This is a genomic window from Pseudoalteromonas sp. P1-30, assembly GCF_001400005.1.
Classification (GTDB): Bacteria; Pseudomonadota; Gammaproteobacteria; order Enterobacterales; family Alteromonadaceae; genus Pseudoalteromonas; species Pseudoalteromonas atlantica.
Genome location: NZ_LKBC01000002.1, coordinates 1001998 through 1052225 on the forward strand (window position 1 = coordinate 1001998; position 50228 = coordinate 1052225).

46 protein-coding genes are annotated in these 50228 nt (G+C 40.8%); 28 read left to right on the top strand and 18 right to left on the bottom strand.

Going from position 1 to position 50228, the window contains the following annotated elements:
• Positions 1 to 230: 230 nt before the first annotated feature.
• Entirely contained in the window at positions 231 to 2006 is a 1776-nt protein-coding gene (gene aceK / locus AN395_RS07965) for a bifunctional isocitrate dehydrogenase kinase/phosphatase (RefSeq protein WP_054982625.1), read from the bottom strand.
• Between the two features lie 117 nt (positions 2007 to 2123).
• On the opposite strand from aceK, the gene AN395_RS07970 reads away from it, so the two are divergent.
• From AN395_RS07970 to AN395_RS07980, 3 genes are all read left to right on the top strand, one after another.
• On the top strand, positions 2124 to 3071 hold the full coding sequence (locus AN395_RS07970; RefSeq protein ID WP_054982626.1) for a LysR family transcriptional regulator: 948 nt from the start codon (positions 2124 to 2126) through the stop codon (positions 3069 to 3071).
• 82 nt (positions 3072 to 3153) lie between these two features.
• Complete coding sequence (locus AN395_RS07975; protein ID WP_054982686.1) at positions 3154 to 3603, top strand: N-acetyltransferase; 450 nt, start codon at positions 3154 to 3156, stop codon at positions 3601 to 3603.
• A gap of 543 nt (positions 3604 to 4146) precedes the next feature.
• On the top strand, positions 4147 to 4578 hold the full coding sequence (locus AN395_RS07980; protein ID WP_054982627.1) for a hypothetical protein: 432 nt from the start codon (positions 4147 to 4149) through the stop codon (positions 4576 to 4578).
• A 12-nt stretch (positions 4579 to 4590) separates the two neighbouring features.
• On the opposite strand, the gene icd is transcribed toward AN395_RS07980, so the two are convergent.
• Positions 4591 to 5841, bottom strand: a complete 1251-nt coding sequence (gene icd, locus AN395_RS07985; RefSeq protein ID WP_054982628.1) for an NADP-dependent isocitrate dehydrogenase — start codon at positions 5839 to 5841, stop codon at positions 4591 to 4593.
• Positions 5842 to 6008: 167 nt separating this feature from the next.
• Here icd and AN395_RS07990 point away from each other — a divergent pair, with 167 nt between their 5' ends.
• The 3 genes from AN395_RS07990 to AN395_RS08000 all read left to right on the top strand — a co-directional run bounded on the left by AN395_RS07990 (position 6009) and on the right by AN395_RS08000 (position 8884).
• Positions 6009 to 6722 (top strand): hypothetical protein, encoded by a 714-nt coding sequence (locus tag AN395_RS07990; RefSeq protein WP_235576557.1) that lies wholly within the window; start codon positions 6009 to 6011, stop codon positions 6720 to 6722.
• 1002 nt (positions 6723 to 7724) lie between these two features.
• Entirely contained in the window at positions 7725 to 7892 is a 168-nt protein-coding gene (locus AN395_RS19515) for a hypothetical protein (RefSeq protein WP_024033460.1), read from the top strand.
• A 131-nt stretch (positions 7893 to 8023) separates the two neighbouring features.
• Positions 8024 to 8884 (top strand): transporter substrate-binding domain-containing protein, encoded by an 861-nt coding sequence (locus AN395_RS08000; protein ID WP_054982629.1) that lies wholly within the window; start codon positions 8024 to 8026, stop codon positions 8882 to 8884.
• Between the two features lie 29 nt (positions 8885 to 8913).
• Here the strand turns inward: AN395_RS08000 and AN395_RS08005 are convergent, their stop codons facing one another.
• The 5 genes from AN395_RS08005 to rnm form a co-directional block, all read right to left on the bottom strand.
• Positions 8914 to 9489, bottom strand: a complete 576-nt coding sequence (locus AN395_RS08005) for a YceI family protein (RefSeq protein WP_054982630.1) — start codon at positions 9487 to 9489, stop codon at positions 8914 to 8916.
• A gap of 1 nt (position 9490) precedes the next feature.
• A complete protein-coding gene (locus tag AN395_RS08010; protein ID WP_054982631.1) occupies positions 9491 to 10039 on the bottom strand; it encodes a cytochrome b in 549 nt (182 codons plus the stop codon).
• 118 nt (positions 10040 to 10157) lie between these two features.
• Positions 10158 to 10997, bottom strand: coding sequence for a ScpA family protein (locus tag AN395_RS08015; RefSeq protein WP_054982632.1), 840 nt, complete (start codon positions 10995 to 10997; stop codon positions 10158 to 10160).
• Between the two features lie 5 nt (positions 10998 to 11002).
• Positions 11003 to 11623 carry an L-threonylcarbamoyladenylate synthase gene (locus AN395_RS08020; RefSeq protein ID WP_054982633.1) on the bottom strand — a complete coding sequence of 207 codons (621 nt, stop codon included), beginning with the start codon at positions 11621 to 11623 and terminating at the stop codon, positions 11003 to 11005.
• Positions 11620 to 12474 (bottom strand): RNase RNM, encoded by an 855-nt coding sequence (gene rnm, locus AN395_RS08025; RefSeq protein ID WP_004586790.1) that lies wholly within the window; start codon positions 12472 to 12474, stop codon positions 11620 to 11622. Before rnm ends, AN395_RS08020 begins: the two co-directional genes overlap by 4 nt.
• 449 nt (positions 12475 to 12923) lie before the next feature.
• Here rnm and AN395_RS08030 point away from each other — a divergent pair, with 449 nt between their 5' ends.
• From AN395_RS08030 to trpA, 6 genes are read left to right on the top strand one after another with little or no spacing between them, the layout of a single operon-like run.
• Positions 12924 to 14492, top strand: coding sequence for an anthranilate synthase component 1 (locus tag AN395_RS08030; RefSeq protein ID WP_054982634.1), 1569 nt, complete (start codon positions 12924 to 12926; stop codon positions 14490 to 14492).
• Between the two features lies 1 nt (position 14493).
• On the top strand, positions 14494 to 15096 hold the full coding sequence (locus tag AN395_RS08035) for an aminodeoxychorismate/anthranilate synthase component II (RefSeq protein ID WP_054982635.1): 603 nt from the start codon (positions 14494 to 14496) through the stop codon (positions 15094 to 15096).
• Between the two features lie 11 nt (positions 15097 to 15107).
• Positions 15108 to 16145 (top strand): anthranilate phosphoribosyltransferase, encoded by a 1038-nt coding sequence (trpD, locus tag AN395_RS08040; protein ID WP_054982636.1) that lies wholly within the window; start codon positions 15108 to 15110, stop codon positions 16143 to 16145.
• A complete protein-coding gene (gene trpCF / locus AN395_RS08045) occupies positions 16138 to 17502 on the top strand; it encodes a bifunctional indole-3-glycerol-phosphate synthase TrpC/phosphoribosylanthranilate isomerase TrpF (protein ID WP_054982637.1) in 1365 nt (454 codons plus the stop codon). The genes trpD and trpCF overlap by 8 nt, the downstream gene beginning before the upstream one ends.
• Before the next feature lie 7 nt (positions 17503 to 17509).
• A complete protein-coding gene (gene trpB / locus AN395_RS08050) occupies positions 17510 to 18694 on the top strand; it encodes a tryptophan synthase subunit beta (RefSeq protein WP_054982687.1) in 1185 nt (394 codons plus the stop codon).
• Positions 18691 to 19512, top strand: coding sequence for a tryptophan synthase subunit alpha (trpA, locus tag AN395_RS08055; protein ID WP_054982638.1), 822 nt, complete (start codon positions 18691 to 18693; stop codon positions 19510 to 19512). The genes trpB and trpA overlap by 4 nt, the downstream gene beginning before the upstream one ends.
• A gap of 63 nt (positions 19513 to 19575) precedes the next feature.
• Here the strand turns inward: trpA and AN395_RS08060 are convergent, their stop codons facing one another.
• Positions 19576 to 20154 (bottom strand): type 1 glutamine amidotransferase domain-containing protein, encoded by a 579-nt coding sequence (locus tag AN395_RS08060; protein WP_004586797.1) that lies wholly within the window; start codon positions 20152 to 20154, stop codon positions 19576 to 19578.
• 398 nt (positions 20155 to 20552) lie between these two features.
• Positions 20553 to 20822 (bottom strand): HU family DNA-binding protein, encoded by a 270-nt coding sequence (locus AN395_RS08065; RefSeq protein ID WP_004586798.1) that lies wholly within the window; start codon positions 20820 to 20822, stop codon positions 20553 to 20555.
• A 172-nt stretch (positions 20823 to 20994) separates the two neighbouring features.
• On the opposite strand from AN395_RS08065, the gene AN395_RS08070 reads away from it, so the two are divergent.
• Together AN395_RS08070 and AN395_RS08075 are read left to right on the top strand one after the other, a co-directional pair.
• Complete coding sequence (locus AN395_RS08070) at positions 20995 to 21570, top strand: inner membrane-spanning protein YciB (RefSeq protein ID WP_004586799.1); 576 nt, start codon at positions 20995 to 20997, stop codon at positions 21568 to 21570.
• Between the two features lie 67 nt (positions 21571 to 21637).
• Complete coding sequence (locus tag AN395_RS08075; protein ID WP_024033448.1) at positions 21638 to 22279, top strand: CPBP family intramembrane glutamic endopeptidase; 642 nt, start codon at positions 21638 to 21640, stop codon at positions 22277 to 22279.
• Between the two features lie 70 nt (positions 22280 to 22349).
• Here AN395_RS08075 and AN395_RS08080 read toward each other — a convergent pair whose 3' ends face one another.
• Entirely contained in the window at positions 22350 to 23774 is a 1425-nt protein-coding gene (locus AN395_RS08080) for a sodium-dependent transporter (RefSeq protein ID WP_054982639.1), read from the bottom strand.
• Positions 23775 to 23959: 185 nt separating this feature from the next.
• Here AN395_RS08080 and AN395_RS08085 point away from each other — a divergent pair, with 185 nt between their 5' ends.
• The 5 genes from AN395_RS08085 (at position 23960) to AN395_RS08105 (ending at position 27081) form a co-directional block, all read left to right on the top strand.
• Positions 23960 to 24262, top strand: a complete 303-nt coding sequence (locus tag AN395_RS08085) for a YciI family protein (protein ID WP_054982640.1) — start codon at positions 23960 to 23962, stop codon at positions 24260 to 24262.
• A 155-nt stretch (positions 24263 to 24417) separates the two neighbouring features.
• Entirely contained in the window at positions 24418 to 24681 is a 264-nt protein-coding gene (locus AN395_RS08090) for a PepSY domain-containing protein (RefSeq protein WP_024033445.1), read from the top strand.
• Between the two features lie 3 nt (positions 24682 to 24684).
• Positions 24685 to 25359 (top strand): response regulator transcription factor, encoded by a 675-nt coding sequence (locus AN395_RS08095; RefSeq protein WP_004586804.1) that lies wholly within the window; start codon positions 24685 to 24687, stop codon positions 25357 to 25359.
• The gene (locus AN395_RS08100; RefSeq protein WP_054982641.1) at positions 25353 to 26690 is read left to right on the top strand and encodes an ATP-binding protein; all 1338 of its coding nucleotides are present in this window, start codon (positions 25353 to 25355) and stop codon (positions 26688 to 26690) included. Before AN395_RS08095 ends, AN395_RS08100 begins: the two co-directional genes overlap by 7 nt.
• Positions 26677 to 27081: a hypothetical protein gene (locus tag AN395_RS08105; protein ID WP_029772701.1), complete on the top strand. Its 405-nt coding sequence runs from the start codon at positions 26677 to 26679 to the stop codon at positions 27079 to 27081. The genes AN395_RS08100 and AN395_RS08105 overlap by 14 nt, the downstream gene beginning before the upstream one ends.
• 109 nt (positions 27082 to 27190) lie before the next feature.
• Here the strand turns inward: AN395_RS08105 and AN395_RS08110 are convergent, their stop codons facing one another.
• Positions 27191 to 28225, bottom strand: coding sequence for an AI-2E family transporter (locus AN395_RS08110; RefSeq protein WP_024033443.1), 1035 nt, complete (start codon positions 28223 to 28225; stop codon positions 27191 to 27193).
• A gap of 170 nt (positions 28226 to 28395) precedes the next feature.
• Here AN395_RS08110 and AN395_RS08115 point away from each other — a divergent pair, with 170 nt between their 5' ends.
• Both AN395_RS08115 and AN395_RS08120 read left to right on the top strand, forming a co-directional pair.
• Entirely contained in the window at positions 28396 to 29289 is an 894-nt protein-coding gene (locus tag AN395_RS08115) for a TIGR01777 family oxidoreductase (protein WP_054982642.1), read from the top strand.
• A 130-nt stretch (positions 29290 to 29419) separates the two neighbouring features.
• Positions 29420 to 30595 carry a GGDEF domain-containing protein gene (locus AN395_RS08120; protein ID WP_054982643.1) on the top strand — a complete coding sequence of 392 codons (1176 nt, stop codon included), beginning with the start codon at positions 29420 to 29422 and terminating at the stop codon, positions 30593 to 30595.
• Positions 30596 to 30645: 50 nt separating this feature from the next.
• Here AN395_RS08120 and AN395_RS08125 read toward each other — a convergent pair whose 3' ends face one another.
• Entirely contained in the window at positions 30646 to 33198 is a 2553-nt protein-coding gene (locus AN395_RS08125; RefSeq protein ID WP_054982644.1) for an exo 1,3/1,4-beta-D-glucan glucohydrolase, read from the bottom strand.
• Positions 33198 to 34472 (bottom strand): sugar MFS transporter, encoded by a 1275-nt coding sequence (locus AN395_RS08130; RefSeq protein WP_024033438.1) that lies wholly within the window; start codon positions 34470 to 34472, stop codon positions 33198 to 33200. Before AN395_RS08130 ends, AN395_RS08125 begins: the two co-directional genes overlap by 1 nt.
• Before the next feature lie 258 nt (positions 34473 to 34730).
• Between AN395_RS08130 and AN395_RS08135 the strand changes: the two genes are divergently transcribed.
• The 3 genes from AN395_RS08135 to AN395_RS08145 all read left to right on the top strand — a co-directional run bounded on the left by AN395_RS08135 (position 34731) and on the right by AN395_RS08145 (position 38519).
• The gene (locus AN395_RS08135) at positions 34731 to 36062 is read left to right on the top strand and encodes a GH1 family beta-glucosidase (RefSeq protein WP_054982645.1); all 1332 of its coding nucleotides are present in this window, start codon (positions 34731 to 34733) and stop codon (positions 36060 to 36062) included.
• A gap of 60 nt (positions 36063 to 36122) precedes the next feature.
• Positions 36123 to 37451, top strand: coding sequence for a glycoside-pentoside-hexuronide (GPH):cation symporter (locus tag AN395_RS08140; RefSeq protein WP_054982646.1), 1329 nt, complete (start codon positions 36123 to 36125; stop codon positions 37449 to 37451).
• 63 nt (positions 37452 to 37514) lie between these two features.
• Entirely contained in the window at positions 37515 to 38519 is a 1005-nt protein-coding gene (locus AN395_RS08145) for a LacI family DNA-binding transcriptional regulator (RefSeq protein ID WP_054982647.1), read from the top strand.
• Between the two features lie 77 nt (positions 38520 to 38596).
• On the opposite strand, the gene AN395_RS08150 is transcribed toward AN395_RS08145, so the two are convergent.
• Both AN395_RS08150 and AN395_RS08155 read right to left on the bottom strand, forming a co-directional pair.
• Positions 38597 to 39262, bottom strand: coding sequence for a DUF2987 domain-containing protein (locus AN395_RS08150; protein WP_054982648.1), 666 nt, complete (start codon positions 39260 to 39262; stop codon positions 38597 to 38599).
• Positions 39255 to 40064, bottom strand: a complete 810-nt coding sequence (locus AN395_RS08155) for a glucosaminidase domain-containing protein (RefSeq protein ID WP_054982649.1) — start codon at positions 40062 to 40064, stop codon at positions 39255 to 39257. Before AN395_RS08155 ends, AN395_RS08150 begins: the two co-directional genes overlap by 8 nt.
• Positions 40065 to 40329: 265 nt before the next feature.
• Here AN395_RS08155 and AN395_RS08160 point away from each other — a divergent pair, with 265 nt between their 5' ends.
• The 3 genes from AN395_RS08160 (at position 40330) to AN395_RS08170 (ending at position 45163) form a co-directional block, all read left to right on the top strand.
• Positions 40330 to 41622, top strand: a complete 1293-nt coding sequence (locus AN395_RS08160) for an anti-phage deoxyguanosine triphosphatase (RefSeq protein WP_054982650.1) — start codon at positions 40330 to 40332, stop codon at positions 41620 to 41622.
• Positions 41623 to 41838: 216 nt separating this feature from the next.
• Positions 41839 to 42150, top strand: coding sequence for an Mpo1-like protein (locus AN395_RS08165; protein ID WP_024033431.1), 312 nt, complete (start codon positions 41839 to 41841; stop codon positions 42148 to 42150).
• Between the two features lie 445 nt (positions 42151 to 42595).
• The gene (locus AN395_RS08170) at positions 42596 to 45163 is read left to right on the top strand and encodes a TonB-dependent siderophore receptor (RefSeq protein ID WP_054982651.1); all 2568 of its coding nucleotides are present in this window, start codon (positions 42596 to 42598) and stop codon (positions 45161 to 45163) included.
• An 80-nt stretch (positions 45164 to 45243) separates the two neighbouring features.
• Here the strand turns inward: AN395_RS08170 and AN395_RS08175 are convergent, their stop codons facing one another.
• The 3 genes from AN395_RS08175 to AN395_RS08185 form a co-directional block, all read right to left on the bottom strand.
• Positions 45244 to 46287: a branched-chain amino acid aminotransferase gene (locus AN395_RS08175; protein WP_083901793.1), complete on the bottom strand. Its 1044-nt coding sequence runs from the start codon at positions 46285 to 46287 to the stop codon at positions 45244 to 45246.
• 150 nt (positions 46288 to 46437) lie between these two features.
• A complete protein-coding gene (locus tag AN395_RS08180; protein WP_054982652.1) occupies positions 46438 to 47490 on the bottom strand; it encodes an acyl-CoA desaturase in 1053 nt (350 codons plus the stop codon).
• On the bottom strand, positions 47487 to 48530 hold the full coding sequence (locus tag AN395_RS08185) for a flavin reductase family protein (protein WP_054982653.1): 1044 nt from the start codon (positions 48528 to 48530) through the stop codon (positions 47487 to 47489). Before AN395_RS08185 ends, AN395_RS08180 begins: the two co-directional genes overlap by 4 nt.
• Positions 48531 to 48948: 418 nt before the next feature.
• Here AN395_RS08185 and AN395_RS08190 point away from each other — a divergent pair, with 418 nt between their 5' ends.
• Positions 48949 to 50031, top strand: coding sequence for a PQQ-dependent sugar dehydrogenase (locus tag AN395_RS08190; RefSeq protein ID WP_235576560.1), 1083 nt, complete (start codon positions 48949 to 48951; stop codon positions 50029 to 50031).
• The last annotated feature ends 197 nt before the right edge of the window (positions 50032 to 50228 follow it).

Here is a 50228-nt window from a genome sequence, read left to right on the forward strand (position 1 = left end):
GCGTCCTGCTCACGCCCCTTACCTACATCCATGTAGGCAACAAAGAGTAAATGGCCCCTAGGCAGAAACCCTTCGGGCAGCGCCTGTTTGGCATTTATGCTACGTTATCGCCTATTTATGGGGAACAACCACACTACATAGGCTCTGCCTTGCCTAATTACCAAACAGACGGCTGCAAATTTAACCTCGAAAGATAAACAGGCCCTAGCTAGACATGGGGTTAGTTATTTTTATTTAAACCGCCAGCTTTGTTTATACGGGTATACGTCAGGTAAAAAGCCTGATTTAATTTGTTGTTGGCAAGCTTGCCAAAAATCAGCTAAAAACAGATCGTTATGTTCGCAGTTAAAATAGTTAAATGCCGTTTCGTTTGCGCTAAAAAACACCTTAAACTGACTGGGGAAAATATCGTTTTCTGCTATATCAAAATAACTGTTGGCGCTTAGCTCCTCCTGGTCGTTTTGTGCACTAGGTACATCTCTAAAGTGACAATCAGTTAATGGGCAAATTTCATCAAAGTCGTAAAAAACAACGCGCCCCCAACGGGTTACACCAAAGTTTTTCATTAGCATATCGCCTGGGAATATATTAGCACCGGCTAAGTCTTTAATCGCTTTACCGTAGTCGGTCATAACCTGTTGTAATGCTTTGTTAGAGCAGTGATTAATGTATAAATTAAGCGGCGTCATTTTTCGCTCAACATACACATGCTTTAAAATAAGCGCCTTACCCGATATAACCATGCTGCTGCCAATTTGTGCCTTCATTTGCTTAAGTAACTCGTCGCTAAAGCGGCTGAGGTCGAACGCTAAATACCTAAATTCGTGTGTATCTACTAAGCGTCCTACGCGGTCGGCTTGCTTTACAAAGTTGTACTTGGCTTTTACTTGCGCTTTGGTGGCTGTTTTTGGTGCACTAAATTTATCTTTTATTACTTTATAAACGTAGTCTAGCCCTTCAATGGTAAATACCAGCATAACCATGCCGGGAGTACCTGGGGCTGTCACGTATTTAAAATTAGTAGGGCTATTTTTAGTGGTATCAACTTTGTAACGATAAAACTCTGTTTTAGCGTGCTTAATAAAGCCAATGGCGTTAAATAACTCAAAGCGTTTTTTATGTGGCATCAGCACGCTTAAGTAATCTACATAGCGCGCGGGTTGATCGGTATCAACCATAAAATAGGTACGAGCAAAACCAAACAGTAAACTTAACTGATCGGCGCCCATCATTACGGCATCAAGCTTTAACCCTTTATTAGTATTTAATATGGCGATAGCAAAAGGCATATTATCGCCATTTTTAGCAATACAGCGCCCTATTAAGTAACAGGCTTTGTTTCTAAAAAATAATGAATTTGCGTATTCTATAAACCCGTCGTTTAAATTTATAAGCTCATACACTTGTTTGCATTGTTGCTTTGCACCGGCCATTAACGTTGTTTGCAATGCCTGTAAATCGGCGTCTAAATGACTAAAAGGCACTCTAAATGCTTGGCGGGTAATGAGCGTTTTTACAGCATGGTTAAACCCATCTTTAAACGATATTCTGCTTACTAAGTTTTCATACGAACGCGGCTCGCTTCTGTATTTTGCTTTTAATACAAACAAATGTACGGTACGAATTTTTTTATCGTCCCAAATTGCACCAAAGGTAGAATTAAAAAAGGTATGTGCTATGGGTTTGTTTTCATGATTTTGCACCATATCGCCGTATAGATTTTTAGCTAGTTGCCATGTTTGCGAACATGTCAGTTCAGCGTAAGCAATAACTCTCACAGCTTCACTGACATTTTTTACTTCACGTTCGTACACTTGTAAGCGTTCGCGCATGGCAGTTTGCACATCGTGATATTTTTGTTGTTCAAACCGGCTTTGCGCACCTAGGGTAATATTTAAAAACTGCGCAAACATTGCTTCAAAGCCTGCAAAAACAGCGCGGGCCAACTTAGTAGCAATAACTTGCTGTAGCGCATTATTGGTTTGATTAGTTAACGATTTTGACATGGTTACAACACTTTTATTTTTACCACTTATAGCGGTTATTTTTTATTAATTGTTTACACCTTAGCAAGCAGGCTTTAATTTAGGTAATTAATAAAGCATATAAATAAAATTGATCATATGAATATACGTAACGTCGATCTCAACTTATTAGTGTACTTAAATGTGCTCATTGATGAAAAAAGTGTTTCAAAAGCAGCTAATAAACTCGCACTAACACAACCAGCCATGAGTAACGCACTCAAACGATTACGTGACTTATTTGACGACCCACTACTTGTGCGTGCCGCAGGCTCTATGACCCCCACCAGCAAAGCACTTAGCTTAAAGCCTGAAATAGAGTCTCTTTTAAAAATGGCAGAGGCGATTACTCAGCCCAGTGAGCAATTTAACCCGGCAACGGCAGAGGTGACTTTTAGAATAATGGCAAACGACTACATGGAGTCGACCTTAATTGCCCCCTTTATTACTGAGCAGTTAACTAAAAACCCAGGGGTTAATTTTGATGTACTTAGTCCAAGCGATGTAAACCTACAAGATATGGAAAAAGGCACTATTGATTTAGCCATAAACCGTTTTAATGGCTTGCCTCGCTCGTTTCATCAAGCCAGTGTTTGGCGCGATAATTACTGCTGCTTAACCCACCCTAAAAATACCTTTTTACAGCATTCAAGCCTTGAAGATTATCTGCAAAAAGAACATATTTGGGTAAACCGTGCTGGCTGGGGGCCAGAAGCCGCCGTTACCAATAAATCAGGCAAGCAAAAACTAGGTTGGGTAGATGAAGCACTTTGGCAGCTAGAACAAACGCGTAAAATACGGGTGTTTACACGCCACTACATGATTGCAAGTTTGCTATGCCAATCAGAGCAACTTATTGCTACTTTACCGCGCAGGCAGGCTAAATTATTAACCACACATACCGATTTAGTCATTAGCCCAGTACCGTTTCAAATAGTTCCTATTGAGGTAAAAATGATATGGAGCCCGCTGCTTCAGCATGCTCCCGCACACCAGTGGTTACGCCGTGAGTTGCTTGAGTTTGCTAAAACAATTGCTGATAGGTAGTTTGTTATTCCCAGCTCATCAGGCGCTAGCGTTTTCAAAAATTGGCATAATGTTTTCGCTTAACTTTTTGCAGAAGAATACAATGATCGACAAACTTAATAATAAGAATACCGAGATAGCAAATATAATTTTTACTGTCTTTCAAAAGTCCTATGCTATCGAAGCTGGTTTGATAGAGGCACTTAACTTTCCTCCTTTGGCACGTAATACTGAAGATATTAAAAAGTCAGAAACAACCTTTTATGGCTTCACCGAAAATGAATGTTTAACAGCGGTTATTGAAGTAGATACAAACAGCCAGTGTTTAGATATATGCAGCTTAACTGTTGACCCTAGTTATTTTAAAAAAGGTATCGCAAGTAAGCTAATAAATTATGTTTTAGAAATGAGTGATTTATCTTATGCAAGAGTTGAGACTGCGGTTGCTAATACTCCTGCAATAAATTTATATAAAAAGCATGGCTTTGTAGAGTTTAAAAGATGGACACCGTCACATGGTATAGAAAAGCTAGCTATGTCGGTTGTCACTTAAAGCATTATTAAAGAAACAAATTTATACAAATGGATAGTGCATCAATAATTGCGAGGAGTGTTATGTATGGCGGTATAGGTATTGTGCAGCTTATTGTCAGCGCTATTTTGAGAACCATTCTCTACTTTATTAAAATTTAATATTACTGCAGTTAAATAAAATGAATGCTCAAATAAAAAAGCGCCATGATATTCAACTTTGGGAAAATACCATGGCGCTTTTGAAATCGTAGAAATAGGAGTGAACCCTACCCTTTATATTTAGCAACCTTGATGCCAATCCACCACAAAAATAAAAAACCCTTAAAATCAAACACCTAATTAAATTATAATTTTAATTATTATTTAGTGTGTCCCAGTTTTGTGCATTTTTATAGGTTTTTGCACCACTTTAATTACGCATGCTAAGTGGGGTTAAAGTACTTTTTGGCTAGTTGTTATTTACTATTGATAAAATCAATGTCAGTTATTGAAAACAACAATTTCATTAATAATACACTTAGCGCTAAAGTGAAGTTAAGCCAACAAACTAAGAGTAATGATTATGACAACATCAAGCTTCACACAACAAGACGGGTTATTTATTGATGCCAATTTACATCAGTTTATTACCCAGCAGTTATGCACTAAAACCAATGCCGCTGAGACATACCAAGCACTTGCTACCTTGGTTGATGAATTTGGTTGTAAATGCCGTAAAACAAAGCACCAGCCCAATGACATTTTAGAAGTAGATACGCTACTGCATGCGTACCAGCGTAAAAACCACCCGCTTTGCCATGTAGATGCACAAACAACCGAGGCCGTACTTGATGAATACTGCTGCCAAGTACCGGCTATTATTGTAGTTGCATTAATGGATACACTTAGCGGTACTCAGTGCGATGAACCTAATGCACACGATATTTACCACCGCGCTGCACAGCTTACTAATCACCCATGTGTACACAAGGCAAAAACAGCCACAGCGGCCTAATAATGGAGTTGCTTAAAAATACTCGATAACCTTTTGTGCAAAGTCACTGCAGCTTAGGGTTGTCGAGTTATTACTATTTTGCGCTAAATCAAAGGTTACATTACCGCTTTTGAGTGCTTGTTCGAGCGCTTTTTCAATCAGCGTTGCTGCCTCATCCCAGCCCATAAACTTAAGCATTAAAACGGCACTTAAAATACTGCTGCTTGGATTTGCTTTGTTTTGCCCTGCTATTCTCTCAAACGTGCCATGAGTTGGCTCAAAAAATGCCACATCGTTATTTAAATTAGCAGCCGGCATAATGCCCACTCCGCCAACTTGTGCGCTGAGCATATCTGCTAAAAAGTCGCCATTTTGGTTTGTGGTTGCTACCACATCAAATTGCTCTGGGTTCATTAAACATTGTTGCAGCATGTTATCGGCTATCACTTCTTTAATAATTAAAGGCGATTTATTAGCGCGTGCTATTTCAAGCCAGCGTCCGTTTTCGTGTGGGGTAGCGTTAAACTCATTTTGGGCTAAAGCAAACCCCCAACGTTTAAAGGCACCATCGGTAAATTTAAGTACATTTCCTTTATGCACAAGCGTTAACGATTCACTGTTATTTTTAAGAGCGTAATTAATTGCATAGCGTACTAGGCGCTCAGAGCCTTCTTTAGATATATTTTTTATACCTATGCCACACTCTTGAGAAAACCTTAGGCGCGTTACTCCCATTTCTTCACATAAAAAGTCGAGCATTTTCTCGCTCTCTACGCTGCCCGCTTGCCACTCTATTCCTGAATATACATCTTCGCTGCTATCACGCAGCACTGTTATGTTAGTTAAAAATGGATTTTTTAACGGCGATGGCAACGCACTTAACCCTTTAACAGTGCGCATATTTACAAATAAATCCATTTCGTGTCTTAGCGCCACATTTAATGAGCGAAAACCGCCGCCAAGAGGTGTAGTTAGGGGCCCTTTAATTGCTATTTTACACGCACGTACTGCGTTAATCGTCTCCTCTGGGAACCAATCGCCATCATATAACTTTGCTGCTTGCTCGCCGTTATATACTTGCATCCAGTGAATTTCTCGCTCCTTTGCATAACAGTGTGCAATGGCATTATTCACCACATGCTGCATAGCAGGTGTGACCTCTTGCCCAACCCCGTCACCATTAATATAAGCAATAATAGGGTTTACAGGCACATGCCATTGGCCTTTAGCATCAATAGTAATATTTTGTCCGTATTCAGGGATTTTAATATGCTGATAAGCCATGGTTAATACCTATACTAAAAATAGTGTTATCTAATTAAATCATGCCTGATTGAGCATGTATGCAATTTGCTTTTTATAATTGATATTAGTTAAAAAAATAACGAATTACGTGTGCTTAATTACGTAAATAGTGGGTCTAGTATTAAGCGCGTATTTAGGAGGTATAAATGAAGTTATTTTGGCTGTTATTGCTATTAATGTGCTCTTTAAAAGCCTCAGCTGTTGATGTGGTTATTCATAATTTAGACGCACTGACTACTAAGGGTCAAAAAACGGTAGCTACATGGGTAAATCAAAGCCTTAAAAAAACACAAAATACTTTAGGGCCATTGCAACAAAGCACCCTCCCTATTTATTTAAAGCCACAATATTTTGCTTTTGAACCCGTACCATGGGCTAGCGTAAAACGAAATAACCCCGACGGATTAGAGCTGCATATTGACCGCTACGCAAGTTTAAATGCATTTACAAAAGATTGGACGCTTTACCATGAGCTTTCACATTTATATTTACCACTACTGCCTTACTCTGGCTTTTGGTTAAGCGAGGGGTTTGCCAGTTACATGCAAAACGTAATAATGCGCAACAGCGGTGTAATTAGCCAAGCGCAATTTGTTCAGCGCCTAAACGCAGGGTTTGAGCGAGCACGCTTACAAACTAAAACAAAGCAACAGCCACTTAATACGCTTTCAAGTGATATGTGGAAGCAACGTGCACAACAGCGGGTTTATTGGACAGGGGCAGCATTTTTTGTAGAAGCCGATTTAGCCCTTCACAAACAAGGTAAAAGCGTTGCCGCTATAATAAAACAATACCAACTATGCTGCAGAGCTGCACGCACAAGTGCTAAAACGCTCATAAAAGAGTTAGATAAGCTCTAACGCAGTAGTATTTTTACTACCTTGTACGCGCAATATAATACGCGTACCGACTTTCCTGTTATTACTAAAACGCAGTTAAATACACTTTAAGTACTTTTAATAAGTGCGCAATACTCATCATATGCTTTTACATTGTAATTAGTAGAGTAAGCATTCATAAAACCATGTAAAAACGGTGTTTTGTTACACGTAACTTGGCTTTTACTGGCTAAAGCACTTATCACTTCATCTACATTAAAATGCACTTCGGTATGTGGAAAAATAAACGTACAAGGTACTTTTGCCGCAATATTTAAATGATTTCTAATTTGTGAAGGGTAAAAGCCAATCAGCTTTTTTAGGTGTGGATTGCCTGTTAATAACTGTGCGCGCCACGCGGCACTTGCGCCTGCACTAAACCCTATACAGGCTGTTGGCTCTGTAAGGTTATTAAATACATTTAAGAGCTTAGCTACGTAATTGTCATGGCCACAGTAATTTATAAATTTATTATAATAATACTTTTCACTATCAAGGGGTTGCAGTTCTCCTTTGTAGGGGTCTATAACCTCTGTATTGGCTTACATAATATCTAACAACCTCACTAAAGGTGCTGTTAAACCATAAATATCGCTGACTATTATGTAATTCATACATACCTTTTTAAGGTTAAAATCCATGCGTTTAAGCAGTTGATAAAATTAAGTATAAATAATTTTTAAATAAATAGCTTGCACACATTTTTTATTTAGGTTACCTTTCTTCTCTGGTCTTAAAAAACCACCGCGGTTAACCTTTTTACCCTGATCCAGTAAGCCCCGCAAAACGTATATTTTAAAGCTAAGTTATTGTACGGCGAGAACCCCTATTAATACCTTGATGATTTTTTTAATATCATCGCAAAAGTGTCATAAAGATCGTCAACACTGTAATGAAGCTAAACACAACATCGTTAATTTATTAACTGCATTTGGCTATAAAAAATAGCGCAGAGTAAATAACAAGAATAAAGTGAGTTTTATTATGTCTTATAAATACAATGGATCTATGATCCAAATTGCCCATCCGGTGCAATCAATTTCTGTAAACAAACAACGTGTTATTTTTAGTGATACACAAGGTTTGAAAAACGCAATGTTTCAAAAAGCAAGCGAAGCGCGCGAATTTGTAAAATGGTTAAAAGCCAACTAATCATTGTGAGCAATTAACTGCTTAAGCAGTTAATGTTAATAAAATGTGCCAGCTTTGTAGCTGGCATTTTACTTTGTTGCACTTAATTGACTACAATAGCGATACTTTCATTGTTTTAGGTAGTTGTAGTAATGCTCCGTGCATTTTTGTGTATCACCTTATATTTAAGCATTTCTTCAGTCAGTTACGCCCACACGATTAACTGGCTAACGCACGACTTTGCGCCCTATTACATTTTAAATGGAAAATACCAACACCAGGGGCGTGATGAAAGCGTTATATCCTTACTTGAGCAAGAACTTGAGCACATCACGTTTAATCGCCTTGTTATCCCCTCTGGCAAAGTTACGCAAGAACTAGCCAATAAATCGGCCACACATTGTGCCCTATCCCTTTATAAAAATGCATTTAGAGAAAAGTTTATTCACTTTAGTGAGCAAAACTCAACCACGGGCCTTTCACCTTCTGTTGCTATGCATAAAGGCTTGGCAAGCTCGCTTGAAGTGCCTAATGAGGAGGCGGTGTCTTTGTATGATTTATTGGCAGAGAAAAAGCTTACCTTAGGTGTGTCTATGAACCGCTCATACGGCGAGCAACTCGACAGCGTAATAAATAACACCCCCGATGTTGATATTGTTATTCGCCCAACGCGAAATAGTTTAGCCAGCCTTACCTATATGCTTAATTTAAAGCGCTTAGATATTTTATTAGGTTACCCAAGTGAGCACCATTATTTAGCTAAATCTATGTACTTTGAAGAGAACCTAACTCAGCGAGCGATTGTTGAAGCGCCACCGCTAAGTTATGGCTACATTGGCTGCACTAAAAATGAGCAAGGTGCTAAAAATATTCAACTATTAGATGAGCAATTAAAAAAAATTAAGCAAACCGAGCAATACCATCAAGTAATGTTACGCTGGTTACCCCCACATTTAAAACCCTTATTAGAATCAAGAATTCACGCTACAAAAAACAAAAACGCCACTAACTAAAGTGGCGTTTTAATTTAATCTACGCTTTATTATTTACGCACACCTTCAATAGACAGCCCAATATCAACATGGGTAGACGCTGGGCCTAAATTATAATCAATGCCGTAATCGGTTAGTCTTAAACTGGTTTCGCCCTCAAAACCAGCACGGTAGCCACCCCAAGGGTCTTGCCCTTCACCTACTTTATCCATTTCAAACGTAATGCGTTTAGTTACGCCATGTAAAGTAAAGTCACCCGTTACTGTGGCTGTATCATCATCGGTAAATTTCACATTGGTGCTTTTAAATGTTGCTGTTGGGTATTTATCCACATTTAAAAAGTCTTTACCGCGTAAGTGTTTATCACGCTCAGCATGGTTAGAGTCTAAACTTGCTGTATCTATATTTACTAAAATATTAGACCCAGTTTGCGCTTTAGCGTCGTAACTGAAGCTGCCATCAAAACGGTTAAATCGCCCGTGCAGCCAGCTGTAGCCTAAATGCTTAATTTTAAAGGTAACAAATGCATGCGCCCCTTGCGTATCAATTACATAATCTGCTGCATTTGCAGTGGCCGATAACATCATTACACCCGATAGAGCTGCACTTACTAGTCGTTTTTTCATGTTAGTATTCCTTTGGTTTGATCATTCTTGTTAAGGTTTTATCTTTATCAATAAAGTGGTGCTTTAATGCTCCCAGTGCATGCAAAACAGCCAAGCCAATTAATGTACACGCACCGTAGTAATGAATTTTTCCGGCAATATCGGCTTGTCCATCAAAGTTATAATCCAAAGCAGGTACATTAAATATTGAAAAAACAGCGATTGCTCTGCCATCGGCGGTAGAAATCAAATAACCCGCCACTACAATGACTGCTAAAATTAGGTACATAACAATATGCGCGGTATGTGCAATGTGGTTTACTGTTTTATTTTGACTAAGGGGGCGAGGTTTGGGGCTGAATACACGCCACAAAATTCTAAAAATAAGCACTGCGGCGAGCGTTATACCTATACTTTTATGTAAATCCAGTGAACCTTTATACCAGCTGTCATAATAGGTTAGCTCAACCATGTATAAGCCCAAGCCAAATAAACCAAACACGGTAAAAGCCATCAACCAGTGTAAAATAATGGCAATAAGACCATAAGATGTGGGCGTATTTTTAAACATGTGGGTTCCTCTAAATTCGATAATTTAAGAATATAGAGGGTGAAGAAAAACTAAAATAGCGTATACAAACAGCATCTGTGCATATACGCACATACAACTTGAGCTACAGTTTTACTAATTAGCTATTTGGCGTGTCGGTAAGGTTTATGTAAATTAGGCTATCAGGTGAGACTTGCAAACAGCTAATTAAGCCTTCTTTTATAAGCTCAAGCATAGCAATAAAGCTAACCACTACACCGCTTCGCCCTTCACTAAGGGGGAATAAATCGCTAAACGGCAGCGCTTTTTTTGCGTTACTCAGCTGGGCTAAAATTTGGCTCATCCGCTCACGGGTAGAGAGGATTTCTGCTGTCACTTGGTGATGCTCAATTGTTTTGGCACGCGCCATCACGTCGCTCAGAGCTAACATCAAATCTTTTAACTCAAGCTCTGGCAGGTTTTGAGCGGTATTTTCAATAACCGGCATAGTTGCATGTGCGACAAAAATATCACGGCCTACACGGGGGATGGCATCTATATTTTCGGCTGCTTTTTTAAACTGCTCGTATTCTTGTAAACGCTTGATCAGTTCTGCGCGGGGGTCTTCCTCTTCTTCGAGCTCCTCGTGCACAGGCAATAACAGACGCGATTTTATTTGCGCCAATAACGCTGCCATTACTAAGTACTCACCGGCAAGCTCTAACTGAAACTCACTCATCATTTCTACATAACTGACATATTGCTCAGTAATGCTAAAAATAGAGAGTTCGAGCACATCTAACTTGTGCTTTTTTATTAAATACAGCAGTAAATCAAGCGGTCCTTCAAAGGTTTCCAAAATAATTTCAAGTGCATCGGGCGGAATGTATAAATCTTCAGGTTTATCTACAACGGCTTTGCCATGCAAAAAAGCCAGTGGCAGCTTTTGCTGCACTGGCTCACTTTGAGTATTTTCAACGCCCGGTGTTGTATCACTCACACAGGTTACTCAAACGGGCGGGTGTCGCCACACCCTACACGCAAAATATGAATATCATCTTCTGATAGATCAATAACCGTGGTTGCTTGCTCTGCAAGGTGTCCGCCGTCAATAATTAAATCTACGTGTTTATCTAAACGCGTTAAAATTTCATCTGGATCTGATTCTGTAAACTCTTCTCCAGGTAAAATTAACGAACACGACATTAACGGCTCCCCAAGCTCTGCAAGTAATGCACATGCAATTGGATGCTCTATAACGCGCATACCAATGGTTTTTTTCTTATCGTTTAATAAACGTTTTGGCACCTCTTTTGTGCCTTTAAAAATAAAGGTGTATGGCCCTGGCGTATTATTTTTAATAAGCCTAAACATTTGGTTATCTACACGGGCATAAGTTGCCAGCTCAGATAAATCACGACATACCAGCGTAAAGTTATGGTGTTTTTCTATTCCACGAATACGCTCAATGCGCTCTTTTGCTTGCTTATTACCGAGGTTACACCCTATTGCGTAGCCCGAATCTGTTGGGTATACAACAACCCCGCCCTGTTTAATAATATCAACCGCTTGGCTAATAAGTCGTGGCTGTGGGTTTGCTGGGTGAATATGAATTAATTGACTCATGATAATGCTCCTTCTTGCCCTTCCCACACTTGCCAAACCCCTTGGCAGTCTTTGGGTAAGTATAAGTTTTTACCTAGCTCTAAATAACTAGTTGGAAAATGAAAGTCAGAACCTTGCGAGCACAGTAAACCGTACTCTTGGCTCAATTGCCCTAAAAATTGGCGTTCAGTAGGCGCTTGTTGCGGCTGCGCAACTTCCATGGCATCGCCCCCGTCACTTTTGTATTGCACAAGTAACTTACGTAACCATTTATTAGACATTTGATAACGCCCTGGATGTGCAAGTACTGCAACCCCGCCCGCAGCATGAATGGCGCTAATGGCTGTTTGCATATCACACCAATTACTAGGAACATAACCTGTTTTACTGCGCCCTAAGTATTTTTTAAATACCCCAGGAAAATTTTTAGCAACGCCTCTTTCAATCAATGCACGCGCAAAATGTGCACGGGTAATTTGGGCGTTTTCTGCCAGCGCCTTGGCTTGTTCGTAAATGCCATCAAAACCGTTTTTTGCCAGCCTTTTGCCAATTTCAATGGCGCGTTCATCACGCTTTTGCTGTTGCGCCGATAACAATGATGTAAGGGCATTGTTGTTTATATCAATATTTAGCCCAACAATATGTATTTCAAAGCTTTCCCACTTGGTAGAAATTTCTACGCCAGATATAAGCTTAAGCGGTAGGTTTTCTGTTTCGATAAACGCTTTTGCCGGCGTAATAGCAGCCACAGTGTCGTGATCGGTTATCGCAAACACATCAATGTTTTTTTCTACGGCGCGGTTTAATAATTGCTCAACTGTTAAATGTCCGTCTGAATGCGTTGTATGGCTGTGTAAATCGTATTTTATCAAAAGAAAACTGCTTAAATTTAAGGGTAATAGATGTTTATATAAGTATAACAACTTTTTTGACTAAATTGTTTTAAATAAACACTTGACACAAAAGCGCTAAATACGTTTTACTGTAGCCACTTTAAGACACATTAAGAATTAATAAAAATGATCAATTCAATTCAACACACTATTTGGTGGTGGCACTCATAATTTTTGGGTGATGAATTGTCGTGTCTAGCAAATATTCAAAACCCGCAACTATGCGGGTTTTTTTATAACTAAATTTTACGTATTTAATTTTTTATTTTGAGGCAAAAAAACATGAATAACGGTCTTACTCTTACACATCGTTGGTGGTGGCGCCTGATATAGCGGGACGGTAATGATCTGTTTGTAATTTAGATATCGTTATTCAAACCCCGCATTGCAAAAGCATTGCGGGGTTTTATTTTTTGAGGGAATGAGGTTTGATTTTTAGTCATATAACTACCACACCAGGCGAAGTTACTAGCATAACGCAAGTGCGCGACTACATTAGTAGCCCACTTGCACTTTATGCAGCACTTGATAAGCCTAATTCGCTACTGCTTGAATCAGCCGAAATTGATTCTAAAGACAGTGTTAAAAGCTTAATTTTAGTTGACTGCGCACTGCGCATTGTTTGCCAAGGTAAAACCGTCACGGTAAGCGCACAATCTAATAACGGTAAACAGTTACTGCCATATTTAAGAGCCAATGTACAAAGCTGCGATGCAACCTTAACCGACACAAGCCTAACTCTTGTTTATAAAGGCGGCTCTAATGACATTGACGAGGCAAGTAAACTGGTTGCCGATAATGCATTTAGCGCACTACGCACCTGTATAAACAGTATCAAAAGCACCACCGAAAACCCGTTTTCGGTATTTTTAGGCGGTGTATTTGCCTACGACATGGTGGCTAATTTTGAGCAGCTAAGCGACGTACCCGATGGCGAAAACACCTGCCCAGACTACGTATTTTACTTAGCCGAAACCTTAGTGGTTATCGACCATCAAAAACAAACCACCGAGCTTATTGGTAATGTGTTTAATGGCCCAGACGTACACGCTAATTGTTTTGAGGTAGGTAAAGAGCTAGAACGATTAAATGCCTTATGCGATAAAGCAGAAGAGTTTAGTGCGCCTATGCAAACAGGCATCTGCGATGTAAGTGTTGATATAAGCGATGAAACTTACTGCGAGCAAGTGGTTAAGCTTAAAAAGAACATCGTTGATGGTGATATTTTTCAGGTTGTGCCTTCGCGTACGTTTTCACTGCCCTGCCCTGATTCGTTGCACGCATATAGCCAGCTTAAAAAGCAAAACCCAAGCCCTTATATGTTTTATATGCGCGATGAAGAATTTGCTTTATTTGGCGCCTCACCTGAGTCTGCACTTAAATACGAAGTGCAAAGCAAACAAGTTGAAGTTTACCCTATTGCCGGTACTCGCCCACGTGGAAAATTTGCCAATGGCGCAATCAACCCAGATTTAGACAGCCGTATTGAGCTTGAACTAAGAAACGATCAAAAAGAGCGTGCCGAGCATTTAATGCTGGTTGATTTAGCTCGTAACGATGTGGCACGCATTAGTGTAGCCGGCACGCGCCATGCAAAAGAGCTATTAAAAGTAGACCGCTACTCGCAAGTAATGCACTTGGTTTCTCGCGTGGTGGGCACATTAAAGCCTGAGCTTGATGCACTACACGCTTACCAAGCGTGTATGAACATGGGCACGCTGGTAGGCGCTCCTAAAGTACGCGCTGCCGAACTTGTACGCCAAACCGAAGGCAAACGCCGTGGCAGCTACGGTGGCGCAGTAGGCTATTTAACAGGCGATGGTGCAATGGATAGCTGCATCGTTATTCGCTCAGCGTTTGTTAAAAATAATACCGCGTATGTGCAAGCAGGTGCAGGTGTCGTTTACGATTCTGATCCGCAAGCCGAAGCTAACGAAACCCGCGCTAAAGCCCAAGCGGTGATCACCGCCATAAAATCGACTTATGAGGCGGTATAAAATGAGCACAGCAAACCCAATGAAAATATACTTTTTAGATAACTTTGATTCGTTTAGCTACAACCTTGTTGATGAACTAACCATGCTGGGCTGTGAGCTTGTGGTATACAGAAATAACATACGTGCAGAGGTTATTTTTAATAAAATGCGTCAAGAGCCTGGGCAAGTATTATTAGTGCTTTCGCCAGGACCTGGTGCACCCAGTGATGCAGGTTGCTTAATGGAATTAATCGAACTGGCTAAAGGCCACTTCCCCATGCTGGGCATTTGTCTAGGGCAACAAGCACTTACACAAAGTTATGGCGGAGTAATCGGCCACGCTGGCGAAACCGTACATGGTAAGTCATCAATCATTAATTTAAACCCGCATCCGGTGTTTGAAGGAATGGGCAACACCATGCCCGTAGCCCGTTACCATTCATTAATGGCAACCAAGGTACCTGAAAATATTGAGGTAATTGCACAATTTGACGATATTCCTATGGCCATATATCACCACGACGATAAAGCGTTAGGTTATCAATTTCATCCTGAGTCAATACTTACGCCAAATGGTGCAATGCTACTTCAACAAAGTGTTGCGTACTTAACGCGCACCAACTAATAGAGGACATTATGAGTACCCAAGCACAAGAGACCATAAATGTTCAATACGCTATTGAGCAACTTATTCAAGGCAAGTCGTTAAACTATGCCCAATCAAACGCATTATTTAACCAAATAATGCAAGGTAACATGAGCGAAATAGAGCTCACTGCATTGCTAATCAGCCTTAAAATAAAAGGCGAAGTAAGCGATGAAATTGCCGGCGCTGCAGCGTCAATGCGAGAAAACGCCGTTGCCTTTACAACCGCTAGCACGCAACTTGCCGATAGCTGCGGCACCGGGGGCGATGGCTCAAACACGATTAATATTAGTACTACCGCGGCTATTGTTGCAGCTGCCGCGGGTATTAATATGGTAAAACATGGTAATCGCAGTGTATCGAGTAATTCGGGCTCTGCTGATTTATTAAAAGCGCTGGGCATTAATATTGATATGAGTCCAGCACAGGCTGCACATTGCCTTGAGAAAACCCATTTTACCTTTTTGTTTGCACCGCATTATCACAGTGGTGTACGCCACGCGATGGGCGTACGTACTGCGCTTAAAACACGTACCATTTTTAATATTTTAGGCCCGCTTGCTAACCCTGCTGCACCACACGTGCAATTACTGGGTGTTTACGATGAGTCTTTATGTATGCCAATGGCGCAAACACTTAAAACATTAGGCACTAAGCGCGCGATGATAGTGCATGGTTCTGGCACTGACGAAATAGCCCTGCACGGCCCAACTAACGTAGTTGAGCTAAACAATGGCGAAATAACGCAGTACACATTAAACCCAAGCGACTTTGACCTTGCAAACTATTCACTTGAACAACTAGCCGGTGAAGGCCCACAATATAACGCAAATGCAAGCCTTGCTATTTTACAAGGTAAAGGCAGTGATGCGCACAATGCTGCAATCGTGGTCAATGTGGCTGCACTTTTATACCTAAGCGGTAAAGTACAGTCATTAAAAGAAGGCGCACAACAGGTACAAACATTACTAAGTTCAGGCAAAGCCATGAACACATTAAATGCAATTATTGAGGTAAGTCATGGCTAATGTATTAGACAAAATTGTTGCTGATAAAAAACAAGAGCTAATAGAGCGTAAAGCCGCGCGCCCACTAGAGAGCTTTAAACACCTAGCAGTGCCAACCAGCCGCAGCTTTTATAAAGCGTTAGCAAAGCCGGGGACGCAGTTTATTTTAGAATGTAAAAAAGCATCTCCTTCAAAAGGACTAATAAGAGAGCCGTTTGATTTAACCGAGATCACCTCTGTTTATAAAAAATATGCTAGCTGCATGAGCGTACTTACAGATACTAAATACTTTCAAGGTAGCTTTGATTATTTAGAGTTTGTACGTAGCCAAGTAGAGCAACCACTTATTTGTAAAGACTTTTTTATTGATGAGTACCAAGTTTACATGGCACGTATTTATGGCGGCGATGCTATATTACTAATGCTTTCAGTGCTTGATGATGAACAATATAAAGCGCTACATGCAGTTGCCGACTCGCTTAACATGTCGGTATTAACCGAAGTAAGTAACGAAGAAGAAGTGCACCGTGCCCTTGCACTCGATGCGCAAATTATTGGTATTAATAACCGTGACCTTCGCGATTTAAGCACTGATTTAGCAACCACCGAAAAGCTACGTAAACTCATCCCACAAGATAAAGTGGTTATCTCAGAGTCAGGTATTTACACTCATCAAGATGTTAAACGCCTAGCGCCATTATGTGATGGCTTTTTAATTGGCAGTTCTTTAATGGCTGAGCGCGATTTAGAACAAGCCTGCAAAAAAGTGATTTTAGGTGATAACAAAGTGTGCGGTTTAACCCGAGCACAAGACGTACAGGCCGCTTACAACAACGGCGCAGTGTACGGTGGACTCATTTTTTACCCTAAATCGCCTCGTTATGTTGATTTAGATTGTGCGATTGAGCTGAGCCAAAGTGCGCCACTTAAATTTGTCGGTGTTTTTGTTAATGCAAGCCCGCAGCAAGTGGTACAATACGCGCACGAACTAAAACTTGCCGCAGTACAATTACACGGTCAAGAAAGTGACGATTACATTGCCGCATTACGTACACAGTTACCTAAAGGTTGTGAAATTTGGAAAGCACAGGCAATTAAAGATACATTGCCAACCCCAGCTACGGGCGTAGACCGCCATCTTTATGATACCCACAGCGATACACAAGCCGGTGGTACAGGTAAAGCATTTGATTGGGCAGTACTGCGCGACGCAACAACCCCCTTTATGCTAGCGGGTGGCTTAAATCCAGACAATATAAAAGACGCGCTTTCTCAAGGTGCCCTAGGCCTTGATTTAAATTCAGGCGTTGAAGAATCTGCGGGTAAAAAGTGCCCTATCAAATTACAAAATGCTTTTACAAGCATCAGAAATTATTGAGGTTATAATGCAAAATCCAGCTTATTTTGGCGAGTTTGGCGGTATGTTTGTACCTGAGCTACTTGTCCCTGCGCTTAAGCAGTTAGAGAACGAATTTAACAAAGCACAAAAAGACCCTGAGTTTGAGGCTGAGTTTACAAAATTATTAAACGAGTATGCCGGTCGCCCTACGCCGCTTACATTAACGCGTAATTTAATTAAAAACCCTAAAGTAAAACTTTACCTAAAACGTGAAGATTTACTGCACGGCGGCGCACACAAAACCAACCAAGTACTTGGTCAAGCGTTGCTAACTAAACGTATGGGTAAAAAAGAAGTTATTGCCGAAACTGGAGCGGGCCAACATGGCGTGGCAACAGCCCTAGCCTGTGCATTACTTGGCTTAAAATGCCGCATTTATATGGGTGCTAAAGACGTTGAGCGCCAACAGCCTAATGTATTTAGAATGAAATTAATGGGCGCAGAAGTTATTCCGGTAACCGCCGGCTCTGGCACATTAAAAGATGCGGTAAACGAAGCGCTACGCGACTGGTCTGCAAACTACCAAGACGCTCACTACTTACTTGGTACCGCTGCGGGTCCTCATCCATTCCCAACAATTGTACGAGAGTATCAAAAAATCATTGGTGAAGAAGCTAAACAACAAGTATTAAAAGCAGAAGGACGCTTACCGGATGCCGTACTAGCCTGTGTTGGCGGTGGCTCTAATGCCATTGGTATGTTTACTGACTTTATTGACGAGCCAAGTGTAAAACTTATTGGTGTAGAGCCTGCAGGTAAAGGCCTAGATACCCACGAGCACGGCGCTACAATTTGTAAAGGTACAAAAGGTATATTGCACGGTACCTATACGTACATTATGCAAAATGACGATGGCCAAATTGAAGAGTCATACTCAGTATCTGCCGGCCTTGATTACCCAGCAGTTGGACCACAGCACGCGTTTTTACACGAAACAGGCCGTGCTCAATATGTGGGTATTACCGATACAGAAGCCCTTGACGCGTTCCAAGCACTGGCTAAAAACGAAGGGATTATTCCAGCTCTTGAATCAAGCCATGCCCTTGCTTATGCGCTTAAATACGCCGAAGAGCAAACAGAAGAAAGCATTTTAGTGGTTAACTTAAGTGGCCGTGGCGATAAAGATTTAACCCACGTACACAGCGTTTTATCACAAGGAGGTCAGCTATGAGCCAGTTAAATACAGATCGTTACGGTAAAACCTTTGCTGCACTTAATGAGCAAAAACAAGGTGCATTTGTGCCATTTGTTACCATTGGCGACCCAGGTAAAGAGCAAAGTATTGCCATTATTAAAAGCTTAATTGATGGTGGCGCGGATGCACTGGAGCTAGGTATCCCGTTTTCGGACCCAATCGCCGATGGCCCAGTTATTCAAGCGGCGAATATTCGTGCTCTCGATGTAAACATTAACACGCAAGATTGCTTTGATATTATTAAAGAAATACGCGATTACAATGCAGATATTCCAATTGGCTTATTATTGTATTCAAACCTTGTGTTTAAACGCGGTTTAGAAACATTTTATAAAGATGCAAAAGCGGCGGGCGTAGACTCTATTTTAGTTGCTGATGTACCACTGCATGAATCTAAAATATTTAGAAAAGCAGCCATGGCAAACGGTGTAGACCCAATATTTATTGCCACACCCAATGCCGATGACGATACTCTGCGCCAATGTGCATCTTACGGCCGTGGCTACACGTATTTATTATCGCGTGCGGGTGTTACCGGCACCGATACTAAAGCGCAAATGCCAGCGGGTAACATAGTAACTAAGCTAAAAGAATACCATGCAGCCCCTGCTTTATTAGGCTTTGGTATTTCTACTCCCGATGATGTAAAAGCCGCCCTAAATGCCGGTGCAGCTGGTGCTATTTCAGGCTCAGCCGTTGTTAAAATTATTGAGGCCAACCTAAATGATTTAGACGCGATGACAACGCAGTTAAAAGCGTTTGTAGCTGATATGAAAGCGGCCACCGTGTTGTAAAAGCTTAAAATTTACACATTAAAAAAGGGCATTTTAAATGCCCTTTTTTATTAAGCTCTAAACTTAGTGAGCTTGATGCTTACCTTCTAAAATTTCTTCAATAAATTTTGCATTAAATGCTTCTAAATCTGCAGGGCTGCGGCTTGTTACTAAACCTTGGTCTACACTCACCTCTTCATCAACCCAGTTTGCGCCAGCATTGATTAAATCACTTTTAATGCTTGGGAATGATGTAACGGTACGGTCGCGTAATTTATTAATTTCGGCAAGTAACCAAGGGGCATGGCAAATAGCTGCAACGGGTTTGTTTTTCTCGGCGCCAAAAAAGCCGTCTATAAACGCTTTTGCGTGCTTATCTTGGCGTAACGTATCTGGGTTAAATAAGCCACCTGGCAGCATTAGTGCATCGTAATCGCTGGCACTGGCATTTGTAACAAGTTTATCTACGCTTACTTTGTCGCCCCATTTATCTTCATCCCAGCCGGTGATTTCACCCTCTTTTACCGACACAATATCGATATCGGCGCCGGCATTAAGTAAAGCATCACGTGGAGATAATAGCTCACTTTGCTCAAAGCCATCGGTGGCTAAAATAGCAATTTTTTTGCCTTGTAAACGAGTGCTTGTTTGTAATGTAGACATAGAGATCTCCTTATTGCGTTTAATAAAATGTTTCAATCACCCTATTAAAAGCATAACCGATGCCAAATTTAACCTATTGAAAATAATGGATAATATAAATTAAAGCTGTCAAAGCTATGTAAATCATTTAGAGGGTTTGAACAATCTACATAGCTTATTAAAGTGCGTATTAAAAACCAGCACACAAGCTTTGCTTATAAGATGAAGTAGTTAGGCATTAACTAAAAGCTGGGTATTTATTTTCTAGACGCACCCTATTAGCGGGGTGCGCCGAACTATCATTTTGTGATTAATAGCGCTAACTAAACCTAAAAAGGTAACCAGGCTATTAACAAGTATTGGTTGGAGGAACTAGTCGCTGGTACTGATCACTGGTACCGGTCAATGCAAGTTGCTATTTAAAGGAGATCTTTTAATGCTTTGGCTGGTTTAAATACGGGCTTGTTAGCGCCTTCTATTTCAATGCTTTCGCCTGTTTGTGGGTTACGGCCAGTGCGCGCTGGGTAGTAGCTTAAAGCGAATGTACCAAATCCATTAATTTGCACTTGGTCGCCTTCAGATAACGATTTAGTAATTACTTTTTGTAAGCTAGTAAGGGCTGCTTGTGTGTCTTTTTTTGTTAGTTCACTGCGTTTTGCTATTTGGGCAACAAGTTGTGCTTTGTTCATTGTAGGCTCCTAAATGCACACTTAATCAGTGTTGGTTAAGCGTGGGAATATGATGATGGATAATTAAAGCCACGCAGGCTAAGGCTTACAGGGCAACAAGTCAACCTTGTAGTTGCCTAGTGTTATGTGGTAAAAACTTCCCTGACTTCTTTTTGTATAATTTAGGTAGTATATGCACGCATTGATTGAATACATCCCGCTAATATTATTTTTTGCGGTATTTAAATTAGTTGATATTTACTGGGCAACAGGCCTTTTAATGGTCACTACGCTTATTCAAGTTGCGTATAGCTACTTTAAGCACGGCCATGTACCTGCCCGCCAATGGCTATTTTTTGCTATTGCAGCGGTGTTTGGCACATTAACCTTAGTACTCCACGATGAGCAGTATATAAAATGGAAAGCCACGTTAATTTACGCCGGCTTAAGCCTTACCTTATTAATTAGCCGCTACGTGCTGAATAAAAATCTTGTTAAAAAAGCCCTTAGCTCAATCCTCGAAAACGCCAACGACTCTAAACAGGCGATTGAAGTACCTGAGCCGGTGTGGAATAAGCTTAACTTAATGTGGGTTGCCATTACCGCAGGTATTGCAGTGCTGAATATTTACATTGCGTATAATTTCTCACTCGATTTTTGGGTTAACTTTAAAGTGTTTGGTTTAATGGCCATTACTTTTGTGAGTATTTTGATCACTATTTTTGCTTTGTATAAATACTTCCCTGATGAAGAAGAACCCGCAAAGTAAAACACCTTCGTCATAAAAATGTCGTCTTTGCTTGATAGCGTGTAAAAAAAATCAATCAGAGACGACCTTGAACGCCAATCAATACCGCTGGTTTGAATTTACCCTAATATTTGTTTTATTGCCTTTAATAGGCTTTACCCTTCGTAGTTACCTAGCTAACTGGCTAATACCCGCACTGATTGTTTTAATGAGTGTGTGCTGCATGTTATTACTGAACGACCCTCACTTTAAGCGATTTAGACTCACAAGCCTGGGGCAGTTTTCTGCGGTAAAGCGACGTTTATTTAGTTTCTTTTTTTTAGGAGCGCTTTTTTCAGGGGTGTTTTACGGCATTATTCACCAAGAAAACTGGTTTAGCATGCCGCTGCACTCATTTTATAACTGGTTACTTTTGCTGCTTCTATACCCGCTGCTGTCGGTATTACCACAAGAGCTAATTTTCAGGACCTACTTTTTTCATCGCTATAAACGCATTATGCCAAAAAAAAGAGTGCGTATAGTGGTAAGCGCAACGGTGTTTGCCCTTGCCCATATTGTGTATGCCAATTGGGTGGCTGTAGGCTTAGCATTTTTAGGCGGGCTATTATTTTCGTTTACCTACGCGCAAAGCCGCTCAACCATAGTGTGTGTAATTGAGCATAGCTTATGGGGATTGTGGATGTTTACACTGGGGATTGGCAGTTCATTAGACTCAGGAGCTATAAGCTAACAAGCTAAGCCGCTATTCTAAACACAAAAAAGCCGCGTTAATACGCGGCTTTTGGCAACTTTTTTATAGCCTAAAATCCAAATAACTTAAAGGCAAAAAACTTAGTCGCTACTGTGTTTATAAATATGGCTAATAAAATAACCGGAATAAACGTAGAAAGCGAAAAGTTAACGTATTTCTCCATAAAGCTACCGGCGTAATTTGGTGAGCCTTGGCTTAGCTCATCTGTTAGGCGCGCTTTTTTCCAGCGATACATAACAAATAAACACACCATTAAACCATTCAGTGGCAATATAGTGTCGTAAAATACATCATAAACAATATCAAAAAAGCTTTTATTACCGCTGCCGTAACTAGTAAACGACGTTAAGCTATCAACCATACCAAACGACATAGTACATAATATAGTTAATACACCGGTGGCTAGCGTTAAAATACCTAAGGCTTTTTTACGGCTGATCCCTTTGCGGTCGCTAAGGGTCGCTGTAGGAACTTCTACAATTGATACAAGCGAAGTAATCGCTGCAAAAAACACTAATAAAAAGAACGAAAACGCCACTGCAGACGCGCCAAAGTAACCAATGTCATTTTGTAGAGCTAATAAAATTTTAGGTAAGTATACAAATATCATCGATACAGACGAGTCAGAAAGTGCGGCTGGGTCGGTATTAGGATCAAAACTAAATATAGCCGGTAACACCATTAAACCGGCAACAAATGCCACTAATGAGTCGGTAATAGCCACCATTTTAGCACTGCCAACAATGTCATCTTTTTTAGATATGTAAGAGGCGTAGGTCATTAAAATACCCATACCTAGCGATAGTGAGAAAAACGCTTGGCTTAGTGCACCATTAAGCACGCTGGCACTCATTTTAGAAAAATCAGGAATAACATAATATTTAACACCAGCCATGGCGTTATCAAGCGTTAATACATACGCTACAAGGGCAAGCAACATAACAAATAAAGCCGGCATTAAAAACTTAGCGGCTTTTTCTATGCCTTGTTTAACCCCACCCAATAAAATAAGGTTAACAATAATAACGACCACAGCCATGTAGCCAAAAACAGTGTAGCTATTTATAAAGCTGCCAAAATGGCTCGGATCTGCCAATGCATCTAAATTACCCATCGCGGTTTGGCTTAAGTAACCAAAAATCCACACGGTAATAACCATGTAAAATACGGCAATCATAAACGGCGTTAATACAGCCAAAAAGCCTGCAAACTTCCATTTTTTGTCGTTATTTGCCAGAGCTTTGTACGAACCAAGTGGATCTTTTTGCGCGTTACGACCCATGGCCATTTCAGCCATCATTACCGGTAAACAAATAAAAGCAACAAACAAAGCGTATACAAGTAAAAATGCACCACCACCATTTTTAGTTGCCGACACAGGAAAACCTACTAAGTTGCCAATACCCACTGCCGAACCTGCTGCAGCCAGTATAAAGCCAAGACGGGAGCTAAAATGCTCTCTATTATTGCTCATGTATTAACCTTGTTATTTTTAAGTTATTCAAGCGACTCTACCAGTGTTGTGCCGCGCTTTTCAAGCAATTACACACTAAAAATAATTAATAACTGTAAACCTAGCTTTAACGGTAATTTGTTCACCAACTATCAACGTTGTGCTAGTATTTGCGTTATTAAACTTAACATTTTTTGAGAATTACTATGTTGTACATGATTTATTCAACCGACGTTGAAAACAGCTTACCGCTTAGAAAAGAAGTCCGTCCCGCCCACTTAGCACGTTTAAGCGAACTCGACTCTCAAAACCGTTTATTTGTTGCCGGCCCACTGCCTGCAATCGACAGTGAAGACCCGCAAGATGCTGGATTTACAGGTTCATTAGTCATTGCAGAATTTGATTCACTTGAAAAAGCACGTGAATGGGCAGCCTCTGATCCATACGTTGCAGCCGGCGTTTACGCAAACACCGTTGTAAAACCATATAAAAAAGTATTACCAGCGTAACGAACACCCTGAATTTAAAACGTTATTTAATTCAGGGTTGGTTCACTGCTAATTAATTAAGCTGGCGAACGTAAAAGCGCATATTGGACGTTTTTACTTGAGTTTTAGTAGCTTAGTTAATTAGAATAGCTGGGTTTGATCTAGGAGTTCCCGTCATGCGTGTATTATTAACCCTTGGTTTAATTGCCTGTATTAGCGTCAGTGGCGCCGTACACGCAAGTTCGACTGTTACCAAAGCAGTTAAAAAAACTGAGATCAGCAAAAAGAAAGCCGTAATACTTGCAAAAGAAGAAACTGACGGTAAAACCTTAAAAATTACAGAACAAGCAAAATTTTATACTGTACGTATACTCAAATCTGACGGCCACGTCGTTGATTTACATATAAATAAAAAAACCGGCGAAGTGAAAAAGGATTAGCAAATGCGAATTTTAGTTATAGAAGATGATTTACACTTAGCAGACAACCTACGTAATGCTTTAGAGAAAGAACGTTACAGTGTTGATTTATGTCACGATGGCGAAGCTGGCCTATTCCATATTACAGAGTACCCGCTAGATATGGCGGTGGTTGATTTAGGCTTACCAAAAATTGACGGTATTGAGCTAATCAATAAAGCACGTGCACAAGGCGTGACGATCCCTATTTTAATCTTAACGGCGCGCGACCGCTGGCAAGACAAAGTTGAAGGCCTAGATGCAGGCGCCGACGACTACTTAACCAAGCCGTTTCATGTTGAAGAATTAATTGCGCGTTGTAACGCACTTATTCGCCGCAGTGCGGGTAAAGCAAACCCAGAAATGACAGCGGGTCCAATTAAAATTCACACTCGCTCGCAACAAGTTTGGGTTAACGACAAAGAACTTAGCCTTACGGCTTATGAGTACAAAGTACTTGAGTATTTAATGGTTAACCCGCAAAAAGTAATTTCTAAATCAGAACTTACTGAGCACATTTACGACCAAGATTTCGATCTTGATTCTAACGTTATCGAAGTATTTGTACTTCGTCTGCGTAAAAAATTAGACCCTGAAGGCACATTAAACCCAGTAGAAACACTACGTGGGCGTGGTTACAGGCTTAAAAGTCAGTGGTAGCATCGCAAATATCGCTTAAAATAAGGCAAGGATTTATCCTTGTCTTTGTTTTATTGGTGGCACTGCCTATTTTGTTTTACTCGATTGGTAAAGCGTATTACGCCTCATTAGTCGAAACCACCGAAAAAAATCTAGAAGCCCACTTATACTCCCTTATTTCTGAAGTCGACTTTACTGAGCGCGGCATTATTATGCCCAGCACAATTTTAACGCCTGAGCTTAATAACTTAAATTCAGATACCTACGCCATGATTTACCGCGATGATGTACCTGTTTGGCACTCAGAGTCGGCTGTAAACGTAAACTTTAAACCCGAGTACATAGAGCCTAAAGCAGGTGCGGCCGACTTTAGACGTGTGGTTTACAACAATGCAGTTTACTGGCAATTAAGCCTAACGGTCATTTTAAATAATATTGACCAATCTGAGCAGGCACGTTTTATATTACTCAAACGAAACGATGCATTGCTAAGGTTAATGGATGGCTTTAAACAAACCCTAGTCGATTGGATGTTTATAATGGGTATTGCGATTGCCGGTTTAATGGCAATTGGATTTATTTGGAGCGGCCGGCCGTTACAACGTCTTGATAAAGAAATAAAAGCCATTGAGTCGGGCGATATTCAAGAAATTAAAGGCTTATACCCTGTAGAGCTGCAAACAATTAAATCAGACCTAAACTTATTACTAGAGTCGCAGCAACGTCAAAAAGAGCGCTACAGAGCCTCTTTAAGTGACCTAGCACATGCATTAAAAACGCCCCTTGCGGTATTAAAATCAAGCCCGCTTGCTAATGATGCCGATGCCCAAGAGCAACTTGATAGAATAAATGTGATGATCGAGCATCAGTTAAAGCGTGCAGCTACTGGCGCCTCAGATACATGGAAAAAACAAACCCCAGTTAAACCTGTGGTTGATTCTATTTTAAGTGCAATGGCCAAGGTATACCGCGATAAAGACATTATATTTAATTGCAGTGTGACCGATAAAGATTACTTTTTAGGTGACCAAACAGATTTAATGGAATTACTGGGTAATTTAATTGATAACGCCTGTAAAGCGTGTCGCTCGCAAGTAGAAATACAAGTTATTCAAAGTAAAACACTGTGCATTGGCATTAGTGACGATGGACCCGGTGTACCCGAGGATAAACGCGAGTCTTTATTAACCCGTGGTACCCGCCTTGATACTTACGAAAGCGGCCACGGTGTTGGTATGGCGATAGTCTCGGACTTGGTTAAATCTTATAACGGTCACTTAACGATTAATAAGTCGGACACCTTGGGCGGCGCACAATTTATTTTAGAGTTTAATTACAATGATAAAAAATAGCCTTTTAATCACACTTGCGAGCCTATTAGCACTAAGCGCTAATGTCAGTGCGCAAGCACAGTGTACGCTTGAGCAAAACGCAACGCCAAGCCAAACTAAACGCTATACGCAGTGTTTAGACACTCAAATAAATCAGGCTAAGTACAATCAGGGTACTTGGGTTCAAAAACGTAAATATGAACTCACTAAATTAGAAGAGCAAAGCGGAAATACGCAAATACTCATGTTGTTTAAGCGCAGCGTCGACAACCACCAAAAGTATATTGAAGCAAGCTGCCAATGGCGCTACATATTAAAACTGCCAAATGCCAGCCAAGCCGCTATTGATTACAAATTATGTGAACTTGCACTTATTGAACAGTTTACTCAAGTGCTTAAAAAGCCACTTTAAACGGGGATTAACACCCATAAAAAAGCGATTAATACTGTGTATTAATCGCTTTTTTTGTATCAATTATTTAATCAAATACGCAATTTTAAGCTATTAAAACCAATTGATATTATTTATCGTCTATCGACTCTCCAGTACCAAGTAGCGTGGCAACCCAGCGCCCTTCATCACTTGCCTCTAGGGCTATTTTAACAATCATGGTAAGCGGTACCGATAGCAACATGCCTACAGTGCCTAATAACCAACCCCAAAATATTAACGACAAAAACACCACCAAGGTAGAAAGCCCAAGCCCTTTACCCATAAATTTAGGCTCTACAATGTTACCCATTACCGTATTAATAATTAAATACCCTGCACCTACAAGCCCGGCTGTTAATGGTCCTTGTGTGATCAGTGCTAACAATACGGCTGGTACTGCGGCAATAATAGAACCTATATTAGGAATATAATTAAACATAAAGGCCAACACGCCCCACAGCACAAAGTAGTCAACATCTAAAATCCATAAATAAAATGCTGCAATAATACCGGTGGCTAAACTCACTAATGTTTTAATTGCTAAATACGAATTAATAGAAACCAAAAAGCGGTCAATTTGCTCCATTTTTCTGTCTGGGTCGGCAAGTGCCATATGAATTTTTTTGCTTAATGCAGGCCCTTCAAAAAGCATAAACACCACAGTTAAAATTATTAAAAACATGTTTGCCATTACGCCACCTAAGCCGGTAAGCATATTCGTGGCTACATCTACCATTTTACCTGGGTCAAACATAGAGAGAATTTGATCTCTATCGATTAAGATATTGTATTGCGATGCAAGATCGACCAGCCACACAAACTCTTCTTGTAACTGGGCTTTATATTCAGGAAGTTGCTGAGAAAAGTCGTTAACTGATTGTCCTACAAGGCCGCCTAAGCTTACACCTAAGCCCACAATGATAAGCACCACAATAACCACAGAAACCCCTTTAGGGATCCGATAGCGACCAAAAAATGTGATCAGCGGGTTGCATACAATGGCAATAAACGCCGCCAAAATAAAGGGAATAATAATAACACTTGCGGCCTTAATACCGGCTAATACAACCACCAGGGCTGCAAATATTATTAAGCTTTTATTTACGCCAGTTAAACTTGCCAACGCGCCAATCCTTTTCTTATGAAATTCGCTTTAGTGTAAGGCAAAAACTAATTAAATGAAATATTTACAAAGTGATCGTTGTTTTTTAGTTAACGTAATAATTTGCATTAAGATAGTTTAAATAGTATACATTTTAAACAAATCGTACACTTAAAATTGGTAAGATTTTTATGCATATTTTTTTTACAGGCGCTACAGGCCTAATAGGTAAACACTTAACGCCTTTTTTGCTACATCATCATAAAGTAACCGTACTGAGCCGAAATAAAACCAAAGCCCATGTATTGCTTGGTCATAATATTGATGTAGTAAGCACGGTTGATGAGGTTAATTTTAACCATGTTGATACTGTGATTAATTTAGCCGGCGAACCTATCGTCAACAAACGCTGGACGCAGGCACAAAAACAAACAATTAAAAACAGCAGAATAAACCTTACCACGCAAATCAGCGATGCTATCTTAAATTGCAGCACGCCCCCTGCGACATTTATATCTGGTAGTGCCATTGGCTATTATGGCCGCCAAGGCGATACTCCTGTAGATGAAGACACCGACGATGTAAATGATGAATTTAGCCATCAGCTATGTAAAGAGTGGGAGCACGCGGCACTAAAAGCGCAAAGTGATAAAACACGGGTATGCTTATTACGCACGGGAATTGTACTTAGCAAAAACGGCGGCGCTTTAAGTAAAATGCTTCCTGCGTTTAAATTTTTTGCAGGTGGCCCTATTGGTGATGGGGAGCAAGGTATGTCGTGGATTCATATTGATGACATGATTCAACTGATTTTATTTATTATAAAACACACGTCGCTTTGCGGGCCAATTAACGCCACTGCACCCACCCCTGTTAGCAATAAAGTATTTAGCAAAAGTTTAGGTAAAGCATTGTCTCGCCCTGCGGGGCTAACCATGCCAAGCCCTGTATTAAAAGTGTTAATGGGTGAAATGTCTGATTTGCTCACTACTGGGCAATATGTAATACCCAAAAAAGCGTTAGCGCATAATTACCGTTTTCATTTTACGGATATAGATTCGGCTCTGAGAAGTTTAATAAAGTAGGTGTATTCAGCATAGATACACCTACTAAAGGTTATAAAAATACTACTTTAAGCTAGGTTACTGTAATTAATATAAGCTTTAGTATCTAGTCTCCATTAAAATAGTCGTTTTATAATAAAAGAACCTTTCTATGCTGCACTTACCAACCGTTATAAGCCTTTCTTTTATTTTAAACCTTATAATTGGGCTGTATTTTATCTCTATTTATCAATATAAAAAACAAACTAGTTTTTTATATTTTGGCCTAGCTTGTACCACCTTTACATTCGCCATACTATGCGCAAGCTTACGCGTGATCATTGCATGGCCGTTTATTACCCATTACTTTGCCAGTTTATTTATTATTGCTTGCCCACTTTTTTTAATTATGGGATTAAAAGCACTCAGCCCTTTAAATAAAAGCATATGCAGGCAAGTTAGCTATTTACTCATCGTGGCTGCGGTTTTTTTACTCGTAGTTTACAACACTGCAGCAGAGCAAGTATTGGTTAGTTTAACTGTGGCAGGGTTATTTTTGTATGCCTCGTATATTGTTTTAAGCACCCGCTTTATAGCAAAATTACAGCAACGTATGCTATTGCTTTGCCTATTACTGCATGCACTCGTTATGCTAATACAGGGAGCTTTATTACTGTTGCCATTTTTTACTGCGCTCAACTTTAATTTTGCCTCTGTTTTGCAATTTACTTTGGCTGTACACTTAATACTTGCCACTAGCGCCGCCCTATTGCTGCCTTTTTTAGTGTTTGCCAATACAGAGCATACGCTCAACTCCCTTGCTAATCGCGACCCATTAACCCAGCTATTAAATAAACGCGGTTTAAATGCAGTGGCCAATACGTTATTTAATAAAAATAATGCCGAGCATCCCCTTAGCATTATTATGGTCGATATAGACTTTTTTAAGCGCGTTAACGATGAATACGGACACGATGCAGGTGATGAGGCAATTAAATGGGTTTCGCAGCATATTGCAGCGCTTTTTTCTAACAGCGCAGTTACCGCACGTGTTGGCGGCGAAGAGTTTGCAATTTTACTTAGCCACTGCACTTTAAATGAGGCACAGTGCGCGGCAAACACCCTCAGAAAAAACATTAAAAACAAGCCTTTTAGCTATTACGGCAACACCATTTATTTAAGAATAAGCGCAGGAGTGGCATGCAGCGATACTCAAACAAGCTCTTTCAAATCGCTACTTAGTGCGGCAGATAAGCGCTTGTATATTGCTAAAACCACAGGACGCGACAAAGTTATATATGAATCTGCACAAAACCCTTTTATAAAGAACAAACCGGTTTGCACATAAAAAAAGCCCTTCAATTGAAGGGCTTTGACATACACACTAAAACAAAATGATTACTGACATTTAAGCCCAGCAGAGTCTGCCTTATTAGGCACAAACTGAATGTTTGCTACCGACACTGAGGTTTTACTGCTTGCATGTAAACTAAACGGGCTTGTAAGGCTTGCAAAGTCTACGCCTTGGTTAGCAAAACAACGTAAGTCTACCGACACCGACTGCCATTTATTTTTGATTGATTGATCAACCATTTTACTCAAGGCAATCGCACCACCACACTCACCTGAACAAGTCATAGCAAGGTTTACGTCATCGGTTAGTGGCTCATTGAGTTTAATATCAAAACTAATAACGCCATTAGCCTCTAAATACGTAATGGTATCTTCTGCAAAGCTTGTGACTATTTCAGCACTTGCCTTTTGCTCGCCACTAAAATTAAATTGGCGCGCGTCTTCTTGAACTGTTTTATCCTCAGTACGGTATTTAAGTGCACCCAGTTGATGAGTACTGCTTGATACATCTAATAGCTCATCTCCAGATTTAAGTAATAAACGCCACGGAGCAACCGGTGCGCCAACTAAAATATCCATACTAGTGAGTGCTGAGCTATCTAATTTAGAGTCTTCGTCTAAATTATCAGCCAATACATTTTTATCGCCATAAGTTAAACCAAAGCCGTACGGTAATAATGGGCTGTAATCGTCATCGCCTTTATTAACCGTTGCTTGTACTGCTGTTTTAGGCCATGAAAACGAAAGCTTGCCGCTAAAGTCATGTTGAATACTGCCATCTTTAGCTTTTAAAATAACATCGGCAATACCGCCGCCCTCTGCACCTGGCAGCCATGCTGCAACAAATGCATCTGAGGCATTTAATTCACTGTTAACCCACATAGGGCGACCCGAAATAAATACCGATACAACCGTAATACCCTGCTCTTTTAACGACTTTAATAACGCGAGCGATTTTTTATTACCACGCTCAAATTCAAGGTTATCTCTATCGCCATGGCCTTCTGCATAAGGCTCCTCACCAAATACCACAACAGCTACATCTGGGCGCTGCTCATATGAGCCATCCACACTTAAAATGGCACGACCACCCGCCTCAGTAATTTGTTTTTCAAGACCTGCGTAAATAGACGTGGCACCAGGAAAATCAGCATTTTTGTTATTTGTCCCTTGCCAAGTAATACTCCAGCCACCCGACTGTTTACCTATATTATCGGCTCCATCGCCGGCAATAAGTACAGTTTGGTTAGCTTCAAGAGGCAAAATATTGTTTTTGTTTTTAAGTAAAACAAGTGATTCGCGTACTGCCTGACGCGCAACTTCGCGGTGCTGCTGCGCACCAATTAGCTCAGTTTTACCCGAAAACTGACGCTTAGCCGGACTTGGTTTATCAAATAAACCGGCACGCAATTTAACGCGTAAAATTCTACTTACTGCATCATCAATGCGCGACATGCTGATTTCGCCAGCTTTGACTTGCGCTATGGTGTTTTCGTACAGCGGCTTCCAAGCGCCCGTTGGCACCATAAAAATATCAAGTCCCGCGTTAACAGCCTGTGCACAGCTTTCGTTTGTACAGCCTTCAATTTGGCCGTGGCCGTTCCAATCTCCTACAACAAAACCATCAAAGCCCATGCGGGTTTTAAGCACATCGGTTAACAGGTATTTATTGCCGTGGTTTTTAACCCCATGCCAGCTATTAAACGATGCCATAACCGACTGACTTCCCGCCGATAAGCCACCTACATAACCTTGGGCATGTATATCAAACAAATCTTGCTCACTGTCGATATTATTACCTTGGTCATCGCCATCGACTGTGCCGCCATCACCTAAAAAGTGCTTAACGGTACTAATAACACGTTTATCACTTAAAAAATCGCCATCGGCCTTGCCCTGTAAACCATTTACAATTGCGGCTGAATAATCACGTACTATTTGAGGATCTTCTGAATAACCTTCATAGGTTCTGCCCCAGCGGTCGTCACGCACAACTGCCACTGTAGGTGCAAATACCCAATCAATACCCGTTGCCATTACTTCAACCGCAGTGATAGCTGCTATTTGCTCAATCAATGCAGGGTTGTTTGCCGCACCTAAACCAATATTATGCGGAAATAAGGTCGCGCCAATTACATTATTGTGACCATGTACCGCATCAGTGCCCCACATTGTGGGTATTTTACTGCCATCGATAGAATCATCTACCGACGCCTGATAAAAATCTTCAGCCAGTTTTACCCAGTCCATTGGCGTTGCGTGTTTATCACCATTAGGAAACGCACCGCCTCCATTTAGATATGAGCCAAAGCCATATTTGCGCATGTCTTCAACGGTAATATCACGAATTTCTGGTTGAATCATTTGAGCTACTTTTTGCTCAAGTGTCATCGTTTTTAAATAATCTGCTATTTTGGCTTCAATTTTTGGGTCTTGTTTTACGGCAATATTAAGTTTTGGCCAAATTTTCTCTGTTTTAGACAACGCATTATTAGCTTCAGGAGTGGTGGTCGCGTCATTTGAACAAGCCGCTAAAATGCCTAGTGATGCAATTAATGAGGCACGTGCTATTTTATTAAGTGAAAAAAGGGTTTTCATTATAGAGTCTCCTGAGCTTGAACTGGTTTGCTTCCGCTTAAACCATAAAACGCGATAAATAAGTAACAAAAAATAGGTAAAACATACGAAAGTTGAACACCCACACTATCAGCAAGTGCACCTTGTAAAAGAGGCACTATTGCACCCCCTACAATCGCCAAGCACAAAATACCAGAGCCCTGCGCGGTATGCTTACCCAGGCCATTTAACGCTAAACTAAAAATAGTTGGGAACATAATAGAATTGAATAAACCAACCAGTAGTATTGACCACATTGCTAATTGACCCGACGTGCTCATGGCAATAACCACCAAAATAATAGCCATACTTGCGTTAAAGCCAAGTACTTTACCAGCGGGTAATTTTTGCATTACCGCTGCACCAATAAAACGCCCCACCATAGCTCCGCCAAAATAATATGTGATGTAGTGAGCGGCAACATGCTCTTTTAAACCGGCAATATTTTCTTGTGCTAAAAAGCTAACTAAAAAACTGCCAATCGCAACCTCTGCACCTACATACATAAATATACCCACAGCACCGAGTGTTAGGTGGCGGTATTGCCATGCACTACCTTCAATTGTCTCTGACTTTTCAGCGGCTTCTTTTTGCTCATTCATTATGTCTGGCAATTTAAGCCATGCAAAAATACCGGCTAGTAAAATAAGCATGCCTGCTAATAGTAAATAAGGAAGTTGTACCGACTCTGCATTTTGTGCCGGTGTTAAAAACGCTTCAGAGGCAGAGTCAAGAATCAAAAATGCACCAAATGTAGGGGCAACCGTCGTGCCTAGCGCATTAAATGCTTGCGTTAAGGTAAGGCGAGAAGACGCTGTTTTAGGGGCGCCCAATAAACTTACATAAGGGTTCGCAGAAACCTGCAATAAGGTAATACCGCTTGCCAGAACAAATAAAGCAAACAAAAATACCGGGTAATTATGTAGCGCCGCGGCTGGGTAAAAAAGTACACAACCACATGCCGCTATAAGTAACCCCACTACAATGCCTTTTTTATACCCTAATTTTTTAACTATATAGCCACTTGGCAGTGACATTAAAAAATAAGCGCCAAAAAAACAAAACTGAACCAGCATTGCCTGAACATAAGTTAGGTTAAACACCGCTTTTAAATGCGGGATTAAAATATCGTTTAAGCAGGTAATAAATCCCCACATAAAAAATAAAGTAGTTAAAGATGTTAATGCAAAACCATAGTTTTTATCTTGGTAGTTTTGCGACTGTGTGTGTGTCGTCAGTGGTGCTGAACTGGCCATGGGCTCTCCGCAATTTATTATTATAAATTAATGCAAAAGTCGTTATTAAAAATTGCCGTGTAACCCAGCAACATTAAAGAGTTGACCTTCGTATCAATTAACACTAATCTAAAAATGTAAGCGCTTTCACGTGTAATTAAATACGAACATGTAACATATTTCAACAAGTTTTATTTTTTTATAAACGCGCCCTTACGCTTCATCGCAGTAAATACAGTGGCTATTTATGCATTTAAGGTTTAAAAAGGTTTGTTACTAATGACAAAATTATCGTTACCATCTCATTCACCTCTATTAACAAAAAACTTTGTTTATGGTGTGGCTACGGCATCATTTCAAATTGAAGGCGGGTATGAGCATCGCCTACCCTGTATATGGGATACCTTTTGCGATACACCCAACAAAATAGCCGACAGCTCAAATGGGCATGTTGCCTGCGATCATTACAATCAGTGGCAAAACGATATTGAATTAATAGACTCGCTTGGCGTAGATGCGTATCGACTTTCTATCTCTTGGCCGCGAGTTATTACCTTATCGGGTGAGCTAAACCCTGAGGGCGTAAAGTTTTATACTAATATTCTTGATGAGCTTAATAAGCGCAACATTAAAGCGTTTGTAACGCTATATCACTGGGATTTACCTCAACATTTAGAAGATAAAGGCGGCTGGTTAAATCGCGACACAGCTTATGAATTTGCTCGGTATGTAAAGCTTATTAGCCAAGCATTTGGCGAGCGAGTATTTTCGTACGCGACCCTAAATGAGCCATTTTGCAGTGCCTTTTTAGGCTACGAAGTAGGCATACATGCCCCAGGTTTAGTGGGCAAAGAGTACGGTAAAAAAGCAGCGCACCATTTATTGCTTGCCCATGGTTTGGCAATGGATGTGTTAAAACACACCTCGCCTAATACTCAAAATGGTATTGTGCTTAATTTTACACCTTGCTACCCATTAACGCAGTCAGCAGAGGATATAAACGCAGCTCGTTACGCCGATGATTATTTAAATCAATGGTATATGAAACCAATAATGGATGGCCAATACCCAGAAATTATAAAACAGCTTCCTAGCAATCAGCAGCCTGAAATCCACCCAGGCGATATGGACATTATTTCACAATCTATTGATTACTTAGGCATTAATTTTTATACGCGCCAAGTATACAAAGCGCATCCTAGCGATATATACGAGCCACTTGCACCACAAAGGCCTTTAACCGACATGGGCTGGGAAATTTACCCGCAGTCGTTTACCGATTTACTTGTAACGCTTAACAACACCTACACCTTACCGCCTATTTATATTACCGAGAACGGCGCGGCTATGCCCGACACCATTAAAAATGGCGAGGTAAATGATGTAGATCGCGTAAACTATTATCATAGCCACTTAAATGCCGTGCACGATGCCACAGCGCAAGGGGTTAATATTATTGGTTACTTTGCGTGGAGCTTAATGGATAATTTTGAATGGGCCGAGGGCTACTTAAAACGCTTTGGTATTGTTTACGTTGATTATAAAACTCAGCAACGTACTATAAAAGCCAGTGGCCAAGCTTATAAAAGCTTGATACAAAGCCGTAAATAGCCAATAAAAGCTATTCAATTAATCGCATAAATAAAAATCAAAAAGCGAGAACCTAACATCATGATAAGTGTAAAAGAAAAAATAGCCTATGGCCTTGGCGATACGGCAAGTAATATTATTTTTCAAACAGTTATGATGTTTTTAATGCTTTACTACACAGATGTAGTAGGGCTTTCTCCAGCGGTGGTAGGCACCATGTTTTTAGTGGTTAGATTGTTTGATGCCATCACCGACCCAGTGATGGGCAACTTAGCCGATAAAACCCAGTCGCGCTTTGGCCATTTTAGGCCCTATTTATTGTGGCTTGCCCTGCCCTTTGCGCTTATTAGTATTTTAGCTTTTACCACGCCAGAGCTTGAAGGCACTGATAAAATTATTTACGCCTTTACTACCTACACCTTGCTTATGGTGGCGTATACCGCCATAAATATTCCTTATTGCGCATTAGGTGGCGTGCTCACTAACGATGTAAAAGAGCGTGTTAGCGTGCAATCGTATCGTTTTGTGTTTGGTATGTTAGGCGGCGTTATTGTTGCGGGCTGTACAATGCCAATGGTTGAATACTTTGGCCAAGGCGATAATGCAAAAGGGTACCAATACACCATGACGGCAATGAGCTTGCTTGGCTTAGTGTTATTTTTACTGTGTTTTTTTGGTACCAAAGAGCGTGTAGAGCAACCGCCTGAGCAAAACCTGTCGTTGTTTAAAAGCTTAAAAACCTTGATTAAAAACGATCAATGGCGAGTCCTATGCGCGGCCGCGCTATTTTTACTCACTGGCCAAGTATTACGTTTAACCTTAGGTGTTTATTACGTTAAATACTATTTAGGGCAAGAAGATTTAATTACCTCCTTTATGACCCTAGGAGTGGTTGCCAGTATGGTTGGGTGTGCGTGTGCTCAGCCGTTGGCTAAGCGATTTTGTAAAATAAAAGCCTATATTAGTTTGCAGTTAATCGCTGCGGGCATATGTATTGCGAGCTATTTTATCTCCCCTGATAACATTACCTTGGCATTTGCTGCCTTTATTTTGTGGAAGTTTTTTTTAGATATGGCCACCCCGCTACTGTGGGCAAAAATGGCCGACACCATAGACTACGGGCACCACAAAACTGGGGTAAGAATTACTGGCCTTGTGTATTCGGGCGTTATATTTTTTATAAAAATGGGTGTGGCGTTAGGCGGTGCAATTGCAGGCTGGCTGCTGTCTTTTTATAATTACCAAGCGCAAACAATGCAGAGCCTTGATACGCAACAGGGTATTTTATTATCGTTTACTATTATACCGGCGTTTGGCTCTTTGTTTGTTGCTTTTATTATGCGTAAATACACGCTCAATAACGCACAGTTAGCCTCTATACAGGCATCGCTAAAAACTAGTGCTAGTTAACATTTGGTGGGTACGGTATTATTTGCCCGCCAAAATAAAGGATATAAGTGAGTTAACAATAACATGGCCACAATTTATGAAGTGTCGGAGCTTGCTGGCGTATCGTTAGCTACAGTGTCACGGGTAATGAATAAAAACACCCGCGTAAGTGAAAAAACCACTAAAAAAGTACTCGATGCAATGCAGCAGCTGGGCTATAAGCCCAACTCTATTGCGCAATCGCTTGCCTCAAACAGAACCAACAGCGTGGGTATTTTGGTCTCAGAGCTTCATGGTCCTTTCTTTGCTCAAATGATGGCGGGCATCGAGTCAGCCCTGCGCGCCGCGGGTAAGCACGTTATTATTACCACCGGTCACAGTGAAGACGATAAAGAAAAAGACGGCATTGAATTTTTAATTAGCCGCAAATGCGATGCGCTAATTTTACATGTAGAGTCAGTCAGTGATGACTACCTAATTGAGCTAAGTAAAGGTAAAACCCCTATTTACCTTATTAACCGATACGTACATTCACTTGAAAGTAACTGCATTAGCCTAGATAACGAACTCGGCGGCTACTTAGCCAGTAAATATATTGTTGAACAAGGCCACACAAATATAGCTTATATTGCGGGGCCGCAAGTTAAAGCCGATGCCAGAAACCGTTTAAAAGGACATAAAAAAGCGCTGCACGAAAAAAACATCCCCTTTAATGAGGCGCTGTTTTACGAAGGTGATTTTAACGAAATTGGTGGCAGCAAAGGCCTTGAAAAACTACTCAACACGCGTATTCCGTTTAGTGCTTTAGTGTGTGCCAACGATGAAATGGCATCAGGTGCTATGAAATACGCCCGTGAGCATGGCTTTAATTTACCAAACGATTTGTCGGTGATTGGCTTTGATAACGTTATATTTGCCAATTATCTTTACCCTACACTTACCACCATAGATAACCCAGTAGAAGAAATGGGTGAAATGGCTGCAAAAATGGTGCTACAAGATGTGTATCAGTATAAAAACTTACACATAAACCGCGTGTTTGAACCCACCCTTATAAAACGTGATTCAACACAAGCACTGCCAAAATAACGCATAAAAAAACGCATAAAAAAACGCATAAAAAAACGGCGCTATATTAAGCGCCGTTTTTATTAACCCCCAGTAACTTATTTTGCTATCCAGGGGGTTACTTTAATTACGTTTTCTATATCACCGAGCAGATTTACGTCATCTTCCCAGTTATCCTGTACAGCAAAGTAGCAGATTGATTTTTCGCACTGTATATGTGGGTTATTAAAGGTCACAGGCTCTTTAAATGTCACAGCAACGCCTTTTTGCTCAGGCAATAAAAACCACATGAGTTTACTAACAAAAAAGCCCGATAAATCTGTTAAAAGTTCATCTAACTCGTTATTAATTGTGTACAACGAATCTTTAGTTAAGCTAAGCCCTTCGAACTCGCTGGCCTCAATTTGCAGTTTTAACTGACAATCGTGCTCAGGGTTTTGTGGCTCCACAACAATAACGGCTTTATCCGTATCGAGCTGCTTATCAAACGGTAAAAGTAACTGTGCTTTATCGGTAAAATTAAGCGGGTATTCGTTATTTTCAGTTAAAATTGTGCCGCTTTTAATAGCACATGCCTCGTTTGTGGCAATATCGCTAATGTAAAAGTTAACTCGTGCATACTGAAAGTCGCCCTTGTTAACCACTTTTAATCTGTCGTAAAAGCCATCGTACGACATAACAAACTCTTTGGCATTGACGGTACTTGCCGCCAAACTTAATAAAATGAGTATGGCGTTAATATTTATGAGTCGTTTTTTATTCATCAAAGTAAGCTCTGTTTTGGTTAATCATGGTGTTTAGCTCTTCTATGTAGGCCTCGCCGCGCTCTGAGTACGACATTAAACCATGCGTTAGTGCCGTTGCCGCAATGGGCTTTTGCTGTTGTCGTAAATCTTCGCGTATCAGGCGTAAATCTTTGTAGGCATTATGCGTGTTTATATTTCTAAAATACGAGCTTACTGCCGCGCGTACCGACTTAAATGCAGCAACTTCGTGCGCCGCTCCACTATTGCGGCGTCTTGGCACCATACCGCACCCTTTTGAATAACACCATTGGCCAAAAAAGTTAAGCCCTATGCGTGCAAAGCGCGATGTACCCCACGCCGACTCATTCGCCGCTTGCATTAGCGCAAGCTCTTTAGGAATAATATCAACACGGCGCAGCGCTTGGCTTAAAATTAGAGTGTTTACTGTTTCAGGTAAGCCATAGGCTTTTAAAATATTAACGATGTCGCGCTGTTGTTTTTTCTCGAGCGGTTCGTTGTATTCAAGCATCATACGCGCAATTTCTAACTTAGCGCGTTGCTGTAATATTTTTTTATTTTCAGCCTCAACATGTGGGCGAATAAAATCAAAAAATGCCTGTTTTTTCTCTTTTACATCAGCAAATTCAGAAAATTTAGGTAAGATAACATTGTGCAGGGGTTTTTCTTTTTTCTTTACTGTTTTAGGTTGTTCACCTGTGGTTTGTTCTTCAACCTCTTGCTCATTACTTTGCATAAACGGATATGCAAGCGCCCATAAAAAAAATACGCTTAGTAACAGCTTTAAAATGGTTTTTAGCATGTAGTCTCTCTTTCAAACAACAATTATGCATGGGTAATACACACACATACGAAACCCCATTATACCTAAGCCACTATATAAACGCGAATAACACCCTGTGTGTAACCCTTTAAGGGCCACGCTTTGCTAAAAAATGCTAAAGTGGCTGCTTGCGATAAATATATTATCCACCAGCTAAGGTTATGTACTTGTTCATTCGCAATTTATTAGGGCATGGGTATACTGAGCTTATACCGTGTATAACAACGTTTTGTGAGTAAGCAGTATGGATAAGCAATGGCAAAGCCGAATAATAGAACAGTATAAAAATCGCCCTAATGATAATCGCTCCCCCTGGCAGGTAGACCGCTCTCGTATAATTCATGCTGCAGCTTTTAGGCGCTTACAAGCAAAAACCCAAATTATGGGGATAGGCTTAAACGACTTTTATCGCACACGCTTAACGCATTCTTTGGAGGTATCGCAAATTGGTACCGGCATATTGCGGCATTTAAAAGCACAGCACAGCGATTTTGAACACTTCCCCTCTACCAGTTTATTAGAAACCTTATGTTTAGCCCACGATATAGGCCATCCCCCGTTTGGCCATGGCGGCGAAATTGCCTTAAATTATATGATGCGTGAGCACGGTGGATTTGAAGGCAACGCACAAACATTGCGTATAGTCGCTAAACTTGAGCCATACTCTAACGGCCACGGCATGAACCTAACGCGCCGCACTTTGCTTGGCTTTATTAAATACCCCGCATTTATAGACGATTTATGGCACACCATTCCGACGGTAAATAACGCACGCTCATTTATAAAAGCAGATGATTGGCGCCCCGCTAAAGGCTTATACAAAGACGATGCACAAATATTTAAATGGATCATTGCCCCTTTAAGCGACAACGACAAAGCGCTATTAACTAGCCATACACCAATAGATCAGTACCGTGCAAAAACCCGTTATAAATCGTTAGATAGCGCCATAATGGAACATGCCGATGACATAGCATATGCAGTGCACGACCTAGAAGATGCCATAGCCACTAAAGTACTCACATTAGATGATTGGCAAACACACGCATTACCCCACTTAAACGCGCTTAATTACGATTGGTTAAACACTAAATTAGACTCGCTTACCCAACGCTTATTTTCAAAAAACGATTTTGAGCGTAAAGATGCCATAGGCGAGCTGGTAAATATGTTTATTATTCATATTCATTTAGATGTTCAGCATGGTGATTTTGAGTGCCCTATTTTAAAGTACACTGCAAAGCTAGACCCACAGTACGAGCGCGTTTTACAAATACTTAAGCATTTTGTATTTAATCGCTTAATACGCGACCCCGAAATGCAGCAAATAGAGTTTAAAGGTCAAAACTTACTGATTGAATTATTTACCGCTTTTGCCAGTGACCCTCTGCGTTTATTACCCGAAACAACGCAAGCACTTTATCTAGACGCTGAAAAACAAAACCAAGGCATGCGCATAATATGCGACTACCTAAGCGGCATGAGCGATGAGTACGCCTATAAAACCTATCAGCGTTTATTCTCACCAGTACAATAAAAGCCACGAGCACATCTTGCTAAGCGTTTGGTTAAAGGAAGAGCCTGTGTAAGGGGTTATTGCAAATAAATAGGCGTGCGCAGGAGGCGTTATCGAGCCCACTAGGTTACAAACCTTGCGCCGCAGTTAAATAACCTCTTGTTTGCAAAAATTTTTCCTGCAAAATTTAGCAGGCCCTTGTATATTTAATAAACTATAAAAATAAGAGCATTGACTATGAACACACCACACACTTTTAACTCCTTTAAAGCGTTTTACCCGTATTACTTAAAAGAGCACCGCAATGTAACCTGCAGAAGGCTTCACTTTATTGGCAGCACGCTAGTACTTGCAGTCATCTTTATTGCATTGATCAAGCAGCAATATAGCTTGCTGTGGTTATTACCGGTTATTGGCTACGGATTTGCTTGGATTGGGCATTTCTTTTTTGAAAAAAACCGCCCCGCTACATTTAAGCACCCCCTTTATAGCTTATGGGGAGATTGGGTCATGTTTAAAGATATACTTATCGGTAAAATAAAATTTTAATTTTTATATTATTTTATTATAAAAATCACTGGCAACCTTTTTAAACGCTATACAAATTTCAGCTTAAATAACCTGCTCTTTATATGTTAATTTATTTAACATACAAAAGGTGGGCTATACACTTAATTTAAAAAAACACTGAGTAACAGCCATTATTAAAGGCGTACACACTGCTCTTACCTGTTAACTAAAAGTAAACTTCATGGTTGGCAATTATTTTAAGCTCCATCAGTTACTTACAAACTCCTGCCTATTTATAGCTTTTACCTCATTTAGTCTTGTTAATTAAACCTTGTAACTATATACCCTTTAATTTTAATTGAATGTTATTCAATTGACTCATTTTGTTAATGCGGTTTATGTTCTCAAAGCAGCTCCATTAAAAAGTAGCAGCTATAAAAACAAAAACTTTAAATCAATGGGTGATCAGATGAGGATTAACAACATGAATAAAAGCCTTCCGTTTAGGTTAAATAACTTAAAAGTGAGTACAGCAGTGGCTGTGGGTGCATCGCTTTCGCTATTTGGTGCGTTTACTGCACACGCGGCACAGCAAACACCTCAAGTACAAGAAGATATAGAGCAAATTAGCGTAATTGGCTCACGCCGTTTAGGGCGCACAGTTGAAGACAGCGCCGTACCTATTGATATTATTGGCGCTGAGGCGCTTACCAGTTCAGGCCTTACGGAAACAAACGCACTACTGAGCAATTTGTTACCAAGTTTTAACTTTCCACAGGCATCGCTTACTGATGGCAGCGACCATGTACGCCCTGCACAACTTCGTGGTTTAGCACCCGATCATACCTTAGTGCTGGTTAATGGGAAGCGTCGTCATAGTAGCGCACTGCTTAATTTAAATGGCTCAACGGGGCGTGGCTCATCTTCTGTAGATTTAAATGCAATACCAGCTAATGCTATTGAACGCATTGAAGTTTTACGCGATGGCGCTGCGGCGCAATACGGCTCTGATGCTATAGCGGGTGTGATTAACATTGTACTTAAAAGCGCAAGCAGCGGCGGCTCCTTTGCGGCTATTTATGGGGCAAATGTCACCGAGATGGATGGTGTACCTCAGCTTGAATCGGTATCTGAGGGTAGCGATGGCAACCTAGCATTTACCGAAGGCGGCGATCGCTCTTTAACCGATGGGCAAACGCTTACTTTGCAAGGTAATATTGGTTTAGAGCTTGGTGATAATGGCTTTTTAAACATTTCGACTGAATACCGCGACCGCCACTCAACTAACCGTGCCGATTACGATCAACGCGAAAACTACGACCGATTAGAAGATGGCTCGCTCGACCCCCGCGAGTTTACAGTTAACCGCTATAACCATAACTTTGGTAATGGGGATGTAGAAGACCTATCGGTTTTTTATAATGCAGGTTATCAATTAACAAACGATGCAGATTTGTATTCATTTGGCTCTTACTCTAAACGTGAGGGTGAAGGCGCTGGTTTTTATAGACGCGCAAGCGATAGCCGTAATATAGTAGAAATATACCCCGACGGTTTTTTACCTGTGATCACCTCAGATATAAACGACTACTCACTCGCGTTAGGTGTTAAAGGCTTTATAAGTGATTGGAACTACGATGTATCGGCTGTGTATGGCGAAGATGCGTTTGAATTTGGTGTAACCAATAGTTTAAATACCTCATACGGCCCCACTAGCCAAACACGCTTTGATGCCGGTACGCTGACATACGATCAACTTACTTTAAATGTTGATTTAAGCCGCGAAGTGGATGTCAGCTTTTTAGAAAGCGCGGTAAGTGTTGCCATTGGGGCTGAGTACCGCACAGAAGGCTATCAAATAGAAGCTGGCGAAGAAGCCTCATACGCACAAGGCTCATTTGGCCCAGGTGGCGTAGTCACAGGCGAAGATGGCCCATTTGGTGCAGCAGGTGCGCAAGTATTTCCAGGCTTTACCCCCGAATCAGAAGGTGACAACAGCCGCCATAATGTAAGCTTTTACATAGACTTAGAAACCTACCTGACAGATGATTGGAATATAGCTGTGGCAGCCCGTTACGAGGATTACTCAGATTTTGGCGATACACTTAACGGCAAAATTGCAACGCGCTATTCGTTAACCGAAGATTTAGCCATACGCGCTTCAGCCTCAACAGGGTTTAGAGCACCTTCATTGCAACAGCAATATTTTACCTCGGTTGCTACCGTATTTGTTGATAGCGTTCCGACCGAAACCGGCACCTTTGCACCAAGCAGCGATGTAGCCAAAGCGCTTGGCTCACCGGGCCTTGATGCCGAAGAAGCCACTAACTACGGGGTTGGCTTTACTTGGTCTACCGATTTTAATTTCAGCTTATCGGTTGATTACTATCAAATACTAATTGATGACCGTATTGTTTTATCTAACAATTTATCGGGCGCAGCAATAGAAGAGTTACTAGCAGGTACGGGCGCTAACCAAGGCCGCTTTTTCTTAAACGCTATAGATAGTAAAACGCGTGGTGTTGATGTGGTTGCCTCGTACAACTTAATCACCGATGGCTATGGCGATATTGCCTTTAACTTAGGCTATAACTACGGCAAAAATGAAGTCACTGATATTATTGACCCGCCCGCTGAGCTGCAAGGCGCTGGGTTTGATCAAGACAACTTGTTCTCAGGTACAGAGCTGCGCCGCTTTGAAGTAAGCACCCCGCGCAATAAATACAATTTAAGTGCTACATGGACCCATCATGCGCTGCGTACCACACTTAGAACTACGCGTTATGGTGAAACCCAAGACCCTTCATCAACGCCTGAGCTAAACGAGGTATTAAAGCCTAAGTGGATCACTGATTTAGATGTAGCCTATGCCGCTACCGATAACCTAACGCTTAGTTTAGGTGCCAATAACATTTTTGATGTATACCCAGATCCTACCCGCGAAAATGTAGCAGAAGTCTCTACTTTTTCTCGCTTGTTTGCTTATTCGAGCTTTTCGCCCTACGGATTTAATGGCCGTTACGTGTATGGCAAAATAGAAATGAAGTTTTAAGCGCTAACCATTTCAGAATGTACTCAAAAACACAAAAGCCACCTAGTCGGTGGCTTTTTACTGCGAACTGCTCAAATCAATTAGATTTTAGTTAACCAGCCGTGTTTGTCTTCACTTTTACCCCATTGAATATCGTTCAATGCTTGGCGTAATCGCGCTGTTGTAGGGCCTGGCTCGCCACTGCCTACTTTGTATTCTTTATCGTTATGAATAAACGTGCCTACCGGCGTTAACACCGCAGCAGTGCCTGAAAGTGCAGCTTCTGTGCCTGGCTTTGCAGCACGCTCTAAAAGCTCGGTAACGCTAAAGTTACGCTCGCTTACTGTCATGCCTAAATCTTTTGCAATGGTTAAAATGCTATTACGGGTTACGCCATGTAAAAACGTGCTATCAAGCGCTTTGGTAATAATTTCGTTACCGTCAATAAGAATAAAGTTAGCAGCACCTGTTTCTTGTACGTCGCCGCCAGGGCAAAACAAGATTTGATCGGCTTGGTATTTTTCGCGTGCTGCGCTAATTGGTGCAAGTGCACTGGCGTAGTTACCGCCACTTTTTACCATGCCCATGTGCGGGGCACAGCGCATGCCATCTTCTTCAAGTAATACACGCAGTGCAGTAGCGCCGCCGGTAAAGTAATCGCCAACTGGCGATAAAAGTGTATATAACAACGAGCTCATTGACGGCGCAGCCGCTTTACCAATAGCAGCCTCTGTTCCTATGTGAGTTGGGCGAATGTACATAGAGCCTGGTGGTAATGGCGTTTCATCAGCATACTCTTTAACAATCTCGATAATCATGTCTTTTAGCATTTGACCGTCAAAGCTTGGTAAGCTTAACAACGCAGAGCTTTGCTGCATACGCGCAATGTTTGCATCTATTCTAAAAATATAAATAGAGCCATCTTCGTGGCGAAATGCTTTTAAGCCTTCAAAACACGTGCTTGAATAATGAAGGACGTGCGCGCCCGCATGAAGTTCAAGTTTATCGGAAGGGACGATTGAGCTTTCGCTCCATTGGTTATCAGAAAAACGAGCTTGAATCATCTGCGGCATAAACACGGTACCGAATGCGGCCATTTTAATCTCTCTTGTGTGGTCTATTTTTCTCCATTGTATGACATTCATGCATCATTTAACCATAGCAAAACTGAGGCTTTTTTAATTATCAAAAAGAATTTTTTGCAACTGCTGTTTATAAATTGGCCATATTGTTAAGCACATACAAAAAAGCCGATTAATGCACCTTCATTAATCGGCTTTTTAAAGGCACATTATTTATTTAAACGAGTACCTAATAATACGTTTTAATACCGAGCTATACTGTTTAAAAAAACCACCTGTATGATAATCAATACCGTGTTTTTGCATAACGGCTTGCACTTGCGGGGCCACTTCTTGATAGCGTGAGGAGGGCATATCTGGAAATAAGTGATGCTCAATTTGGCAACTTAAATGCCCAGTTAAAACATGAAACCAATGCGGGCCTTTAATATTTGATGAGCCTAAAACTTGGCGATAGTACCACTGCCCTTGCGTTTCGTTAATGCAGTCCTCTTGTTTAAAGGTTTCGGTGTCCTCGGTAAAGTGGCCACAAAAAATAATTGTTGAGGTCCATAAATTACGGATTAAATTTGCCAGTAAGTTGCCTGCTAATACCCATAAAAACAAAGGGCCTGCCAGTAAAGGAAATATCACATAATCTTTTATTAATTGGCGCGCACCTTTACTAAAAAAGCGCTGTTTTAGGGTAGAATGCGATACACCCCCTTCGCGGTTTTCTTTCTTTTTACCAATAAACACGCGTTCCGCTGCCAGCTCGTGATAAGACACCCCCCACTGAAACAGCACACTTAAATTAATATACGTAATAAACTGCCATACATTTTTTAAACGCCATTTAAAATCATTGCTTAAACGCAATAAACCATAACCAAAGTCTCTGTCTTTACCAATAATATTAGTATAGGTGTGGTGTTCAAAGTTATGTACGCGATGCCAGCTTTGCCCATCACACGCTATGTCCCACTCAAAATGTTGCGAGTTAAGCTGCTTGTCGTTCATCCAATCGTATTGGCCGTGCATAACATTGTGGCCAATTTCCATGTTGTCTAAAATTTTTGCCAGCGCTAATAACAGTACACCCGCAACCCATAAAAGTGGCTGAATAAAGCCCAGCATAAGTAAAATACGGCCACTCCACTCACATAGCCGCTGCTTTTTAACAACCGAGCGAATGTAGTTTGCATCTTGTTGCCCTACTTTGCCTAGCGTATCCATTTTTATGCTATCTAAATCGTGGGCTAACTGATCAAAGTTTATGTTTTTCATAGCTGTAACTCCAAGTCGCTAACAGGTTGACTTACACACAGTTGAATTAACTGCTCGCCGTTATCACTCAACTCACCAGTTTTTAAATTACGCACCACGCCTGACTTTTTAATGCACTGGCACTGGTGGCAAATACCAATGCCACACCCGCGTTTAACCGGTAATTGTTTTGCTTCAAACTGTGCTAACAATGCGTTATTAGCATTTACGACATGAGCGCTGCTATTAATCTGTACGTTAAACAGGCTGTCGTCATTTTGGCTTGGCAGCGTTAAACCAAATGCCTCCTGGTAGTAATTTAAATGGTGTTTTTTAGCAAAGTCACACACCGTTTTCATAAAGTTTGCAGGCCCACAGCAGTATATGTCTGGGTTTTCCCATACATTTACATGGCGAGTAATATCATCTGATTGCTCGCGTGTGAGCAGTAAAAACGAAAAATGCGAAAACTGGTTTGCTAATGCGCTTAGCTCGTCTACACATTGGTGTGCAGCGGCTTTGGCATAATAAATCAGCGATACTTTTTGTGTGGTATGTTTTAAATGCTCACTAATCATGGCAAGCATAGGTGTAATACCCGAGCCGCCCGCTATAAACGTTGCATTGTTTTGGGTGTTTTTATAAACAAAGTCGCCACTAGGCGCTGAAATATTGCACCACTCACCGACTCGTAAAGCACTGCTTAAAAGGCTTGTAAAACGCCCTTGCTCATTAGTTTTAATTAATAAACGCACCAAGCCCGTAGTTTTAAATTGCTCAGGGCTTGAGGCAACCGTAAAAACACGAGTTAATAAACGCCCGTTTATTTCTACCGTTAAACTAATATGTTGGCCAGCATTGTGTGCCTGCCAGTGCTGAGTAGGCTTTAAGGTAATACTTAAAAAATCACCATTGTGCTGCGTCAGCTCTTCTATTTTTGCTCTATAAAGACCAGCACGCCACGCAGGCTTAACCATTTGCATTATGGGCTCAATGTAGCCTGCAAAGCTTTGATGGTGTAAAAACCACTTCGAAAATTGGTCTAATACTTTAGTAATCATCACTATTAATCTCTTGGATATTAAATATTGAATTTGAACTTACATGTGTACGCTCAAACTTCAGCGCACAAGTGTACGCCCAAAAAAATTAATTTCAATAGTATTAGAGTAAATATTCAGTTTTTTAGCGCAATTTTTACGCAGCTCACTAATTTAAAGCGCTGCACTAAAGCCTCAATTAAGGTGTAATAAATAGCTGTTTAAAATATTAAAACCAGCCATACAGCACTGCGGGAAAACTCTTTATGATTGAAATATATATAGTTTTTATTAAAGCGCTACATTTAGCAAAATCATCAGCAGCATGCTAATGTAGGTATTACTTGCTTATTTATTGGACAGGACAACAACTGTGTTTTTACCAACAAAAACGATTGCTAAAACATTATCAACGGCGTTTATAGCTGTACTCGTTTCAATGCCAGTGGCAGCTGTAGATTACAAAACCCTTGATGTATTACCGCTCAATGTAAAGGCCGTCAGTGTGGCAAAAGGGGTAACTATCCCCTGGGCTATCGAGCCGTTAAGTAACGGTGATTTACTTATAACCGAGCGAAGCGGCACACTTTATTTACTGCCTAAAAACTCATCTAACTTAACTAAGCTCTCGGGTTTGCCACAAATTGATGCCAACGGGCAAGGCGGTTTACTTGATTTAGCCCTACATAGCGACGCAAACGATAACCAATGGCTTTACATAACTTACTCAAGTACCCAAGGCGCTAAAAGTGGCAGTAATACAGCCCTAATGCGCGCCAAGCTTAGTGACGATCGCACTGAACTTTTAAGCACACAATTACTATACAAAGGTGAGCATAACAGCACAAAAGGCCAGCACTACGGAAGCCGTATTGTGTTTGATAACCAAGGGTATGTTTACTTTTCGATTGGCGATCGCGGCTCGCGCGATAAAAACCCACAAGACTTAACCCGTGATGGTGGTAAAATTTATCGCTTACACGATGATGGCCGTATTCCTAAAGATAACCCGTTTGTAAATCAAAAAAGCGTTAAACACGCTATTTGGTCTTACGGACACCGTAACCCGCAAGGCATGTGGTTTGATAACCAAAATAATATTTTATGGTCTCACGAACACGGCCCACGCGGCGGCGATGAACTAAACATAATTAAAGCGGGCGCTAATTATGGCTGGCCGGTGGTTAGTTATGGGGTTAATTACAGCGATACGTCGTTTACCGACATACAAGAAAAAGACGGCATGCAATCGCCCGTACTGCATTGGACCCCCTCCATTGCCCCTTCTGACATGTTATTGGTTAGCAGCGATAAGTACCCGCAATTAAAAGGCAAGCTTTTGCTATCGTCTATGAAATTTTCGTTTTTAAGTGCACTGGAAATATCTAACAAAGGTGTTTCAAAGCAATATAAAATTTTAGAAGGGATAGGCCGCGTCCGCAGCTTAGCACAAGGCAGTGATGGCTATATTTACTTAGGCATTGACGGACAAGGAATTAAACGCCTTGAGCCTGAGCAATAAAACCGTTAGTAACCGCAGCATAGCAAATAATGCGTTTACCTTGTTTTTATATAACAAGGTAAACGCCCTACGGCTAAAAGAACTATTTAGCTCTTTGTAGCGTATGGTAATGCTAGGGCGTGTTGATCTTTGATGGTTGAATTTGCAGTAGTATGTTTGGTTTTTAGGCAAGGCAGAGCCTATGAAGTGTGGTTACT

Bases quoted from the DNA above. Each gene is read 5' to 3' on its own strand.
- aceK (WP_054982625.1), bottom strand. From the start codon at position 2,006: ATGTCAAAATCGTTAACTAATCAAACCAATAATGCGCTACAGCAAGTT.
- AN395_RS07970 (WP_054982626.1), top strand. From the start codon at position 2,124: ATGAATATACGTAACGTCGATCTCAACTTATTAGTGTACTTAAATGTG.
- AN395_RS07975 (WP_054982686.1), top strand. From the start codon at position 3,154: ATGATCGACAAACTTAATAATAAGAATACCGAGATAGCAAATATAATT.
- AN395_RS07980 (WP_054982627.1), top strand. From the start codon at position 4,147: ATGACAACATCAAGCTTCACACAACAAGACGGGTTATTTATTGATGCC.
- icd (WP_054982628.1), bottom strand. From the start codon at position 5,841: ATGGCTTATCAGCATATTAAAATCCCTGAATACGGACAAAATATTACT.
- AN395_RS07990 (WP_235576557.1), top strand. From the start codon at position 6,009: ATGAAGTTATTTTGGCTGTTATTGCTATTAATGTGCTCTTTAAAAGCC.
- AN395_RS19515 (WP_024033460.1), top strand. From the start codon at position 7,725: ATGTCTTATAAATACAATGGATCTATGATCCAAATTGCCCATCCGGTG.
- AN395_RS08000 (WP_054982629.1), top strand. From the start codon at position 8,024: ATGCTCCGTGCATTTTTGTGTATCACCTTATATTTAAGCATTTCTTCA.
- AN395_RS08005 (WP_054982630.1), bottom strand. From the start codon at position 9,489: ATGAAAAAACGACTAGTAAGTGCAGCTCTATCGGGTGTAATGATGTTA.
- AN395_RS08010 (WP_054982631.1), bottom strand. From the start codon at position 10,039: ATGTTTAAAAATACGCCCACATCTTATGGTCTTATTGCCATTATTTTA.
- AN395_RS08020 (WP_054982633.1), bottom strand. From the start codon at position 11,623: ATGAGTCAATTAATTCATATTCACCCAGCAAACCCACAGCCACGACTT.
- AN395_RS08035 (WP_054982635.1), top strand. From the start codon at position 14,494: ATGAGCACAGCAAACCCAATGAAAATATACTTTTTAGATAACTTTGAT.
- trpD (WP_054982636.1), top strand. From the start codon at position 15,108: ATGAGTACCCAAGCACAAGAGACCATAAATGTTCAATACGCTATTGAG.
- trpCF (WP_054982637.1), top strand. From the start codon at position 16,138: ATGGCTAATGTATTAGACAAAATTGTTGCTGATAAAAAACAAGAGCTA.
- trpB (WP_054982687.1), top strand. From the start codon at position 17,510: ATGCAAAATCCAGCTTATTTTGGCGAGTTTGGCGGTATGTTTGTACCT.
- trpA (WP_054982638.1), top strand. From the start codon at position 18,691: ATGAGCCAGTTAAATACAGATCGTTACGGTAAAACCTTTGCTGCACTT.
- AN395_RS08060 (WP_004586797.1), bottom strand. From the start codon at position 20,154: ATGTCTACATTACAAACAAGCACTCGTTTACAAGGCAAAAAAATTGCT.
- AN395_RS08065 (WP_004586798.1), bottom strand. From the start codon at position 20,822: ATGAACAAAGCACAACTTGTTGCCCAAATAGCAAAACGCAGTGAACTA.
- AN395_RS08070 (WP_004586799.1), top strand. From the start codon at position 20,995: ATGCACGCATTGATTGAATACATCCCGCTAATATTATTTTTTGCGGTA.
- AN395_RS08080 (WP_054982639.1), bottom strand. From the start codon at position 23,774: ATGAGCAATAATAGAGAGCATTTTAGCTCCCGTCTTGGCTTTATACTG.
- AN395_RS08085 (WP_054982640.1), top strand. From the start codon at position 23,960: ATGTTGTACATGATTTATTCAACCGACGTTGAAAACAGCTTACCGCTT.
- AN395_RS08090 (WP_024033445.1), top strand. From the start codon at position 24,418: ATGCGTGTATTATTAACCCTTGGTTTAATTGCCTGTATTAGCGTCAGT.
- AN395_RS08095 (WP_004586804.1), top strand. From the start codon at position 24,685: ATGCGAATTTTAGTTATAGAAGATGATTTACACTTAGCAGACAACCTA.
- AN395_RS08105 (WP_029772701.1), top strand. From the start codon at position 26,677: ATGATAAAAAATAGCCTTTTAATCACACTTGCGAGCCTATTAGCACTA.
- AN395_RS08115 (WP_054982642.1), top strand. From the start codon at position 28,396: ATGCATATTTTTTTTACAGGCGCTACAGGCCTAATAGGTAAACACTTA.
- AN395_RS08120 (WP_054982643.1), top strand. From the start codon at position 29,420: ATGCTGCACTTACCAACCGTTATAAGCCTTTCTTTTATTTTAAACCTT.
- AN395_RS08125 (WP_054982644.1), bottom strand. From the start codon at position 33,198: ATGAAAACCCTTTTTTCACTTAATAAAATAGCACGTGCCTCATTAATT.
- AN395_RS08130 (WP_024033438.1), bottom strand. From the start codon at position 34,472: ATGGCCAGTTCAGCACCACTGACGACACACACACAGTCGCAAAACTAC.
- AN395_RS08135 (WP_054982645.1), top strand. From the start codon at position 34,731: ATGACAAAATTATCGTTACCATCTCATTCACCTCTATTAACAAAAAAC.
- AN395_RS08140 (WP_054982646.1), top strand. From the start codon at position 36,123: ATGATAAGTGTAAAAGAAAAAATAGCCTATGGCCTTGGCGATACGGCA.
- AN395_RS08145 (WP_054982647.1), top strand. From the start codon at position 37,515: ATGGCCACAATTTATGAAGTGTCGGAGCTTGCTGGCGTATCGTTAGCT.
- AN395_RS08150 (WP_054982648.1), bottom strand. From the start codon at position 39,262: ATGAATAAAAAACGACTCATAAATATTAACGCCATACTCATTTTATTA.
- AN395_RS08155 (WP_054982649.1), bottom strand. From the start codon at position 40,064: ATGCTAAAAACCATTTTAAAGCTGTTACTAAGCGTATTTTTTTTATGG.
- AN395_RS08160 (WP_054982650.1), top strand. From the start codon at position 40,330: ATGGATAAGCAATGGCAAAGCCGAATAATAGAACAGTATAAAAATCGC.
- AN395_RS08165 (WP_024033431.1), top strand. From the start codon at position 41,839: ATGAACACACCACACACTTTTAACTCCTTTAAAGCGTTTTACCCGTAT.
- AN395_RS08170 (WP_054982651.1), top strand. From the start codon at position 42,596: ATGAATAAAAGCCTTCCGTTTAGGTTAAATAACTTAAAAGTGAGTACA.
- AN395_RS08175 (WP_083901793.1), bottom strand. From the start codon at position 46,287: ATGAATGTCATACAATGGAGAAAAATAGACCACACAAGAGAGATTAAA.
- AN395_RS08180 (WP_054982652.1), bottom strand. From the start codon at position 47,490: ATGAAAAACATAAACTTTGATCAGTTAGCCCACGATTTAGATAGCATA.
- AN395_RS08185 (WP_054982653.1), bottom strand. From the start codon at position 48,530: ATGATTACTAAAGTATTAGACCAATTTTCGAAGTGGTTTTTACACCAT.
- AN395_RS08190 (WP_235576560.1), top strand. From the start codon at position 48,949: ATGCCAGTGGCAGCTGTAGATTACAAAACCCTTGATGTATTACCGCTC.